The sequence below is a fragment of the Phycicoccus avicenniae genome, from assembly GCF_050496545.1.
GTDB lineage: Bacteria > Actinomycetota > Actinomycetes > Actinomycetales > Dermatophilaceae > Phycicoccus > Phycicoccus avicenniae_A.
In genome coordinates, this window is record NZ_JBNVZV010000022.1 from 1 (window position 1) to 55,017 (window position 55,017).

59 protein-coding genes and 1 tRNA gene (1 of these 60 only partly in view) are annotated in these 55,017 nt (G+C 73.5%); 31 read left to right on the forward strand and 29 right to left on the reverse strand.

The window, feature by feature from the left end:
* Positions 1-99 precede the first annotated feature (99 nt).
* On the reverse strand, positions 100-1,419 hold the full coding sequence (locus ACQZ2A_RS16245; protein ID WP_430213256.1) for an ABC transporter substrate-binding protein: 1,320 nt from the start codon (positions 1,417-1,419) through the stop codon (positions 100-102).
* 163 nt (positions 1,420-1,582) lie between these two features.
* Positions 1,583-2,590 (reverse strand): LacI family DNA-binding transcriptional regulator, encoded by a 1,008-nt coding sequence (locus ACQZ2A_RS16250; protein ID WP_430213258.1) that lies wholly within the window; start codon positions 2,588-2,590, stop codon positions 1,583-1,585.
* A 187-nt stretch (positions 2,591-2,777) separates the two neighbouring features.
* On the opposite strand from ACQZ2A_RS16250, the gene ACQZ2A_RS16255 reads away from it, so the two are divergent.
* The 6 genes from ACQZ2A_RS16255 to ACQZ2A_RS16280 are packed head-to-tail and all read left to right on the forward strand — an operon-like array spanning position 2,778 to position 7,896.
* On the forward strand, positions 2,778-4,136 hold the full coding sequence (locus ACQZ2A_RS16255) for a glycoside hydrolase family 172 protein (protein ID WP_430213260.1): 1,359 nt from the start codon (positions 2,778-2,780) through the stop codon (positions 4,134-4,136).
* Positions 4,133-5,368 carry a glycoside hydrolase family 32 protein gene (locus tag ACQZ2A_RS16260; protein WP_430213262.1) on the forward strand — a complete coding sequence of 412 codons (1,236 nt, stop codon included), beginning with the start codon at positions 4,133-4,135 and terminating at the stop codon, positions 5,366-5,368. Before ACQZ2A_RS16255 ends, ACQZ2A_RS16260 begins: the two co-directional genes overlap by 4 nt.
* A gap of 5 nt (positions 5,369-5,373) precedes the next feature.
* Positions 5,374-5,586, forward strand: a complete 213-nt coding sequence (locus ACQZ2A_RS16265; RefSeq protein WP_430213264.1) for a hypothetical protein — start codon at positions 5,374-5,376, stop codon at positions 5,584-5,586.
* 28 nt (positions 5,587-5,614) lie between these two features.
* Positions 5,615-6,793 (forward strand): NosD domain-containing protein, encoded by a 1,179-nt coding sequence (locus ACQZ2A_RS16270; protein WP_430213266.1) that lies wholly within the window; start codon positions 5,615-5,617, stop codon positions 6,791-6,793.
* A gap of 36 nt (positions 6,794-6,829) precedes the next feature.
* On the forward strand, positions 6,830-7,210 hold the full coding sequence (locus ACQZ2A_RS16275) for an ArsR/SmtB family transcription factor (protein WP_430213268.1): 381 nt from the start codon (positions 6,830-6,832) through the stop codon (positions 7,208-7,210).
* Positions 7,207-7,896, forward strand: a complete 690-nt coding sequence (locus tag ACQZ2A_RS16280) for a cation transporter (protein WP_430213270.1) — start codon at positions 7,207-7,209, stop codon at positions 7,894-7,896. The genes ACQZ2A_RS16275 and ACQZ2A_RS16280 overlap by 4 nt, the downstream gene beginning before the upstream one ends.
* Positions 7,897-7,919: 23 nt before the next feature.
* On the opposite strand, the gene ACQZ2A_RS16285 is transcribed toward ACQZ2A_RS16280, so the two are convergent.
* A tRNA-Lys gene (locus ACQZ2A_RS16285) sits at positions 7,920-7,995 on the reverse strand.
* A 193-nt stretch (positions 7,996-8,188) separates the two neighbouring features.
* Here ACQZ2A_RS16285 and ACQZ2A_RS16290 point away from each other — a divergent pair.
* Complete coding sequence (locus ACQZ2A_RS16290; protein WP_430213272.1) at positions 8,189-8,749, forward strand: dihydrofolate reductase family protein; 561 nt, start codon at positions 8,189-8,191, stop codon at positions 8,747-8,749.
* Positions 8,750-8,847: 98 nt separating this feature from the next.
* On the opposite strand, the gene ACQZ2A_RS16295 is transcribed toward ACQZ2A_RS16290, so the two are convergent.
* The 3 genes from ACQZ2A_RS16295 to ACQZ2A_RS16305 are packed head-to-tail and all read right to left on the reverse strand — an operon-like array spanning position 8,848 to position 12,176.
* Entirely contained in the window at positions 8,848-9,783 is a 936-nt protein-coding gene (locus ACQZ2A_RS16295) for an acetamidase/formamidase family protein (RefSeq protein ID WP_430213273.1), read from the reverse strand.
* Positions 9,780-11,234, reverse strand: a complete 1,455-nt coding sequence (locus ACQZ2A_RS16300) for an APC family permease (protein WP_430213274.1) — start codon at positions 11,232-11,234, stop codon at positions 9,780-9,782. Before ACQZ2A_RS16300 ends, ACQZ2A_RS16295 begins: the two co-directional genes overlap by 4 nt.
* Positions 11,235-11,261: 27 nt before the next feature.
* On the reverse strand, positions 11,262-12,176 hold the full coding sequence (locus ACQZ2A_RS16305; protein ID WP_430213276.1) for a proline iminopeptidase-family hydrolase: 915 nt from the start codon (positions 12,174-12,176) through the stop codon (positions 11,262-11,264).
* Between the two features lie 88 nt (positions 12,177-12,264).
* Between ACQZ2A_RS16305 and ACQZ2A_RS16310 the strand changes: the two genes are divergently transcribed.
* Positions 12,265-13,035 carry a FadR/GntR family transcriptional regulator gene (locus tag ACQZ2A_RS16310; protein ID WP_430213278.1) on the forward strand — a complete coding sequence of 257 codons (771 nt, stop codon included), beginning with the start codon at positions 12,265-12,267 and terminating at the stop codon, positions 13,033-13,035.
* 39 nt (positions 13,036-13,074) lie between these two features.
* Here the strand turns inward: ACQZ2A_RS16310 and ACQZ2A_RS16315 are convergent, their stop codons facing one another.
* On the reverse strand, positions 13,075-14,007 hold the full coding sequence (locus ACQZ2A_RS16315) for an NAD-dependent epimerase/dehydratase family protein (protein ID WP_430213280.1): 933 nt from the start codon (positions 14,005-14,007) through the stop codon (positions 13,075-13,077).
* 340 nt (positions 14,008-14,347) lie between these two features.
* Between ACQZ2A_RS16315 and ACQZ2A_RS16320 the strand changes: the two genes are divergently transcribed.
* Positions 14,348-15,244: a GmrSD restriction endonuclease domain-containing protein gene (locus ACQZ2A_RS16320; RefSeq protein WP_430213282.1), complete on the forward strand. Its 897-nt coding sequence runs from the start codon at positions 14,348-14,350 to the stop codon at positions 15,242-15,244.
* Between the two features lie 7 nt (positions 15,245-15,251).
* On the opposite strand, the gene ACQZ2A_RS16325 is transcribed toward ACQZ2A_RS16320, so the two are convergent.
* Complete coding sequence (locus ACQZ2A_RS16325; protein WP_430213284.1) at positions 15,252-17,126, reverse strand: hypothetical protein; 1,875 nt, start codon at positions 17,124-17,126, stop codon at positions 15,252-15,254.
* Positions 17,127-17,231: 105 nt separating this feature from the next.
* On the opposite strand from ACQZ2A_RS16325, the gene ACQZ2A_RS16330 reads away from it, so the two are divergent.
* Positions 17,232-17,735 (forward strand): DinB family protein, encoded by a 504-nt coding sequence (locus ACQZ2A_RS16330; RefSeq protein WP_430213285.1) that lies wholly within the window; start codon positions 17,232-17,234, stop codon positions 17,733-17,735.
* A 19-nt stretch (positions 17,736-17,754) separates the two neighbouring features.
* Here ACQZ2A_RS16330 and ACQZ2A_RS16335 read toward each other — a convergent pair whose 3' ends face one another.
* From ACQZ2A_RS16335 to ACQZ2A_RS16370, 8 genes are all read right to left on the reverse strand, one after another.
* Positions 17,755-18,423, reverse strand: a complete 669-nt coding sequence (locus ACQZ2A_RS16335) for a hypothetical protein (RefSeq protein ID WP_430213287.1) — start codon at positions 18,421-18,423, stop codon at positions 17,755-17,757.
* Positions 18,420-19,073, reverse strand: a complete 654-nt coding sequence (locus ACQZ2A_RS16340; RefSeq protein ID WP_430213288.1) for an L-2-amino-thiazoline-4-carboxylic acid hydrolase — start codon at positions 19,071-19,073, stop codon at positions 18,420-18,422. Before ACQZ2A_RS16340 ends, ACQZ2A_RS16335 begins: the two co-directional genes overlap by 4 nt.
* A 135-nt stretch (positions 19,074-19,208) precedes the next feature.
* Complete coding sequence (locus ACQZ2A_RS16345) at positions 19,209-19,964, reverse strand: ABC transporter permease (protein ID WP_430213290.1); 756 nt, start codon at positions 19,962-19,964, stop codon at positions 19,209-19,211.
* A complete protein-coding gene (locus tag ACQZ2A_RS16350) occupies positions 19,961-20,965 on the reverse strand; it encodes an ATP-binding cassette domain-containing protein (protein WP_430213292.1) in 1,005 nt (334 codons plus the stop codon). The genes ACQZ2A_RS16345 and ACQZ2A_RS16350 overlap by 4 nt, the downstream gene beginning before the upstream one ends.
* A 202-nt stretch (positions 20,966-21,167) precedes the next feature.
* Positions 21,168-21,809, reverse strand: a complete 642-nt coding sequence (locus tag ACQZ2A_RS16355; RefSeq protein WP_430213293.1) for a PadR family transcriptional regulator — start codon at positions 21,807-21,809, stop codon at positions 21,168-21,170.
* A gap of 32 nt (positions 21,810-21,841) precedes the next feature.
* Positions 21,842-22,132 carry a DUF4193 family protein gene (locus ACQZ2A_RS16360; protein ID WP_430213295.1) on the reverse strand — a complete coding sequence of 97 codons (291 nt, stop codon included), beginning with the start codon at positions 22,130-22,132 and terminating at the stop codon, positions 21,842-21,844.
* Between the two features lie 187 nt (positions 22,133-22,319).
* Positions 22,320-23,423 (reverse strand): serine/threonine-protein kinase, encoded by a 1,104-nt coding sequence (locus ACQZ2A_RS16365; RefSeq protein WP_430213297.1) that lies wholly within the window; start codon positions 23,421-23,423, stop codon positions 22,320-22,322.
* 106 nt (positions 23,424-23,529) lie between these two features.
* On the reverse strand, positions 23,530-24,699 hold the full coding sequence (locus ACQZ2A_RS16370) for a YihY/virulence factor BrkB family protein (RefSeq protein WP_430213299.1): 1,170 nt from the start codon (positions 24,697-24,699) through the stop codon (positions 23,530-23,532).
* 142 nt (positions 24,700-24,841) lie between these two features.
* Here ACQZ2A_RS16370 and ACQZ2A_RS16375 point away from each other — a divergent pair, with 142 nt between their 5' ends.
* The 5 genes from ACQZ2A_RS16375 to ACQZ2A_RS16395 all read left to right on the forward strand — a co-directional run bounded on the left by ACQZ2A_RS16375 (position 24,842) and on the right by ACQZ2A_RS16395 (position 28,886).
* Positions 24,842-25,486 carry a hypothetical protein gene (locus ACQZ2A_RS16375; RefSeq protein ID WP_430213301.1) on the forward strand — a complete coding sequence of 215 codons (645 nt, stop codon included), beginning with the start codon at positions 24,842-24,844 and terminating at the stop codon, positions 25,484-25,486.
* 268 nt (positions 25,487-25,754) lie between these two features.
* Entirely contained in the window at positions 25,755-25,946 is a 192-nt protein-coding gene (locus tag ACQZ2A_RS16380; protein WP_430213303.1) for a hypothetical protein, read from the forward strand.
* A gap of 96 nt (positions 25,947-26,042) precedes the next feature.
* A complete protein-coding gene (locus ACQZ2A_RS16385; RefSeq protein WP_430213304.1) occupies positions 26,043-26,666 on the forward strand; it encodes a DUF47 domain-containing protein in 624 nt (207 codons plus the stop codon).
* Positions 26,667-26,672: 6 nt separating this feature from the next.
* Positions 26,673-27,668, forward strand: a complete 996-nt coding sequence (locus ACQZ2A_RS16390; RefSeq protein ID WP_430213306.1) for an inorganic phosphate transporter — start codon at positions 26,673-26,675, stop codon at positions 27,666-27,668.
* A 183-nt stretch (positions 27,669-27,851) separates the two neighbouring features.
* A complete protein-coding gene (locus tag ACQZ2A_RS16395) occupies positions 27,852-28,886 on the forward strand; it encodes a hypothetical protein (RefSeq protein ID WP_430213308.1) in 1,035 nt (344 codons plus the stop codon).
* A 36-nt stretch (positions 28,887-28,922) separates the two neighbouring features.
* Here the strand turns inward: ACQZ2A_RS16395 and pstB are convergent, their stop codons facing one another.
* The 9 genes from pstB to ACQZ2A_RS16440 all read right to left on the reverse strand — a co-directional run bounded on the left by pstB (position 28,923) and on the right by ACQZ2A_RS16440 (position 39,350).
* Positions 28,923-29,699, reverse strand: coding sequence for a phosphate ABC transporter ATP-binding protein PstB (gene pstB, locus ACQZ2A_RS16400; protein WP_430213310.1), 777 nt, complete (start codon positions 29,697-29,699; stop codon positions 28,923-28,925).
* Between the two features lie 62 nt (positions 29,700-29,761).
* Positions 29,762-30,688: a phosphate ABC transporter permease PstA gene (pstA, locus tag ACQZ2A_RS16405; RefSeq protein ID WP_430213312.1), complete on the reverse strand. Its 927-nt coding sequence runs from the start codon at positions 30,686-30,688 to the stop codon at positions 29,762-29,764.
* The gene (gene pstC / locus ACQZ2A_RS16410; protein ID WP_430213314.1) at positions 30,685-31,701 is read right to left on the reverse strand and encodes a phosphate ABC transporter permease subunit PstC; all 1,017 of its coding nucleotides are present in this window, start codon (positions 31,699-31,701) and stop codon (positions 30,685-30,687) included. Before pstC ends, pstA begins: the two co-directional genes overlap by 4 nt.
* Positions 31,702-31,820: 119 nt before the next feature.
* Positions 31,821-32,945 (reverse strand): phosphate ABC transporter substrate-binding protein PstS, encoded by a 1,125-nt coding sequence (gene pstS / locus ACQZ2A_RS16415; protein ID WP_430213315.1) that lies wholly within the window; start codon positions 32,943-32,945, stop codon positions 31,821-31,823.
* A 272-nt stretch (positions 32,946-33,217) separates the two neighbouring features.
* Positions 33,218-34,162 carry an NUDIX hydrolase gene (locus ACQZ2A_RS16420; RefSeq protein WP_430213317.1) on the reverse strand — a complete coding sequence of 315 codons (945 nt, stop codon included), beginning with the start codon at positions 34,160-34,162 and terminating at the stop codon, positions 33,218-33,220.
* Positions 34,163-34,175: 13 nt separating this feature from the next.
* On the reverse strand, positions 34,176-36,479 hold the full coding sequence (locus ACQZ2A_RS16425) for an RNA degradosome polyphosphate kinase (protein ID WP_430213319.1): 2,304 nt from the start codon (positions 36,477-36,479) through the stop codon (positions 34,176-34,178).
* 53 nt (positions 36,480-36,532) lie between these two features.
* Positions 36,533-37,630, reverse strand: a complete 1,098-nt coding sequence (locus ACQZ2A_RS16430) for a WD40/YVTN/BNR-like repeat-containing protein (RefSeq protein WP_430213321.1) — start codon at positions 37,628-37,630, stop codon at positions 36,533-36,535.
* Between the two features lie 123 nt (positions 37,631-37,753).
* Positions 37,754-38,635, reverse strand: a complete 882-nt coding sequence (mshD, locus tag ACQZ2A_RS16435; protein WP_430213323.1) for a mycothiol synthase — start codon at positions 38,633-38,635, stop codon at positions 37,754-37,756.
* Between the two features lie 7 nt (positions 38,636-38,642).
* Complete coding sequence (locus ACQZ2A_RS16440) at positions 38,643-39,350, reverse strand: response regulator transcription factor (RefSeq protein WP_430213325.1); 708 nt, start codon at positions 39,348-39,350, stop codon at positions 38,643-38,645.
* 21 nt (positions 39,351-39,371) lie between these two features.
* Between ACQZ2A_RS16440 and ACQZ2A_RS16445 the strand changes: the two genes are divergently transcribed.
* Positions 39,372-39,686 (forward strand): MoaD/ThiS family protein, encoded by a 315-nt coding sequence (locus ACQZ2A_RS16445; protein ID WP_430213327.1) that lies wholly within the window; start codon positions 39,372-39,374, stop codon positions 39,684-39,686.
* Between the two features lie 16 nt (positions 39,687-39,702).
* Positions 39,703-40,641, forward strand: coding sequence for a hypothetical protein (locus tag ACQZ2A_RS16450; protein ID WP_430213328.1), 939 nt, complete (start codon positions 39,703-39,705; stop codon positions 40,639-40,641).
* Between the two features lie 13 nt (positions 40,642-40,654).
* Here ACQZ2A_RS16450 and ACQZ2A_RS16455 read toward each other — a convergent pair whose 3' ends face one another.
* Positions 40,655-41,026 (reverse strand): DsrE family protein, encoded by a 372-nt coding sequence (locus ACQZ2A_RS16455; protein WP_430213330.1) that lies wholly within the window; start codon positions 41,024-41,026, stop codon positions 40,655-40,657.
* Positions 41,027-41,038: 12 nt separating this feature from the next.
* Between ACQZ2A_RS16455 and ACQZ2A_RS16460 the strand changes: the two genes are divergently transcribed.
* Positions 41,039-41,548 (forward strand): FABP family protein, encoded by a 510-nt coding sequence (locus tag ACQZ2A_RS16460; RefSeq protein ID WP_430213331.1) that lies wholly within the window; start codon positions 41,039-41,041, stop codon positions 41,546-41,548.
* A gap of 39 nt (positions 41,549-41,587) precedes the next feature.
* Here ACQZ2A_RS16460 and ACQZ2A_RS16465 read toward each other — a convergent pair whose 3' ends face one another.
* Complete coding sequence (locus ACQZ2A_RS16465) at positions 41,588-42,652, reverse strand: LCP family protein (RefSeq protein ID WP_430213333.1); 1,065 nt, start codon at positions 42,650-42,652, stop codon at positions 41,588-41,590.
* A 57-nt stretch (positions 42,653-42,709) separates the two neighbouring features.
* On the opposite strand from ACQZ2A_RS16465, the gene ACQZ2A_RS16470 reads away from it, so the two are divergent.
* The 9 genes from ACQZ2A_RS16470 (at position 42,710) to ACQZ2A_RS16510 (ending at position 49,121) form a co-directional block, all read left to right on the forward strand.
* A complete protein-coding gene (locus tag ACQZ2A_RS16470) occupies positions 42,710-43,129 on the forward strand; it encodes a Fur family transcriptional regulator (RefSeq protein WP_430213334.1) in 420 nt (139 codons plus the stop codon).
* Positions 43,126-44,184: a YgfZ/GcvT domain-containing protein gene (locus ACQZ2A_RS16475; protein WP_430213335.1), complete on the forward strand. Its 1,059-nt coding sequence runs from the start codon at positions 43,126-43,128 to the stop codon at positions 44,182-44,184. Before ACQZ2A_RS16470 ends, ACQZ2A_RS16475 begins: the two co-directional genes overlap by 4 nt.
* Before the next feature lie 63 nt (positions 44,185-44,247).
* On the forward strand, positions 44,248-45,108 hold the full coding sequence (locus ACQZ2A_RS16480) for a 3-keto-5-aminohexanoate cleavage protein (protein ID WP_430213337.1): 861 nt from the start codon (positions 44,248-44,250) through the stop codon (positions 45,106-45,108).
* A 109-nt stretch (positions 45,109-45,217) separates the two neighbouring features.
* Positions 45,218-45,715 (forward strand): DUF4395 domain-containing protein, encoded by a 498-nt coding sequence (locus tag ACQZ2A_RS16485; protein WP_430213339.1) that lies wholly within the window; start codon positions 45,218-45,220, stop codon positions 45,713-45,715.
* A gap of 365 nt (positions 45,716-46,080) precedes the next feature.
* On the forward strand, positions 46,081-46,455 hold the full coding sequence (locus ACQZ2A_RS16490) for a helix-turn-helix domain-containing protein (protein WP_430213341.1): 375 nt from the start codon (positions 46,081-46,083) through the stop codon (positions 46,453-46,455).
* Between the two features lie 80 nt (positions 46,456-46,535).
* Positions 46,536-47,240 (forward strand): hypothetical protein, encoded by a 705-nt coding sequence (locus tag ACQZ2A_RS16495; RefSeq protein WP_430213343.1) that lies wholly within the window; start codon positions 46,536-46,538, stop codon positions 47,238-47,240.
* A 117-nt stretch (positions 47,241-47,357) separates the two neighbouring features.
* Positions 47,358-48,359, forward strand: coding sequence for an asparaginase (locus ACQZ2A_RS16500; protein ID WP_430213344.1), 1,002 nt, complete (start codon positions 47,358-47,360; stop codon positions 48,357-48,359).
* Complete coding sequence (gene dtd, locus ACQZ2A_RS16505; RefSeq protein ID WP_430213346.1) at positions 48,356-48,781, forward strand: D-aminoacyl-tRNA deacylase; 426 nt, start codon at positions 48,356-48,358, stop codon at positions 48,779-48,781. The genes ACQZ2A_RS16500 and dtd overlap by 4 nt, the downstream gene beginning before the upstream one ends.
* A gap of 16 nt (positions 48,782-48,797) precedes the next feature.
* Entirely contained in the window at positions 48,798-49,121 is a 324-nt protein-coding gene (locus ACQZ2A_RS16510; protein WP_430213348.1) for a DUF2516 family protein, read from the forward strand.
* Here ACQZ2A_RS16510 and ACQZ2A_RS16515 read toward each other — a convergent pair.
* Complete coding sequence (locus ACQZ2A_RS16515) at positions 49,106-49,909, reverse strand: class I SAM-dependent methyltransferase (RefSeq protein ID WP_430213350.1); 804 nt, start codon at positions 49,907-49,909, stop codon at positions 49,106-49,108. The genes ACQZ2A_RS16510 and ACQZ2A_RS16515 overlap by 16 nt on opposite strands.
* A gap of 57 nt (positions 49,910-49,966) precedes the next feature.
* Between ACQZ2A_RS16515 and ACQZ2A_RS16520 the strand changes: the two genes are divergently transcribed.
* The 4 genes from ACQZ2A_RS16520 to ACQZ2A_RS16535 all read left to right on the forward strand — a co-directional run bounded on the left by ACQZ2A_RS16520 (position 49,967) and on the right by ACQZ2A_RS16535 (position 53,395).
* Positions 49,967-50,767: a hypothetical protein gene (locus ACQZ2A_RS16520; RefSeq protein WP_430213352.1), complete on the forward strand. Its 801-nt coding sequence runs from the start codon at positions 49,967-49,969 to the stop codon at positions 50,765-50,767.
* Positions 50,764-52,080 (forward strand): D-inositol-3-phosphate glycosyltransferase, encoded by a 1,317-nt coding sequence (mshA, locus tag ACQZ2A_RS16525; RefSeq protein ID WP_430213354.1) that lies wholly within the window; start codon positions 50,764-50,766, stop codon positions 52,078-52,080. The genes ACQZ2A_RS16520 and mshA overlap by 4 nt, the downstream gene beginning before the upstream one ends.
* Positions 52,077-52,595: a YbjN domain-containing protein gene (locus tag ACQZ2A_RS16530; protein WP_430213356.1), complete on the forward strand. Its 519-nt coding sequence runs from the start codon at positions 52,077-52,079 to the stop codon at positions 52,593-52,595. Before mshA ends, ACQZ2A_RS16530 begins: the two co-directional genes overlap by 4 nt.
* A 62-nt stretch (positions 52,596-52,657) precedes the next feature.
* On the forward strand, positions 52,658-53,395 hold the full coding sequence (locus ACQZ2A_RS16535) for a phosphoglyceromutase (RefSeq protein ID WP_430213357.1): 738 nt from the start codon (positions 52,658-52,660) through the stop codon (positions 53,393-53,395).
* Between the two features lie 22 nt (positions 53,396-53,417).
* Here the strand turns inward: ACQZ2A_RS16535 and ACQZ2A_RS16540 are convergent, their stop codons facing one another.
* Positions 53,418-55,017: the 3' portion of a hypothetical protein gene (locus ACQZ2A_RS16540; protein ID WP_430213359.1), read on the reverse strand. The gene runs 281 nt beyond the window's last position; only the last 1,600 of its 1,881 coding nucleotides appear in the window; its start codon lies beyond the right edge, outside the window; the stop codon is at positions 53,418-53,420.

The following is a 55,017-nucleotide window of genomic DNA, read 5'->3' on the forward strand; positions in this document are numbered from 1 at the left end:
GAGGGGGGGGGCGCCCCCCCCCCCGGGGGGGGGGGGGGCGCGGGGGGGGGGGGGGGGGGGGGGGGGCCCCCCCCCCGGGGGGCCCCCCCCCCACGGGGTTCACTGCGAGGTGATCGCAGTCTGGACGAGCTGGACGGCCTGCTCGGGGCTCAGCTGCTTCTGGATGACGCCGTAGATGCTGTCGTACATCGCGTTCGCCACGGCGGTCGGCACGAGGAGGTCGGGCTGCGACGCGGGGCTCGTGACCCCGGGAGCGCTCGCCGCGTCGAGCGCCGCCTTGAGGGCGCTCTGCGTGGTCGGGTCGACCTTCGGCTCGTACGTGGTGACCGGCGGCTGGCCGTTGTCGACGAGAAGCTGCTGGGCGGCGTCGCTGTAGTAGAACGCGATGAGCTTCTTGACAGCGGCCAGCTTCTTCTCGTCCTCGCCGACCTGGGCGCTGACGACGAGGGGCGCCGAGGCCACGTTCATGATGATGTTCTGCTCACCGACGCCGTCGGAGAACTGCGGGCCGGCCCAGAAGTCGACGTTCCCCGCGACGGAGGACTCCTGGATGGCGCTCGACGCCCAGACCCCGGCGTCCAGCATGGCCGCCTTGCCGCTCGTGAACTGGTCGACCGCCTGCTGGTAGGTCTGCGTGGAGACGTTCGAGGCGAACGCGCCGGCGTCACGGAGCTCGGCGATGTGCTCGTAGAGCCGCCGGAAGTCCGCGTTGTCGTAGCTCTCCTTCCCGGCGAGGATCGCGTCGACCTTGTCGGCGAACCCGAAGCGGCTGAGGTCGGTGAGGAAGCTCCAGACGCTGAAGGCGGACTGGTTCGCGCCGTTCGAGATCGTCGTGATGCCCTTGGCGCGCAGGGCCCGGGACACGGTGAGGAGCTCGTCGAACGTCTTCGGCTGCTCGAGACCGTTGTCCGCGAGGATCTTCGTGTTGACCCAGAGCCCGGTGAGCAGGCCCTGGTACGGCACGCCGTAGACGGTGTCGCCCGCGGTGAAGTTGGAGATCGTGGTCTGCGGGAAGGAGGCCGAGAGGTCGAGCTCGTCGAGGACCGGCTTGAGGTCGAGGAGCTTCCCGCCCTTGACCATCTCCTCGGCGTTGGCCTTGTAGACCCAGAAGACGTCGGGGAGCGTGTTGCTCTGCGCCGCGATGGACAGCTTCTGCAGGTGCTCGGCGACGGCCTCGCCCGACACCTCCACGTCGATGTCCGGGTTGGCCTTCTCGAAGGCCTCGATGATGGCCCAGGTCGCCGGGTCGGCGGTCTTGACGTCGGGGTTCTGCATGGACAGCGTGATCGTCGTCTTCCCGGAGGCGCTGTCACCGGAGCCGGAGCCGCAGGCGGCCAGCCCGGCTGCCAGGGTGACGGCGGTGAGGGCCGCGAGCACGCGGCGTCTGGTGGGTCCGGGGCCGAGGGGCGGGATGGACACGGTCATCTCCTTCGATGAGCGAGGCGCCGGGGCCTCGGGGCGGTGCCGGTGGATCGTGAGGGGCCCGGATCGGGCCCTGTCAGCGAAACGTTTGCGCGAAACGTTTCGCCGACCATAAAGGTGGCCTCGCGGGGTGTCAAGCATCGGTTCGCCGTCCGGTCGCTCAGGCGGTGCCGGGCCACGCCTCGGTCGACTCGCGCCAGTCGATGCGCTGACGCAGCCGGACCGTTCGAGGGCTGCCGTCCGGTGTGCGCAGCCGCTCGACGAGCAGCTGCACCGCGGCCACTCCCATGTCGAAGGCCGGCTGTCGGACGGTGGTCAGCTGCGGTCGGAAGAGGTCGGAGTTGTCGAAGCCGTCGAACGTGGCGAACGCGACGTCCTCCGGGACCCGCAGGCCGGCCGCGGCCAGGGCCGTGAGGGCCAGCACCGCGAGCGGGGTGCTCCCCGCGACGACGGCGGTGGCTTCGCCGCTCGCCAGGGCGGCTTGCAGGGCCGAGCGCAGCTCGTCGTCGTCCGTCCCGGTGATGACGTGGTGGTCGCCGAGGGGGTGCCCCGCCTCGAGCAGGGCGCTCGTGAACCCGTCGAGGCGCTCGCGGAGCGTGGGGACACGGGTGTCGCCGGCGACCACCGCGACGTGGCGGTGCCCCTGCTCGAGCAGGCGGAGCGTCAGGGTGCGCATGGTCTCGCGGTTGTCTGCGCCCACCTGGTCGAACGGGAGGGACGGGAAGATCCGGTCGAGCAGGATGATCGGCGGCTTCTCGTCCTCGAGCGAGTCGACGAGCCCCGGGTCGGACTCGGCGGCGCGGGCGAGGATCAGCCCGTCGACCCGGCGGTTGAGCAGGGTCTGCACGGCCTTGCGCTCGCGCTCGACGTCCTCGGCCGAGTTCGCGAGCACGAGGGTGAGCCCGTGCTCCACCGCCGCGTGCTCGACGCCGTGGGCCATCGCGGCGAAGGCCGGCTCGCCGGCGTCCGAGACCACCAGCCCGATGCTGTCCGTGCGCGAGCGGCGCAGGGCGCGGGCCAGGGCGTCCTGGCGGTAGCCGGTCGCGGTGATCGCGTCGAGGACGCGCTGCCGCGTCTCGCGCTCGACGTTCCGGGTCCCGTTGAGGACGTGGGAGACGGTCGAGACCGACACCTTGGCGCGTCGGGCGACGTCGACCATCGTGGCCATGGGGGTCCTCCTGGGGATCGTTTGCGCAAGTGTAGGGGTACGGGCCTCGACCTGCGCCAGGGCTCGGTTTTCGAGCCCGTGCGACCCCGGCTCTTGCGGAGTTCGAACCCCGCCTCTAGCATCACGGCACGCAAACGTTTCGACGCCGCGACGCCTGCTGGTCGCGCGGCCCATGGAAGGGGACGACGTGACCGACCTCCACACCCCGGCGGGACTGCTCGGGGACCTGACCCGCGCCCGGCCGGCGCGAACGGCCCGGGTCTCGAGCTTCGACCAGACCGGGCGCAACCAGGACAACTGGATCGTGATGCCGGGGGAGTCACGGACCCTCGCGGACATCGAGGGCCCCGGCTTCATCACGCACATCTGGATGACGCAGTCGTGCCGGGTCCAGCCCGGACCGGGTCAGGTGGACCCCGCCGTGGTCGGAGTGCCGATGCTCGAGATCCACAACGCGCTCGGCGTCAGCTGGGAGGTCGTCGACCCCGACTACTACCGCAAGGTCGTCCTCAAGATGTACTGGGACGACCAGGAGACGCCGAGCGTCGTCGCCCCGCTCGGGGACTTCTTCGGCCTGATGAACTCGCTCTCGGGCACCTACGACTCGCTCCCGCTGTCGGTCTCGGCCAAAGAGCCCGAGCTGCACACCTTCGGCGGCTCGGCGGCGTTCAACAGCTACTTCCGGATGCCGTTCGGCTCGCGGGCCCGCATCGTCGTCGAGAACCAGAACGACATCCCCTACCTCCAGTACTTCTACATCGACTACGAGCTCGTCAAGGACCCGCTGCCGGAGGACAGCCTCTACTTCCACGCGCACTGGCGGCGGGCGCTGCCCAACCGCGGATGGGGGCCGGACCTGCAGGCCAACAGCATCGAGACCACGGTGGCGAACCTCGACGGCAAGGACAACTACGTCGCGCTGGAGACCGAGGGACGCGGCCACTACGTCGGGTGCACCTTGGCCGTCCGGCACTTCCAGGGTTCCTGGTGGGGCGAGGGCGACGACATGATCTTCATCGACGACGACACGTGGCCGCCGAGCCTGCACGGGACGGGCATGGAGGACTACTTCGGTCACGCCTGGGGGATGCAGCGCAACGCCTTCCAGTTCAACGGCACGATCGTCCACGAGGAGGACGTGCCCGGCTTCCACCACAGCTACCGGTTCCACATGGCCGACCCGATCCGCTTCGAGCGTCGCATCAGGGTGACCTTCGAGCACGGCCACGGGAACCACCTGTCCGACGACTGGTCCTCGACGGCGTACTGGTACCAGACCCTCCCCTCGCCGGTCCTTGAGATTCCCGACGTCGAGCAGCGTCTGCCGCTGCGGCCGGTCGACCGCGTCATCGAGGCCCCCCTACCCGAGCTGACGGACGAGCAGCAGCAGGCTCGGGCGGCTGCTGCCCGGCGGATGGAGGAGTTCGTCGCGCGGCGGGATGCGTTGCGCGAGAACCGTCGCCGGCAGATCGACGAGTGGGAGGCGGGCAACATCCGTATCGCCCGGGACGTCCGGGCACGCTACGACGCGGAGGCCGGGCGATGAGGCCCGCGTTCCACTTCACCGCCGAGAGCGGCTGGGTCAACGACCCCCACGGCATCACCGTGCGCGACGACGGCTACCACGTGTTCTTCCAGTACGTCCCGGGCCGCACCACGTGGGCGCCGAACTGCCACTGGGGCCACGCGGTCGGGGCGGACCTCCTGTCCCTGGCGGAGAGGCCGGTCGCGATCGCCCCGGGCGAGGGCGACGACGGGATCTGGACCGGGTCGCTGGTCCGCGACGACGCCGGCGAGGCCCGCGTCTTCTACACCTCGACGGTGCAGCCGGACATCGGCATGGGCCGGGTCCGGGTCGCGACCCCGACGGACGAGGACTGGGTCGGCTGGTCGAAGGGACCGGTGGTCGCCGAGGCGCCGGCGGACCTCGACCTCATCGCCTACCGGGACCCCTTCGTGGTCCGCGACGCCGACGCGTGGCGGATGTTCGTCGGCGCCGGCGCGTCCGACGGGACGGCGATGGCCCTCGCGTACCGGTCGGACGACCTCACGGACTGGACGTACGAGGGTGTCGCACTGTCCCGTTCGACCACCGAGCGTGACCCGGTCTGGCTCGGGGCGCTGTGGGAGTGCCCCCAGGTCGCCGAGGTCGACGGGACCCACGTGATGGTCTCGTCGGTCTGGGACGACGACGTGCTGCACCACGCCGGCTACGCGCTCGGCAGCTACGCGACGGGCCACTTCGACGCCAAGACCTTCGGCCGGCTCACGCACGGACCGAGCTACTACGCGCCGTCCTTCTTCCGTGACGCCGCCGGGAGGCCGTGCCTCCTCTTCTGGATGCGTGGCGTCGAGGACGCCGAGGCCGGATGGGCGAGTGCCCACAGCGTCCCGTACGTCCTCGGCGTGGAGGGAGACCGGCTCGTGGCCTCCCCCCACCCTGACGTCGAGCGCTATCGGCAGGCGCCGGTCGCCGACGGCGTCGTCCCGGGGCTCGCGGCCGACGTCCTGTGGTCGCCCCGTGAGGGCGCGCCCCTCGCGGTGTCGAGCGCCGGCGAGACGATGCTGGAGCTCCGGCTGTCCGGGGGCCGTCTCGAGGCCCGCGTGGGCGACGAGGTGTGGCACCTGCCCTGCGACGGGGAGGAGGTCCGCGTCATATTGGACGCACAGGTGGCCGAGATCTCCTGTGCCGGTGGGCTGCTCGGTCTCGTCGCCGCGCCGGCCGGTGCCGCCCTGGCGATCGACGGGGCGGACGTCGTCCACCCCCTGGCCCGGTGACCGTCATGGACACCCCGTCGGAGCGTCCCGTCGGCAAGGCGACGCGGCCCACCCGACGTCGCGTCCTGCGGCTGGCTGCGGTCGGCGGCTTCACCGTCGCCGCGGGCGAGGGTGTGCTCACCCCGGTCCCGTCCGCGACGGCCGTCCCGGCCCCCACCGTCCTCGTGGCCGCCTGGCAGCCACCTCCCGCCTACGACCGCGTCGTCGGCGTCCTCTGAGCACCCTCCCCAGACCGAAGGATCCCTGATGGCACCCACCGTGTACGACGTGACGACCTGGCCCGGCGCGACCGTGTCGCCCTACGCCGACATCGGCCTGGTGATCAACCAGATCATCGCCGACATCAAGTCCCAGCAGACGACGAAGACCACCAGGCCGGGCGCGGTCATCTACATCCCCCCGGGCCACTACACGCTGCAGACCACCGCGAAGATCGACATCGGGTTCCTGACGATCAAGGGGTCCGGGCACGGGTTCATGTCCGAGGCGATCCGCGACGAGGCCAATACCACGGCGTGGATCGAGACCCTGCCGGGCTCGAGCCACGTCCAGGTCGCGAACGCCAACCAGGTGGGTTTCCTCGTCGACCGCACTGCCGACCCGGGGACCAACGGCCGCCTCAACTCCATCGTCTTCCAGGACTTCTGCATCGACGGCGTGAGCAGCAGCAAGCCCTACCTACCGGGGAACGGCAAGACGGGCATCCGGGTGCAGTACGACACCGACGCGGTCCGCATCGAGGGGATGGGGTTCGTCTACCTGGCCAACGCGCTGGTCGTCCGCAACGCGGACGCCTTCAACATCACCAACAACTTCATCGGCGAGTGCGGCAACGCGATCCAGATGATCGGCAGCTCGATCGTCGGCAAGATCACGAACAACTACCTCATCAGCGCGTGGGCGGGGAACTCGTTGTTCATGGAGAACAACGAGAACTGCGTCATCAGCGGCAACAGCCTGCTGTGGGGTGCGCGGATGCAGTTCAAGAACGTCCACCGGGCGGTCATCACCGGCAACAAGTTCGTCAGCAACTTCTCCGGGATGATCGTCCACGAGACCGCGTGCCACGAGCAGCTGATCTCGGGCAACCACTTCCGCCGGATCTCCGGTGACGGCGGGCCGGCGCGCAACGACGACCTCTACGGGATGGTGCAGGTCAACGGCAACGACAACTCCGTCACGGCCAACACCTTCTCCTTCGAGGTGCCGCCGGCCGGCATCGTGCCCCTCGGTGCGACGCCGACCGTCGTGCTCGTCAAGGGTGGTGCGCGCAACCAGCTGATGACGAACAAGGTCGTGGCCAACGTGGGGGTGCGGCACGTCCTCGACTCCGCGTCGACGGCGACCAAGGTCCTCTGGTCCGGAACGGCCGCCCAGCTCCAGGACCTCACCGGCGGCAACATGTCCTTCGTCGCCACGCCCTGACTCCCCGGCGCGGAGCCGGACCACTATCATCGCTGAATGGCGATGACAGCGGCGAAGGCGGATCCCGTCGAGCGTCTCGACGGTGACGTGGCGGCGGCCTGTCTCTTCCACGGGCTGGGCGATCCCCACCGGGTGGCGATCCTGCGGCACCTCGCGGCGGGGGAGCACCGGGTGGTGGACCTCACCGAGCACCTCGGGCTGGCCCAGTCCACGGTGTCGAAGCACCTGGCCTGTCTGCGGGACTGCGGGTTGGTGTCGTGCCGTCCGCAGGGGCGCGCCAGCCTGTGGTCCCTGACCCACTCCGAGGAGCTCGACCGGTTGTGGGCGGCGGCCGAGGCGCTGCTCGGACTGACCGCGGAGCAGATGGTGGCCTGCCCCCGCCACGGCGCCGCGGTGGTGGACGGGGCGGGCCGGTGAACACGCTCGGTCTGACCCCGGTGGCCGGTGCGGACCGGGCCTCCCTCCAGCGCCGCGCCCGCCTGCTCGCGGGTGCCTCGGTCACGTACAACGTCGTCGAGGCCGTCATCGCCGTCGCGGCGGGGCTGGCCGCAGGGTCCGTGGCGCTCGTCGGCTTCGGGCTGGACTCGGTGGTGGAGGTGTCGTCGGGGCTGATCGTCCTGTGGCAGTTCCGGCACCACCTGCCCGAGGCCCGGGAACGGCAGGCGCTGCGCCTGATGGCGCTCGCCTTCTACGCGCTGGCGGCGTACGTGGGTGTCGAGTCGGCCCGGGCGCTGCTGTCCGGCGCGACCCCGGAGCACTCCACCGTCGGCCTGGTCCTCGCCGGGCTGTCCCTGTTGATCATGCCTGCGCTGTCGGTGGCCCAGCGCCGCACCGGGCGCGCGCTCGGCTCGAACGCGGTGGTCGCCGACGGCACCCAGACCCTGCTGTGCACCTACCTCTCGGCGGTGCTCCTGGTCGGGCTGCTCCTCAACAGTGCCCTGGGGTGGTGGTGGGCGGACCCGGTCGCCGGCCTGGTCATCGCCGCCGTCGCCGTGCGCGAGGGGCGCCAGGCCTGGCGCGGCGAGGGCTGCTGCGCCCCGGTCGCCGGCGCGCAGACGGATGCAGAGGGCTGCTGCGCGGGCGACGCCTGTTGCTGCGGCTGACCCGCACAGGTCGAGGCCGGACGTGGTGGGCCCCGTGGGACTCGAACCCACAACCTACGGATTAAAAGTCCGCAGCTCTGACCATTGAGCTAGAGGCCCCGGAGGGGGAGGCCGAGGATCATCCTGCAGATCCCTCGGTCGTCCGTCTCCGCAGGGCGAGGCTATCGCGAGCAGGGCGACCGGCTTCCGCGACCGACGGGTGCCCGGGCCTGCGGGACCGATGAGTTGATGGCCTGCCGGCGGTCAGCCTCTGCACGGTGCCGAACGCACGCCGCAGACCACAGGAGACCCGATGGCCAAGCTCGTCTACTCGATGATCACCTCGCTCGACGGCTACACCGCGGCGAGCGAGGGCGACCTCGGCTGGGGCGCGGCCGATGACCCGGAGGTGCACACCTTCATCGAGGAGCGCTTCCGGCACGTCGGCACGTACCTGTACGGCCGGCGCATGTACGAGACGATGGTCTTCTGGGAGACCGCGCACGCCGATCCGGACGCACCGCCGCACATCGTCGACTACGCCCGCACGTGGCAGGCCGCGGAGAAGGTCGTCTACTCCACGACGCTCGACGCGGTCTCGAGCGAGCGCACCCGCATCGAGCGCGACTTCGACCCCGAGGCGGTTCGCCGGCTCAAGAACGAGTCCCCGCACGACCTGACCGTCGACGGCCCGACCCTCGCGGCCCAGGCCATCGCCGCCGGGCTCGTCGACGAGTACCACCTGTTCCTCACCAGCACCGTCGTCGGCGGAGGTCGGCGCTTCTTCCCCGATGGTGTGCGCCTCGAGCTCGAGCTCGTCGAGCAGCGTGCATTCGCCAGCGGCCTGCTCTACGCGCACTACCGCACGCCCTGAGCGGACCGACCGCCCCGCCGCCCGGGCTCGCAGAATTCCTCGCCCGGATGACTCACCTTCCCTCTGAGCCGGCCGAACGGCACCACGGGCCGCGCTGTTCACCGGCTCGGGTGGTGGAGGACGTCCTGCGCGATGCGGGCCAGCGTCACGGCGCCGACCGGCCGGAACGGGTGCAGCGGGTCCGGCGTGACCGAGCCCGTCGGCCCGCCGAGCTCGGTGTGGCCGAGCGCGCTGAGGACGACGTAGGCGTCGTCGCGGGACCAGCCGTGCTCGAGCATCACGGCGTGCAGCGACTCGTACGCCATGACGATCGAGTCCTGCACCGGGTCGCCGAGCCCGACGCAGACCCACTCGTCGCCGGTGTCGACCTGGGGCGCGCGCAGGTCGACGCCCTTGAGCAGGTCGACGCTGACCGTCGCCCGCCCCGCGATCTCGATGGCGACGAACGAGGACTCGCCGCGCGCCATGACGGCGTGGATGTCGCCGATCGACAGCAGGGCGCCGGGCACCTGCACCGGCAGCAGCACCGTCGACCCCGGCCGCGCATCGGTGAGGTCCATGTTGCCGCCGCTGCGGTAGCTCGGCATGACCGACGACGCCTCGCCGTCGGCGGGCGCCAGCCCGATGCACCCGAGCATCGGCGCGACCGCGCAGTCCAGGGTGTCGGTGAGCCGGACCCGGCCGTCCGACACCGGGATCCGGCGCACCATGAACTCCGGCCCCATGACCTCGGCCAGGGCGCCGGCCCCCGGAATCGACACCGACCACCCCGACGGCGCCAGCTCGATGTCGTGGATGTGCACCGCGAGGGCGTCCCCGGGCTCGGCCCCCTCGACCAGGAGCGGGCCGGTCACGGGGTTGATGGTCGCGGTGACCTTGCCGAGGTCGCGCAGCTCCTCCATCTGGGCGTAGGCGAGGTCGTCGGTCTCGAAGGTGACGAGGTCGCCCGCTCCCGGCCGGACCGTGAGCGCCGGCGGGTGCGCCGCACTGAAGGTGCCGAATGCGTGCTCCTTGCCGATGAGGTGCGTGCTCACGCGCCGGCCTCCGTGCCCGTGCGCTGCCCGGCGGGCTCGCCGGCGCCGTCAGCGCCGAACGGGTCGGCAGCGTGCTCGGCGAGCACCCCCGAGCCCTGGCGCGAGTAGTACCAGAGGACCCCGGCGCCGATGACCAACCAGACGATGCCGCCGATCTTCGCCGACGCGTCGGCGTTCCACAGGACGTAGCCGATGATCAGGAAGCCCAGCACCGGGGAGACCCAGTGCAGGAACACGTTCCGGCTCCGCTTCTTGATCGCGTAGTGGCCGACCACCGCGGCGTGCAGCAGCAGGAAGCTGGTCAGCGCTCCGAAGTTCACGAGGGTGGAGATGACGTCGATCTGCCCGACGAAGAACAGCCCGGTCACCAACGTCAGGGCGCCGACGGCGAGCACGGCCCGCTCCGGCGACTTGGTCCGCGGGTTGACGTGCGACAGGAACCGCGGCAGCCGTCGGTCCCGGCTCATCGAGAAGAGCAGCCGTGAGGTCGCGCTCTGTGCCGCAACGGCGTTGGCGATGCCGACGGCCAGCGTGTTCATCGCGAGGAAGGCCACCTGCCACCCGTGGTTGCTCACCGACTCGACGATGGAGAAGAAGGCGTTGTTCGCCTCGTCCTCCGCGAACTCGGTGCGCCCCGGCACGAGCAGCGCCGCCAGCCAGGTCTGGGTGACGAAGAACAGCGCGACCAGCAGCAGTCCGCTGATCATCGCGACGCCGGCCGACCGGCGCCCACCCTTGGCCTCCTCGCTGAGCGTCGCGATCCCGTCGAACCCGAGGAAGCTGAGCACCGCGATGGACAGGGCGGCCGCGGCGAGCCCGGGGGTGAAGGAAGCCGCGTCGAAGACCGGGCGGGTCGAGAACTCGGCGCCGTTGGTGCCCCGCGTGATGGCGACGACCGCCATGACGACGAAGATCGCGACGAAGACCAGCTCGGCGGTGAGGAAGAGCCGGTTGACGATCGCCGTGAACGAGATGCCGATGTAGTTGACGGTGGTGTTGATCGCGAGGAAGACGACGATCCACAGCGGCTTCGGCACGCCGGGGAAGATGCCGGACATCGACTCCGCCGCGAAGACGTACAGCAGGGTCGGCACGAGCAGGTAGTCGAGCAGGATCGTCCATCCCGCGAAGAACCCGAGCGTCGGGTGCAGGCCGCGCCCGACGTAGGAGTACACGGAGCCCGCGACGGGGAACGCGCGCGACATCTGCGCGTACGACAGGGCCGTGAAGATCATCGCCACGAGGCCGATGAGGTAGACCAGCGCCACCATGCCCTTGGAGGCGTTGAAGACGACGCCGAAGATGGCCCACGGCGCGATGGGCACCATGAAGACCAGGCCGTAGATGATGAGGTCGAGCGTCGACAGGGAGCGGTCGAGCTCCTGCTTGTAGCCGAACTCGGCGAGCTCGCGCTCGGCGTCGTCCGGGGTGGCCGCGGGCTGGGTGGTCACGGGGTCCTCCTCCTCGGTGGGTAGCGGTCAGTGGTCGTCGTGGGCGCGCAGGAACTCGCCGACGACCCGCGTGAACTCGGCGGGCTCCTCGACGTGCGGCATGTGGCTGGAGTCGGCGAAGACGTGGCTGCGCACGTCGGGGATGCGCTCGACGAACGGCGCCCAGACCGACGGCACGGCCTCGTCGTGGCGCCCGGCGACGACCAGGGTCGGCACGTCGATGCGGTCCAACCGGTCCACGACCGACCAGTCGGCGAGGGAGCCCGTCACGTGGAACTCGCTGGGGCCGTTCATCGTGTGGTAGACGGTCGGGTCGGCGTCGATCTGCGCGAACGATGCGGCGACCTCGGGCGGCAGCGGCTGCACCCGGCAGACGTGCCGGGCGTAGAAGACGTCCATCGCCGCGACGTACTCCGGGTCGTCGGTCGTCCCCGCGGCCTCGTGCCGGCGCAACGTCTCCTCGACCTCCGGCGGCAGCTGCGCGCGCAGCTCGTCGCAGCCGGCCACCCACAGGGCCATCGACGCCGGGCTGTCGCAGATGGTCAGCGTCCGGATGCCGCGGGCGTCCGCGAGCACGACCTCCGGCCCGAGCATGCCGCCCCACGACTGCCCGAGCAGGTGGAAGTCCTCGGCGATGCCGAGGTGCTCCACGAGCGCGCGCAGCTCCTCGACGAAGAGGTCGACGGTCCACGAGGCGGGGTCGGCGTCCGGCAGGTGGCTGCTGCGCCCGCACCCGAGCTGGTCGTAGTGGACGACGGCCCGGCCGTCGCCGGCGAGCGAGGTCATCGCGAGGGTGTAGTCGTGCGCTGCACCCGGTCCTCCGTGCAGGACGACGAGAGGCGTTCTGCCGCTCCCGATCTCGCCGGTCACCCGGTACCACGTGCGGTGGCCGAGGAACGGGAGCGTCCCTTCGGTGACCTTCTGCTCCGGCGTCTCGGTCACGCGGTCCTCCTGGCCCCGCCGGCCGCTCGGGACCGGCTCCTAGACTGCTTCCGTCGCGAGCCTTCGCGGCGCGGTGCGAGTCAAGCACATGAAAGGTCTGGTCTTAATACCTTTGGACGACGTGGATCCGCTGCGCGGTGTCGTCGAGGTCTCCCGGCCCTCGATGGCCGAGGACGTGGCGCGCCGGCTGGTCACCGCGATCGCGGTCGGCACGTACTCCCCGGGCGAGCGGCTGCCCGCCGAGCGCGAGCTGGCCGCGCTCCTCGGAGTCAGCCGGGTGACGCTGCGCCAGGCCCTCCAGCAGGTCGCGGACCTCGGCCTCATCGCGTCGCGACGGGGCAGGGGCGGCGGCACGTTCGTCACGACGCAGTCGTGGGAGAAGGTCGCCCCCGAGCAGGCCCGACGCACCCTCGAGGTCGAGCTGCCGAGGCTGCGCGACCTCTTCGACGCCCGCTGCCTGCTCGAGGGGCTGGTCGCGCGGACCGCGGCCGAGCGCCGCACCCAGGAGGAGGCGGATGCCCTCCGCGCGACGCTCGACGAGTTCGCCGCCGCCGGAGCCGACATGGTGGTCGCCCGGGCGCTCGACCGCCGCCTCCACGGCTTGGTCGGGGCCGCGACGCGCAACCCACACCTGGTGACGATGAGCGCCCGACTGACCGCCGCCGCCACGCTCGGGTTCGGCGCCGAGCCCTACGCCACCGACTTCTTCGAGCGCGCCCTGCACGAGCACCGCGAGCTCGTCGACGCGGTCGTCGACGCGGATCCCGAACGGGCACAACGGGTCGCGACTGCGCACTTCGCCCTCACCTACGAGACGATGGAACGCAGCCTCCGGCTCGCCGTCGACCGGGCGGAGTGACGGTGCGGGTCCTGCGCCGACCGCTCGACCCGCGCCGGCTCAGCCCGCATCGGCCCGCGACCGCCACCACTCGACCGTCTCGTGGAGGGCCCTGCGCAGGCTCGTCGCGTGCGACCCGAACGTGCCGGTGAACGCGGACGAGTCCATGACGAAGTCCTCGTCCAGCTGGTAGCGGACCTCCTCGAGGCCCCGCAGCGCCGGGACCCCGACCGACAGCACCCGCAGCACGGGCCAGGGCGTGCGCCGTACCGGGACCGCCGGCACGCCGGCCGCATCGGCCATGGCGTCGAGCATCTGGCGCAGCGAGTGCGGCGGACCGCTCGGCACGTGCCAGGGCCGACCCCAGGCGCGTTCGTCCTCGCCGGCCCGGACCATGGCGGCGGCGAAGTCCGGGACGTAGGTCCAGGTGTGCAAGGCGTCAGGGTCGCCGATGACCGGCACGGGGCGGCCGGCCAGCACCCGCGGGACGGCGCGCCCCGCGAGGTGACCCTGGGTCGTCACGCCGGGACCGAAGAAGTCACTGGCGCGGATCTCGGTGGCGCGCACCCGGCCCGCCTCGTGGGCGGCCAGCGCGCGGCGCCAGATGTCCCCGCGCGTGCGCCCCTTGGGGCCGGCTGCGACGAGCGGCAGCGACTCGTCCAGGACGCGCGGCCCGGGCCCGTAGCCGTAGAGGTTGCCCGCGAGGACCAGCACCGCCCCGACCGACTCCGCGGCGTGCAGCACCGAGGCCGCCAGGGCGGGGAAGTCCCGGTCCCAGAGGTGGTACGGGGGGCTGGCGCAGGCGTGGACGACGGTGGCGCCGCTGCAGGCCGCCGTCAGGTCCGCCGCGTCCGTGGCGTCGACCGCGACGGCCGCCGCTCCCGGCACGCTCGTGCGCCCCGCGCGGGTCAGGACCACGACCTCCTCGTCGCGTGCGACGAGCTGACGGGCGACCTCGACGCCCACCGGACCCTGACCCAGGACCACCTGCACCGACCGCTCCTCACCGTGAACCGGACGCCTCCAGTGTCCCGCCGCCCGCTCGCACCCGACCGGGCGTGCGAGGCGGATCACGTCACCGGGTCGGTCGTTCGGTCCGACCTCGGCCTGTCGGGCGACGCGTACCGGTACGGGAGGGCATCCTGTGCCGGTGGGGCGCACCGGGGGTCGTGGACGACGTGGCGCCGTCCTCGGATGGGGCGGGCTCGCGGGCCTGGTCGTCGTCGTGGTCGGTGTCGCGGGCGCCGTGGCCGACCCCGTGGGCCGCGCGGATGCACCGCCACCGGTCGCCGAACGCCCCTCCGCCTCGACGTCGGCTTCTCCGAGATCGCCTGTGGCGCAGTCGACCTCGTCCCAGACGGCGGTCCCGACCCCGAGCGTCGCCGCAACGCCCAGCGTCCCGCCGTCGCCGCGGCCCACCCCCACCTCGGCCCCCGCCCGCGGCACCGCGCTCGACGCGCTCGCGGGCCTCCCGGTCAAGGGGCGCGCGCCGAAGACCGGCTACGCCCGCGGGCAGTTCGGACGGGCCTGGGCCGATGTCGACCGCAACGGCTGCGACACCCGCAACGACGTCCTCCGGCGCGACCTCCGGGGCCTCACCCTGAAGGCCGGGACGAACGGATGCCTCGTCCTGCGGGGCACGCTGGCCGACCCCTACACGGGCCGGGCGAAGGCCTTCGTGCGCGGAGCCGGCACGTCATCGGCCGTGCAGGTCGACCACGTCGTCGCGCTGTCGGACGCGTGGCAGAAGGGCGCCCAGCGGCTCGACGCCATCCGGCGCACGGCCCTGGCCAACGACCCGCTCAACCTGCTCGCCGTCGACGGACCGACCAACCAGTCCAAGGGCGACGGCGACGCCGCGACGTGGCTGCCGCCGCGGAAGGCGTACCTCTGCTCCTACGTGGCCCGCCAGGTCGCGGTCAAGGTCCGCTACGGCCTCTGGGTGACGGCCGCCGAGCGCGACGCGATCGAGCGCGTCCTGCGCACGTGCCCGTCGCAGACCCTGCCGACCGCGAAGGCCGTCCCACTCGGGGGCGGTCGCGTGGTGGCGACACCCACGACCACGACGCCGACGCCACGGAAGAGCACCCCGCCGGCCTCGCGCACCGATCCGCGCTTCGGGACCTGCCGTGAGGCGGTCGCGGCCGGGTACGGCCCGTACCGCTCGGGGTCCGACCCGGAGTACGCCTGGTACCGGGACCGCGACGGCGACGGCGTCGTCTGCGAGTGAGCTTCCGTCAGACCGGGGTCCCGGACTCGTTGGACGGCGAGAGGTCGTAGAGCGACCGGCCCGACAGCACGGGGGTTCGCGACACCGACCGCCCGGCCGCGTCCTCGACCACGACGTCGAAGCCGCCGAGGAGGGCGTCCTCCGCGACCGTGACCACGGCTGTGCGCTCCTGCAGCGGAACGCGGGGCGAGAGCCCGGCGCCGGTGGGCGCGGTGAGCCGCACGCTGCCTCCGCCGTCCGGGGCCAGCACCATGAACCGGGCCCGCGATGAGCTGCGGTCGTCGACGCGGACGAGCACCGGCGTGCGCGCCCGGTCCGCGGGCACGATCACGGTCTCCTGGGCGGTGACGACCTGGGAGTCGTCCCCCTGCTCCCCGAACACCGGCGTCCGGACGACCCCGCCGTCCGGAGTCGTCACGGTGATGAGGCGGAGCTCCAGCTCGGCTGCGCCGGAGGGCAGGACGCGGACATCGGGAGGCACCACCCCTCGGTCGACCCGGACGGCCAGACGGGAGAGGGGGAAGCCGGTCGCTGCCGAGACGGACGCCCGCACCTCGTCGGGCGCGAAGCCCCGGGAGCCGGGCGACCACTCCATCGGCCCGGGGACCGGTCCGTCGTAGGCCCGGCACCGACCCCGCAGCGCCGGCCCCCCGGGGTGGTCGACGACGGCCCACCCCACGCCGTCGGTCATCGGGACGTCGCGCCAGACCCGCGAGACCAGCCCACCCCGCGTGGGTCGTGCGTACGCCGAGTACTGGGCCAGCGCGACGGTCGGGCGCGAGGCGAAGAACAGCAGCGCGCCGTCCGGGCGCGGCACGCCGACGGCCACCACGTCGTCGACCTCGTAGACGCCACCGAAGGCCAGCTCCAGCTCGGCCAGTCCCTGGGCGGCGGTCCCGGCCGGCGCGGACCACACCTGCAGGCTCGTGCCCTGCGCGTCGCCCGGTTGCGCCCACGTCGCGACCACCAGCCGGAGGCCCTCCACGTCGTCGGCGAAGAGCAGCCGTCCGCCGGGGCGGCCGGCCCGGGCCACCAGCGCCTGCACCCCGACGTCCCGGGCCAGCCTGCCGCGGGCGTCCCACGTGCGGGTCGAGGCCCAGGCGGCAGCACTCGGGCCGGCGGGTGTCGGTGTGGCGCGTGGCGTGGAGGGCGGCCCGGTCGTCGGGTCGGCCGACACACCCCACCACGCCAGGGCGGCGACGGCCAGCGCGCCGCCGCCACCGCCGACGAGGACCCTGCGTCGCACGCGGGCAGTGCTCGAGGCCACCAAGACGTCCGGATGGGGCGCCGGTCCCGTTGCGGCGCAGAGGTTCTCGGCGAGTGCGCGCAACTCGGGCTCGAGCTCTCGGGTATCGGGCCGATGGCCCTCGCGGACGAGCGCGGCACGATGCGTCTCGCGCAGGTGCTCACGGGCGGCGGCGGTCGACGTCGCGATCCGGGTCCGCTCGGTCGGGCGCAGCCCGGTGGCCTGGCGAAGGAGCGCACCCGCATCCACGCCCCAGACCGCCTCCGCGGCCAGCAGGGCCCGCACCGGCTCGTCGAGGTCGGCGAGCGCCTCGACGAGCGCCTCGACGAGCGCCTCGTGGACCGGGTCGCCGGCTGCTGCCTCGAGGACCGCCGGCGACACCGTCGTGCCCGGCGTCCCGTCGTGTCCACGCGCCCGACCGCCGACGAGCCGCTCCAGCAGGTCACGGCGCGCGGCTTCGCCCGGCCGGCCGTCCTCGACCAGGTCGCCCCAGCGGCCGCCGACCGCCACCAGCGCGTCGGTGGTGATGCCCCGGGCGCGCGCCGGATCGAGCGTGGCGACGAGCGCGACCGACTCCAGCTGTTCCCACCGGGCGGCGACGAAGTCGTCGAAGCCGTCCGACCGCGCGGTCGTCACCGGCTGCGACCGACCCGTAGGGTGCCCATGCGGCGATCCTCGCAGGCCCGGCCGACCAGGGAAATGGGTGATAGCCCCGTCGGGTGGCCGCCCTAGGGTGGCGCCATGCCGCGCACCGACACGCCAGACGCCTGGGACGAGCGCACGACCCTGCTCACGATGCTCCAGTACACCCGCGACACCGCGGCCGAGAAGTGCCGGGGCCTCGCCGACGACGGCGCGGGCGAGGCGCCGCTCGGCACCTCACCGCTGATGACCCTCGGCGGCGTCGTCAACCACCTGCGGTGGGTCGAGCACTCGTGGGTCGAGAACCGCTTCGTCGGTGGTCCCGACCGCGGTCCGTGGACGGACGAGTCCCCCGACCAGGAGTTCCTCGACGGCGCACGGCTCCCGCTCGCGGAGGTCCTCGCCGGCTACGAGGAGCAGGCCCGCGCCACCGACGCGATCATCGCCGACCTCGACCTCGACGACCGCTCGGTCACGCCCCTGCGCAGCGGCGAGCACCCGACGCTGCGCTGGGTCGTGCTCCACCTCATCGAGGAGAACGCCCGCCACAACGGGCACCTCGACATCCTCCGCGAGCTGGCCGACGGGGTCACGGGCGACTGAGGGTCGGTGCCGCCGGCGCTCAGTCGGCGGGCGACTGGCCGCGCACGAGGGGTACGAGGCCCTCGAGGCGACCGACCTCCTCGACGTTGTGCCGCACCCACGCCCGGCACCGGTGCGCCGGCATGACCCGGCGGGTGAGCCACCAGTTGACCGGGAGCCACCCGGGGAGCACCGAGCCGATCTCCATCGTGCTTACGTAGTGCGTGCCCTCGACGCCCGGTGACCACGTGTGCTCGAGCATGAACACCCGCACCCCGAGCCGGCGCTGCACGAGACGGATGCCCGTCGCATCGAGCTTCTCCACGCGCTCGACGACGTCGATGAGGTTCTGCTGCACCGCCCCGAAGGCCTCGACGATGCGGAACCGCGCGCCCTCGTCGGCCCCACCGCCGTGGCCCGGACGCTCGAGCGCCCAGTGCAGGTGGTCACGCGGGTGCCAGGCGCGGTAGCGCGAGGTCTCCTCGCCGTCGACGTGGCAGCTGCCCCCGATGTGCGAGAACCACCACAGCAGGTCCTCGGGCTCGAGCCCGGCGAGCGGCCGGTGCACGATCGTCACACGACGTCGCCCCCGGGGCAGCTCGGTGACCCGCCACGTCGCCGACTCGAGGTGCCGGTACCCCAGCGAGTCCTCGGACCCGTCCGCCGCCCGGACCACCCACGGCGGGCCCGCGCCGGTGGGCGCGGTCACGGGGGAGCGCCCGCACCACCCGGCCGGGCCGGGCGGAGGGTGAAGTCGCAGCGCGGCGCCCCGGTGGCCATCGTGCCGAGTCGGGTGAACCGGACCGAGCGGGGCATCCGCTCGTAGGCGAGCTCGTCGCCGTGGCAGAACACGGGCGTCAGCTCCGCGGCGCCGTAGTGGCGCAGGAGCCGCAGGTAGTGGCACGCGGAGAAGTCGAAGGCCAGCGCGCGGTCGTCGTCCCGGGTCCAGTCGATGGTGAAGCCGGCGGCCGGGAACATCCGGGGCACGAGCCGGCGGGTCAGGGCGCGCAACGAGCGGAAGGGGAGGTGCATCCGGTCGAGCAGGCCGACGACGGCCAGCGCGGGGGCCATCTGCGCCTCGACGAGCGCCATGACCTCCGCGCGGGCCGGGACGACGTCCGTCCCGGCCCGACGCAGGGCGCGGTACACCCCGAGCGCCGGTGCGACGGACTGCTCCAGGTGGAACCGCAGGACCGCCGAGTCGTCCGCCCACTCGGGCCGGTCGGCGAGCACGGCCCGGTACTCCGCCTCGACGGCGGCCATGGCGTCGTCGGGCCGCCCCAGGGCGCTCACGACGGCGGGCCGCGCGGCGAGCGCGCGCCGCCACCACCGGCGACGGGGCAGGCGGCGGGCGCTCATCCGGCACCGCCGGGTCCGGCGGATGTCATCGTCACGACCTCCTCCCGGCCCCGCCCGGGACCGCTCACCCGAGGATCGCGCCCCGGGGGGCTCGCGGTCCAGCCCCCGACCGGCCCGGTTCGGCGACCGGCCGGGTCAGGCATCCTCCTTGCGGAACGTCGAGGTGCCCCACCACATCGCGACGACGAAGAGGCCGAGGGCCCAGAGGGACCCGAAGAGCACCTTGTCGTTGCCGAAGTCCCCGAGGAAGGTCGAGCGCACGGCGTCGGTGATCCACTTGACCGGCATGAAGTCGCTGACGTTCTGGAGCCACTGCTTGCCGAGCGTCATCGGCAGGAGGATGCCCGAGAGCAGGAGCACGGGCATCATCACGACGTTGATGACCGGGGCCATGACGTCCTCGCTCTTCGTGGTCAGGGCCAGCGCGTTCGATGCCGCGGCGCAGGCTCCGCCCATGAGCATGGTCAGCACGACGCCGAGCGCGGCACCGCCCGCCGAGGCGTCCATCCCGAGCACGTACCCGAGCCCGATGAGCACGAGCGCCTGGACGAAGAGCTGGAGCAGGTCGCGCCAGAGCCGACCGGTCAGGAGGGCCACGCGGCTCGCCGGCGTGACCCGCTCGGCCTCGACCACGCCGTCGCGCCACTCGGAGATGAGCCCGAAGCCGGCGAAGAACGCGCCGAAGAGCCCGAGCTGCACGAGCATGCCCGGCACGAAGAAGGTCCAGCTGTTGGCGTAGCCGAACTGCTTCGCGATGGGCTCGAGCAGCGGACCGAAGAGGAACAGGTAGAGCACCGGCTGCATGAGGCCGATGAGGACCCACGCAGGGTTGCGCAGGTTCATCCGCAGCTGGCGCCGGAACACGATGAAGGACTCGCGGAGAAAGGTCATGCGGGCACTCCTGCCTCGACGGGATCGGCTGTGGCGGAGGTCGACTCGGCGTCACGCAGCGAGCGACCGGTCAGGGTGAGGAAGACGTCGTCCAGCGTCGGCCGCTTGACCTCGAGGGACGACAGCTCGATGCCCGCGCCGCTGAGGTCGGCCATCAGGCTGGGCACGACCTGCGCGGCCCGGGGCACGCGACCCCGGGCGTGTGCGCCCTCGACCTCGACGCTCCCGGCGACGGACTCCAGGCGTGCGGCGGCCTCACCGACGCGCTGGTGGTCGGTGACCTCGAGGTCGACGAGGTCGCCGGCCACCTGGGCCTTGAGGTTGTCGCTGGTGTCCGCGGCGACGATCGTGCCGTGGTCGATGATGACGATGCGGTCCGAGAGCGCGTCGGCCTCGTCGAGGTAGTGCGTCGTGAGGAAGACGGTGGCGCCGCGCCGCCGGCGCAGGTCGGCGATGTGCTCCCAGAGGTTGGCCCGGGCCTGGGGGTCCAGCCCGGTGGTCGGCTCGTCGAGGAAGACGAGCGTGGGGTCGTGGACGAGGCCCATCGCGATGTCGAGGCGGCGCCGCTGGCCACCGGACATCGACTTCGGCTGCCGGGTCCAGAGGCCGGGCAGGTCGAGCTGCTCGAAGAGCTCCTTGCCGCGGCGGGTGGCCTCCCGGCTGGAGAGGCCGTAGAGCATCCCGTGGTCGACGACCTCGTCGCCGGCGCGCGCGAAGCTGCCGGTGGAGCCGCTCTGCGAGACGTACCCGATGCGCCGGCGGACCTCCGCCGAGTCGCGCACGACGTCGTACCCGGCGACCGTGGCGGTGCCGGCGGTCGGCCGCAGCAGCGTCGTGAGCATCCGCAGGGTCGTCGTCTTGCCGGCGCCGTTCGGGCCGAGGAAGCCGACGACCTCACCCTCCGCGACGTCGAGGTCGACGCCGTCGACGGCGCGGACCTCCTTCTTCTGGCGACCCTCGCGCGTCTCGAAGGTCTGCACGAGTCCTCGTGCGGTGATCATGAACCCTCCCGATGGGTATTCAACCTTGAACATCGACAGTGTGCGGCCGGGCTCGCGGCGGCGTCAAGCGAGATGCGCGGGGCGCGCCGGGTGGTGTGCACGGGAGGGTGGACCGGCGCCGGCCGCGGAACTCATCGGTCCGGGCGCGCGCGGTTCGGGGGCAGGATGCCGCGGGCGGCGGGGGTGCCGTGGCGGTGTGGCGTCAGCCGCGGGCGATGAGCTCGAGGTAGCGCGCGCGGTCGCGGGCCATCACCCAGCCGGGGTCGTCGTCGCGGGGGACCCAGCTCGGCTGCTCGCCGAGGAGGTCGAGCTCACCGGCCCGGACCCGCTGCTGCGTCGTGACGAGCCACTCGCGCTCGGTCTGCGCGAGCCCCATCCAGAGGTCGGCCATCGCGCGGACGTGGGGCGGGGAGTGCTCCATGCCCCCCTGCTCGGCGAGCTGGCGGCGCACCCCGGCGTCGAGGGCGGCCAGTCGGGCGGAGAGCGCCTCGGCGACCTCGTCGCGCGGCACGAGGGCCATCAGGGCGAGCGCGGTGTGGAACCCCAGCGGGGAGAGGAGGTCGACGGTCTCCATCGCAGCCCGCCACATCCGGGCGAACGCGTGGCGCCCGGTCTCCGTCGTGGTGTAGACGGCGACCGGGCGGCTCCCGTCGACGAGGTCGTGCCGGGCGAGCTCCCCCCGCCCCGTGAGCGTCGCCAGCCCGGAGTAGATCGAACCGGGGTTGACGTGCGCCCACTCCTGGACGTTCCAGGACAGCAGCTCCCGGCGGATCTGGTAGCCGTTGACCGGCTCGAAGATCATGACGGAGCCGAGGAGGAGCAGACGCGTCTCGGTGGCCGCCATGCGCGCAGTCTAGGAGCCGACCCTCGTGGAGGTCAGGCGCAGTCGAGGCAGATGCTGGTGCCCGGCTTGGACTCCTGGGAGCGGTGCACGAGCAGGAAGCAGCTCATGCAGGAGAACTCGTCGGCCTGGCGCGGGATGACCCGCACCTCGAGGGAGAGGTCGGAGAGGTCGGCGCCGGGCAGGGTGTGCCCGTCGACGGCCTCGGTGTCCTCCTCGAGGAGGTCGGTGGCGGTGCGCGCGCGGGAGGCGTTCAGCTCGACGAGGTTGTCGGGCTTGTCCTCCTCGCCCTCGCGGACCCGGGGAGCGTCGTAGTCGGTGGCCATGATCGGGGACCTTTCGGTGGTGGCGTCGGGCCCGGACGATGGTCCGGGCCCGTGGGTCTGAGGGCCTGCTGTCGAACGGTGTCGGCGGTGGGGTGAAGGTCCTGTCGGCGTGTGAACGAAGGGATGGTGCCCGTGTGTTCCCGTCCTCGTCGTCGGTGGACCAAGGGCACCCGGCGACGACCCCGGCTCAGCGGACGAGCCCCAGGGTGAGGGCGGTGGCGAGCGCGGTCAGCAGGCCGACGGTCGGGACCCAGGCCCAGTGCACGTGACGGGTGGCGGCCTCGCGGCGCGCGTGCCCTCGCTCGGCCCTCCGGAGACGGCGGGGCAAGGTCAACGGTGCCGACGGCGTGTGGGGCTCGTCGGAGACCGGAGTGGCTGCGGGAGAACGCTGCCCGGCGATGACCGACTCGTCCGGCTGCTCGCGCAGGAGAGCGGCGCCCACGACCTCCAGCGCGGCCGGCGCGCGGCCCGGGTGGGCATCGGGCAGGCCCAGCCGCTCGCCGAGCTCGCGGGCGCTCGCCGGGCGGTCCTCGGCGCGCTTGGCCAGGCACTGCTCGATGACCGAGCGGAGCGACCCGGTGACGTGGTCGGGCAGCGGCGGAGGCGGGTCGTTGACCTGGGCCAGGGCCGTCGCCACCGGGGTGTTCTTGTCGAACGGCCGCTTGCCGGTGAGCATCTCGTGGGCGACGACCCCGAGGGCGTAGAGGTCGCTGGCGCCGGTGGCCGGCTCGCCGAGGGCCTGCTCGGGGGACAGGTAGTGGGGCGTGCCGAGGACCTCACCGGTGAGGGTGTGGCCGCTGCCGTCGAGGGCCCGGGCGATGCCGAAGTCCGTGAGCTTCACGACGCCGTCGTCGCGGACGAGGATGTTCGCCGGCTTGACGTCACGGTGCACGACCCCCGCCTCGTGGGCGGCGCCGAGCGCCAGGGCCGCCTGGGTGAGGACGGAGCGCACCTTCTCGGTGGTCTGGGCCCCCTCGCGGCGCACGAGGGCGGAGAGGGGCTCGCCCTCGACGAGCTCCATCACGAGGTAGGCGAGGGTGCCCTCCTCGCCGTAGTCGTAGACCGTCGCGATGTTCGGGTGCGACAGGGCCGCGGTGTAGAGGGCCTCGGCGCGGAAGCGGCGGGCGAACAGCGGTTCACCTTCGATGCTCGGTCGCAGGACCTTGACGGCGACCGTGCGCCCGAGGGTGCGGTCCTCGGCCTGCCACACGTCGCCCATGCCGCCGGAGGCGATGCGGGACCCGAGCAGGTAGCGCTCCCCGAGCAGGTAGCCCTGCTCGAGGCGGTTCACCGCTGTCCCGTTCGCACGCCGCGATGCTACCCGCCGCCGGAGCCCTGACATGCCGGACCTGACCTGCGATGTCGAAAGTTTGTCGAAACCTGCCCGGATGGCCGGGTCAGCGGCCGCGGTGGGCGCGGGACGCCTGCGACGGGAGGGGCTCGAGGACGACGTCGTGGCCGCTCCCCGACCGCTCGGGAGCAGGCGCCGGCTCGCCGGCGCGGCGACGCATCCGCCGGCCCTCGCGGACCCGGTCGTCGTACTTCTCCTGCGCCTTGTCGGCCCCCGAGGAGTCCTTGAGCGGCAGCTGGAGGGTGTGCTCGGCCTTGATGCCGGCCTCGAGCTCACGGACCCGCTCGAGCTGGGCGTCGACCTCGGCGCCGAAGAGCAGCGCGAGGTTCGTGATCCACAGCCAGAGGAGGAAGACGACGATGCCGGCGAGCGAGCCGTACGTCTTGGCGTACGAGCCGAAGGTCGTCACGTAGAAGCCGAAGCCGACCGAGGCGACGAGCCACACGCCGATGGCCACGGCCGCCCCGACCGAGACCCAGCGGAATCGCGGCTGGCGCACGTTGGGCGTCCAGTAGTAGAGGACGGCGACCATCACGACGACCACGCCGAGCATCACCGGCCACTTGGCGACGTCGAAGACGGTGACCGTGGCGGCCTCCAGCCCGATGCGCTCCCCGACGACCGTCGAGATCGGGCCGCTGACCACGAGGCCGACGAGCACGACGGCGGCCATGAGGACGAGCCCGAGGGTGATGAGCACCTGCTGCGGGCGCAGCTTCCAGACCGGGCGGCCCTCGGGCACCTGGTAGACGCGGTTCATCGCCCGGCCGAAGGCGCCGACGTAGCCGGAGGCGGAGAACAGCGCCGTGCCGATGCCGAGGACGAGGGCGAACCCGGCGCCGCTGGCGCCGACCATCGAGCGGATGGGGTCCTCGAGCTGGTCGGCGGCGTCGCCCTGACCGAGCTGCCGCACGACGTCGAGGAGCGCCTGAGTGGTGGACTCGCCCTGCCCGAAGACGCCGAGCAGCGAGACGAGCGCGAGGATCGCCGGGAAGACCGCGAGCACCGAGTAGTAGGTGAGCGCCGCGGCGAGGTCGGTGCACTGGTCGCGCTGGAACTCGGCGAAGGCGGAGGTCGCCGTGGTGCGCCACCCGCGGGGGCTGACCTCGGTGGGCGAGTCGGCCTTGCCGCCACCCGACCCCGCCGAGGCGCGGCCGGAGCGCGCGGCCGTCGGTGCGCGGCGGGTGCGCTCCGCGGTGGCTCCCTCGGTGCTCATGACGTCCTCACGGTGGGCGGTGGGGCGGCAGCGGCCTCCCCGGTCCGACCCAACCTAGCCCGGTGCGGGAGCATCCGCGCAGGTGAGGGTCGCGTGGACCCGGGGACCCGCGGGCGCGGGCACCACCTGCGAGACTGCCGGGGTGAGCAGCGACGGAGGACGGCCCCTGCCGCGCCGACCCGTGCGCTTCGGGCCGGACGCGCTCGAGGCGCACGGTGGCACCCTGCCCGGGCCGGCCGAGACCACCGAGGTCGCCCACCAGACCGCCGCCATCCTCGTCGGGGCCGGCCGCTCGGCGCACGACCCCGAGGTCACCTCGCGCCTCGTCGGCCTCGTCGACGACCTCGGGCTCTCGACCGTCGCCGACCTGTGGGCCGCCCGGCCCGCGCGCTCGCTGCCGGGGGCGCTGTGGCGGCTGTACGCGCTGCGCGAGTGGGTGCGCCGCAGCCCCGAGCAGGCCAGCCGCGAGTACGGCTCGGGCATCAGGTTCACCGATGTCGCCCACGCCGTGGCCGGCATCGCCGAGCCGCCTCTGCCCGAGGAGCTGCAGCGGGTCGCCGACCAGATCCTGGCCGGCGTCTTCGACGGCGACCTCGCCGTCGCGCTCGAGCGGGCGGCCGCGTTCTGCGCCGTCATCGCCGCGGGCCGCGCCGAGCTCGCCCACGACAGCGACGTCCTCGACCCCTCCGGCGCCACCGACCTCACCCGCACCGGCGCCGCCCTGCTGGCGACCGGGGAGGACCTGCGCGCCTGCGCCAACCTCTGGCGCTCCGGCGACCTCGACTGAGCGTCGCCGGCGACGGGGCCCTGACCTGCGGGGACGGCCTGCGGCGCGAGGAACATCCGCTGTCGGGAACACCCTCGGGGGAGGTTCGCGTTAGGGTCTTCCGTGGGTGCCGGACCGCGGCAGCCCCGGGTCCCAACATCAGCCGCTACGAGCGGCCACGCGCCGTGAGGCGCTCCCGGTCCGGCACCCGCCACCGTCCTTCCACGCGGCGGAAAACTCCCTGTGGACATCCGGCGTCCTCCCAGACCCCGGCCCTACGGTGGGGTCCATGCCCGAGGACCCGTCGCTCACGGACGCCGATCTCCAGCGCGAGATCGACCTCGTCGGCGCGCTCGTCCTCGAGGCCAGCGAGTCCGACGGCCCGATGACGCAGGAGCGCATCGACGAGATCCTCGGGGTCGAGGACGACGACGGGGACGAGCCGGCCGCCGCGACCCCGGTGGAGCCGTCCGACGGCTGAGGACGACGGGACGCCGGATGCCGGGTCCCGTGCGTGCCGCACCCGGCGGGGCCCTAGCCTGTACCCAGACCAGGCCGACCTCCCGGAGTGCGCATCGTGGGCTTTCGCCTCACCCCCCAGGACCCCACCTTCTACGACCTGTTCGCCGCGTCCGCGCAGCAGCTGGTCGAGGGGGCCGGGGCGCTGACGGCGCTCCTCGGCGCGGAAGCCGCTGAGCGCGAGGCGATCCTGTCGCGGATGCACGAGATCGAGGCCGCGGCCGACGACGCGACGCACGCGATCGTCCGCAAGGTCGCCGGCTCGTTCGTCACGCCGTTCGACCGCGCCGACATCCACGCGCTCGCCGTCGCCCTCGACCAGTGCGTCGACCTGATGGAGGCCGCCGTCGACCTCATCGTCCTGTATCAGGTCGACGAGGTGCTGCCGCGGGTCGCCAAGCAGGTCGAGGTCATCTCACGGATGGCCGACCTCACCCACGACGCCATGCCGCGGCTGCGCTCGATGAAGGAGATGGGCGCCTACTGGGTGGAGATCAACCGGCTCGAGAACCGGGCGAACAAGCAGTACCGCCGGATGCTCGCCGAGCTCTTCAACGCCAAGAAGGCCGATGCCATCACGGTGATGAAGCACAAGGACATCATCGACGCGCTCGAGGCGACGGCGAACGGCTTCGAGCACGTCGCGCTGACCGTCGAGGCGATCGCCGTCCGGGAGTCCTGACCGGTCGTGGAGTGGCTGCCCGCCGCGCTCGTCGTCGTCCTGGCGATGGGCTTCACGTACACGAACGGCTTCCACGACGCCGCGAACGCCATCGCCACGTCGGTGTCGACGCGGGCGCTGACGCCGCGCATCGCGCTCGGGCTGGCGGCCGTGATGAACCTGCTCGGCGGCTTCGTCGGGGTGCGGGTGGCCGAGACCATCGGCGGGGACATCGTGTCCGTGCCGGCGGGGGCGACGGGCATCGTGCTGTGCGTGGGTGCGCTGGTCGGGGCGACGGGGTGGAACCTGCTGACGTGGTGGCGGGGGCTGCCGTCGTCGTCGACGCACGCGCTCATCGGCGGGCTCGGTGGGGCGGCGCTCGCTGCGGGGGCAACCGTCAAGTGGGACAGCGTGATCGACAAGGTCGCCATCCCGATGATCGTGTCACCGGTGGTCGGGCTGGTGGGCGGCTTCGGGGTGATGACGCTCATCCTCTGGCTGTTCCGGCGGGCGCGGCCGGGGCCGGCGGTGCGCGGGTTCCGGTACGCGCAGACCGTGTCCGCGGCCGCGATGGCCTTCGGGCACGGGATGCAGGACGCGTCGAAGACGGCCGGCGTCGTGGCGCTGGCGCTCGTCGCGGGCGGGCACCGGTCGGCGGCGGACGGGTCGATCCCGTGGTGGGTCATCGCGCTGTCGGCGGTCGTGCTGTCGGCCGGGACGTACGCGGGCGGGTGGCGCATCATGCGGACGCTGGGGCGCGGCATCATCCACCTCGACCCGCCGCAGGGCTTCGCGGCCGAGGCGGCGGCGGCGTCGGTGCTGTGGGTGGCCACGATGACCGGCGCACCGATCTCCACGACGCACGCGATCACGGCGGCCATCACCGGGGTGGGGTCGACCCGGTCGGCCAAGGCGGTGCGGTGGGGCGTGGCGCGCTCGATCGTCGTGGCGTGGGTGCTGACCTTCCCCGGCGCCGGCCTGGCCGCCGCCCTCGTCTACCTCGTCCTCTCCCCCTTCACCTGACCCCCCGGCACCCGACTTATTGCCCAGAACCCACGTCGAAGGGCCGAAATTCGCCCCGTCGGCGTGGGTTCTGGGCAATACGTCGGTCTCGGCGTCGTCCACAGGGTGGGTGCACGGCCGCAGCCGTCCACAGGACGCCCCACCCCCCTCGACGCAGGGCCCGTCGACGTCGACCGTGGGTCGATGGACCCCACGCCACCGCCGCCGTTCACCCGGGCCGAGGGACTCGCCTCCGGATGGACCGAGCGCCGGATCGACGGAGCCCTGGGACGCGGCGAGCTCACCCGCGTCGCGCCCGGGCTCTACGCGCCGGCGCCGGTCTGGGAGGTGCTGCGTCCGTGGGAACGGCACCTCGCCCTCGCCCGCACCGCCGCTCGCGCCACCCCGGACGCGATCGTCAGCCACGCCAGCGCGGCGGCGCTGCTGGGGCTGCCCATGCCGCCGACGCCACCGCAGCGAGCGACGATGACGCTGCTCGACGACTCCCGCACCTCACGGGACGACGCCTGGCGGCAGTTCCACCGTGGACGGACCCCGCCGGCCCACGTCTGGATCCGCGGCGGGACGCCGCACCTGGTCCCGGCGAGGACGGCCGTCGACTGCCTCCGCGAGCTCCCGGCCGCGGACGCGCTGGCCGTCGTCGACGGTGCTCTACGCCGTGGCGTCGTCACCACGGCGGGGCTTCGCGCGATGCGCGAGCACGAGCGGCGATGGCCCGGCATCGCGGTGGCCGACGACATCCTCGCCCTCGCCGACGGGCGTCGGGAGTCGTGGCTGGAGTCCGTCAGCGCGTGGTCCTTCCACCGGCAGGGCCTGCCAGCCGGTGTTCCCCAGGTCGTGGTCCTCGACGAGCGGGGCCACTTCGTCGGGCGCACCGATGTCGCGTGGGCCGAGCAGGGCGTCATCGGGGAGGCCGACGGCCGGGGCAAGTACCTCGCCGACGCGCCGACCGGGGAGCCGCTGGACGAGCTCGCTGCCCGCCGCGTGGTCGCGCAGGGCGTGCGGGAGAGCCGCATCCGCGACCTCGGGCTGGAGGTGGTGCGCTGGGACACCTCGGATGCGCTGAGCGGGGACGACCGCTTGGAGGTGCGTTGGCGGGCCGCTGCGGCGCGGGCCCGCCCGGAGCTGTTCCGGGGGCGGCTGGTGTGCTCGTGCTGCTACCGCGACCTCACTGATTGCGCAGAACCCACCTGGACGGGCCGCCGGTGGGCCTCGTGAGGTGGGTTCTGGGCAATAAGTCGGGTGGATTGGGGGTCAGCCGAAGCGGCCGCTGATGTAGTCCTCGGTCGCCTTCTCGGTGGGGTTGGAGAAGATGCGCTGGGTGTCGCCGACCTCGACGAGGCGCCCCGGCTCACCCGTCGCCTTGAGGTTGAAGAACGCCGTCTGGTCCGAGACCCGTGCCGCCTGCTGCATGTTGTGCGTGACGATGACGATCGTGTACTCGGACTTCAGGTCGTTGACGAGGTCCTCGATGGCCAGCGTCGAGATCGGGTCGAGCGCCGAGCACGGCTCGTCCATGAGCAGCACCTGCGGGTTGACCGCGATGGCCCGGGCGATGCACAGGCGCTGCTGCTGGCCGCCGGACAGTCCCGCCCCCGGCTTGTCGAGCCGGTCCTTGACCTCGGTCCAGAGGTTGGCGCCCCGGAGCGACTTCTCGACGACGTCGTCGAGCACCGACTTCTTCTTGATCCCGTTGAGCCGCAGCCCGGCCGCCACGTTGTCGCGGATCGACATGGTGGGGAACGGGTTCGGACGCTGGAACACCATGCCAACCGTCCGCCGCACCGCCACCGGGTCCATCGAGGAGGCGTAGAGGTCCTGGTCGTCGAGCATCACCGACCCGTGCACGCGACCGCCGGGGATCACCTCGTGCATCCGGTTCAGCGTCCGCAGCACGGTCGACTTGCCGCAGCCGGACGGGCCGATGAAGGCGGTGACGGAGCGGGGCTCCACGGTCATCGTCACGCCCTCGACGGCCTTGAAGTCGCCGTAGTAGATGTCGAGGTCCTTGACGTCGATGCGCTTGGCCATGGTGTCGGTGTCTCTTTCGTCCCGGTGGGGGTGGTCGCGGGTTCGGCTGGGGGAGAGGGGGTTCAGCTCTTGACCTTGCTGAAGCGCCCGATGAAGCGGCCCAGCAGGTTGAGCAGGAAGATCAGGAGGATGAGGGTGAGCGCGGCGCCCCAGACCCGGTCCAGCGCCGGCTGGAGGTTCTCGCTGCGGCTCTGGTTGATCATCGTCGGCAGGGTCGCCATGTTCGTGGCGAAGAGGTCGGTGACGATGACGGGCGTGTACGGGCCGAGCACGAGCAGCGGCGCCGTCTCGCCCATGACCCGGGCGACGCCGAGCAGCACGCCGGTGACGATGCCCGAGAACGCGGTCGGGAGGACGACCTTGAAGATCGTCTTCCACTTCGGCACCCCGAGCGCGTACGAGGCCTCGCGCAGCTCGTTCGGCACGAGCTTGAGCATCTCCTCGGTCGAGCGCACGATCGTCGGGATCATCAGCAGGACGAGGGCGAGGCACACGGCGAAGGCCACCCGCTGGAAGCCGAACGTCGAGACCCACAGGGCGTAGACGAAGAGGGCGGCCACGATGGACGGGATGCCGGTGAGGATGTCGACCATGAACGAGACCGCCCGCGCCAGCCGGCCGCGGCCGTACTCGACGAGGTAGATGGCGGTCATGATGCCGATGGGCACCGAGATCGCGGCGGTCACCGCGGCCTGGATGAGCGTGCCCTGGATGGCGTGCACCGCTCCGCCGCCGACGCGGCGGTCGGTGATGCCGGACTGCGAGTTGGTCCACCACTGCGACTCGAGCAGCATCGAGCCGCCCTTGAGGATGGTCGACACGAGGATCCACGCCAGGGGGATGACGCCGAGCGCGAACGCCGTCCACATCACGACGCGAGCGAGGTTGTCCCGCACCGCCCGTGAGCCGGACTTGCCGCCGAGGTCCTCCGGGGGACCGGTGGCCGGCCCGCTGCCGCGGGTGCTCGTCTCGAGCTCGATGGTGCTCATTCGGAGAAGGCCTTCCTGCGCTCGATGACGATGCGGGCGATCGCGTTGACGACGAAGGTCAGGACGAAGAGGACGAGTCCGGCGGCGATGAGGGCGCCGGTGCTCGTCGCGGTGTTCGCCTCCTGGATCCCGAGGGCGATCTTCGAGGCGAACGTCGCGCCGCCGTTGAAGATCGAGGACGAGAACGCCGACCCGTCGTTGAGGGCCGACAGGAGGATGGTCACCGCGAGCGTCTCGCCGAGCGCGCGCCCGAGGCCGAGCATCGCGGCGCTGATGACGCCCGGCTTGCCGAAGGGCAGGACGGCGGTGCGGATCATCTCCCACTGCGTCGCCCCGAGCGCCAGCGCGCCCTCCTTGTGGGGCGTGGGCACCTGCGCGAACACCTCGCGCGAGATGGCGGTGACGATCGGCAGCACCATGATCGCGAGGATGACGCCGGCGAAGGCGAGCGTGCTCTTCGCGCTGGGCGTCCCGTCGTAGGAGAAGAAGGGGAGCCACCTGAGGGCGCCGTCGACGACCTTCGCGAACGGCTCGAAGTACTGCCCCGCGATGGTCAGCCCCCAGAAGCCGAAGACGATCGAGGGGACGGCGGCGAGCAGGTCGATGGTCGCCGCGGCGGGCCGGGAGAGCCAGGCCGGCGCGTACTGCGTGATGAAGAGGGCGATGGCGACCCCCAGCGGCACGGCGATGGCCATCGCGATGATCGAGGTGACGACCGTGGCCCACAGCAGGTCCACGATGCCGAAGCGCGGGTCCGCGCCGGCGGTCGACCACTCGCGCGAGGTGAGGAAGCTCGCCTGGTTCGCCTGGAGGGCCGGGATGGCCTGGGCGACGAGGAAGACCCCGACGAGGGTCACGAGGGCGATGACGAGGATCCCGGAGGCCGTCGCGGCCCCGCCGAAGAGCCGGTCGCCCATCCGGCCGGTGCCGGCACCGTCGCCGTGGAGGGGGGCCCGGCCGTCCGGGCCGGGTAGCTCGTCGCTGGCCGAGTGGCCGGTGATGGAGGTCGTCACGAGGGTCCTCGTCGTTCCTGTCGTCGGGGTCGGTCGGTGGCCGTGCCGAGGGGGCGGACCGGGTCGCGGTCCGCCCCCTCGCGGTCAGGTCAGCGGCCGGGGCCGCTGCTCCCGGGTGGTCAGGACAGCGCCTCGATGGCGGCCTCGACCTTGGTCTGGACCGAGCTCGGGAGCGGGGCGTAGCCGATCTCCTCGAGGCTCTTCTGGACGTCGGCGGAGGCGAAGTGCTTGAGGAAGGACTTGATGTTCTTGCCCTTCTCGGCGTCCTTGTTCTTGGAGCAGACGACCTCGTAGGTGACGAGGAGGATCGGGTAGGCGCCGGCCTCCTTGGTCGCGTAGTCGAGCTTGAGGCGCAGGTCGTTGCCCTCGCCGTCGGGCTGGGCGGCCTCGACGGCCTTGCCGACGGTCTCACCGGTCAGCTCGACGGCACCGCCGCCGTTGTCGACCTTCGCGACGCCGAGGTCGTTGTCCTTGGCGTAGCTCCACTCGACGTAGGTGATGCCGCCGTCGGTGGACTTCACGCCCTCGGCGACACCGGCCGACTTCTCCTTGCCCTCGCCCTTGCCGGTCCACTTCTTCGCCGGCTCGGCGGTCCAGCCACCGTCGGAGGCGGCCGCGAGGTACTTGGTGAAGTTCTCGGTGGTGCCCGACTCGTCGGAGCGGAAGAAGACCTTGATCGCGGTCGACGGGAGGGTGACGCCGGGGTTGACCGCGGCGATCTTCGGGTCGTTCCAGGTCGTGATCCTGCCGTTGAAGATGTCGGCGGCGACGGCCGGCGTCAGGGTGAGCGAGTCGACGCCCTGGACGTTGAACGCGATCGCGATCGGGCCGGTGACCATGGGGAGGTTCCAGGCGGGGGAGCCGCAGGTCTCGGCGGCGGCGTCGGCCTCGACCACGCCGTCCTTCTCCTCGGTCTTCAGCGCCGAGTCGGAGCCCGCGAAGTCGACCTGGCCGGCGATCATCTGCTTGATGCCCGCGCCCGAGCCGGTCGGGTTGTAGTTGACCTGGGCGCCGGAGCAGGCGGCCTTGAAGGAGGCGGCGGCCTCGTCGAAGGCGTTCTTCTGGGCGGAGGAGCCCTCGGCGTTCAGGGTGCCGTCGAAGCAGTCCGCGGCGGCGGCGGAACCGCTCGAACCGCTGCCCGCGGTGGTCCCCGCAGCCGCGTTGTTGTCCGTACCGCAGCCCGCGAGGGCGATGGAGCCGACCAGGGCGATGCTCGCGATCTGGCCGAAGCGGAGGGTCTTCACAGGTGTACCTCTCGGAGGTCAAGGGAGTCTGGGCGCCGGTCATCGGTGACCGACGCTCCGGACGGTAGGGACGCCGGATGACGTGGTGGCCCGTCACGGGTGAACGCCGCGTGAACGTCACCCGAGCACTCGTCGACGGGACGGTCAGCCGCCGGTGCCGCGGCCCAGGGCAGGGGCGACGAGAACTGACACATTCGTCAGCTGTGGTCGCCGAGACCCAAGGCTGGGGCGACGAGAACTGACACATTCGTCAGTTGTCGTCGCCCGCCGGGTCAGGGGAGGTGGCGCTCGACGGCGACGACGCGCGCCGAGGCCCCGGCCCCGGCGAGGTGGCAGACCAGCGCCTCGCCCTTGACGAGCTTCTCGCGCCCCGCGTCCCGCAGCCGGGCGACCTGCTCGTCCTCGCTCGCGCCGGCCAGCCCGACCAGGACCTCGACGAGCGCCGGGAGCACCGGCCCGTGGGAGCACAGCACCGTGGGGCGCGCCTGCTCGACGATCTTCTGGAGCCGGCGCACCGCCTTGGCCGGGTCGTCGGCGAATCCCTCCTCGGACAGCCCGTTCCGCGTGCGCACCTTCATCCCGGACGCGGCGGCGAAGGGCACGACGGTGTCGACGCAGCGCAGCGAGGGTGACGAGACGACCCGCTCCGGTCCGTACGCCTCCAGCACCCCGACCAGCCCGGCGGCGCGCTCGCGGCCGGTGCGGTCCAGCGGCCGCAGCGTGTCGAGCTCGCCCTCCCACGACCCGCGGGCGACGGCGTGGGCGTGCCGCACGACCACCAGCGGCCAGGTGTCGAGGGTGCCGGCCTGGTGGTGGCGGACGAGGGCTCGCAGCTGCTCGCGGTCGCGGGCGTAGTCGAGCCGGTCGTGGGCGATGCGGGGGTCCAGCCACGCCACGTCGTCGATCTCGTTGACCAGGCGCCCGTCACCACCGGTCACCGACGCGGCCCAGTACCGCACGACCTTGTCGCCGGGGCGGCCGTCCTTGTCGAGGAGCGTGTAGCGGGCCTCGGGCAGCGGCACCCCGAGCCGCACCCGCAGCCCGGTCTCCTCGAGGGTCTCGCGGGCGGCGGCCGGCGCCCACTCCTCGCCCGGGTCGAGCTTGCCCTTGGCCCACGACCAGTCGTCGTAGCGCGGGCGGTGGACGAGGGCGACCTCGAGGCCGTGCTCGCGCACCCGCCACGGGAGGGTCCCGGCGGCCGGGATCGTCGTCGGCACGGTGGCCCGGCCGTCAGCGCCGCCGGGCCTTGCGGCGCCGCTTGGCGTGCATGTCGACGAGGGCGCTCTGCAGGTCCTCGAGCGGCTGGCCCTCCTCGTCGAGGTGGTGGCGCGTCCATCGGCCGTCGCCGGCGAGTGCCCAGTGCGAGTAGCGGTCGGACATGCCCCGCTCGAGCAGGGACTGCAGGTCCTCGAGGTGACGGGGTTCGGTGAGCCGGACCAGCGCCTCGACGCGGCGGTCGAGGTTGCGGTGCATCATGTCGGCGCTGCCGATGTAGGCCACCGGCTCTCCGCCGCCGCCGAACCAGAAGACGCGCGAGTGCTCGAGGAAGCGGCCGAGGACGCTGCGGACCTCGATGGTCTCGGAGAGCCCCGGCACGCCCGGCCGCAGCGCGCAGATGCCGCGCACCCACAGCTGCACCCGCACGCCGGCCTGCGCGGCGCGGTACAGGGCGTCGATGAGCTGCTCGTCGACGATCGAGTTGACCTTCCACGCGATGAGGCCGCTACCGGGCTCGGCCTGCTCGTGGGCGATCTCGGCGTCGATGTGGGCCTGCAGACCCGAGCGGACCGAGCGCGGCGCGACGAGCAGACGCTTGAACTTGCTGCGCGGCGCGATGCCGGAGAGCTGGTTGAAGAGCTTGCTGAGGTCCTCGCCCACCTGCTCGTCGTCGGTGAGCAGCCCGAGGTCCTCGTAGAGCCGTGCGGTCTTGGGGTTGTAGTTGCCGGTGCCGACGTGGCAGTACCGGCGCATCCCCTCGGCCTCCTGGCGGATGACGAGGCAGAGCTTGGCGTGGGTCTTCAGCCCGACGATGCCGTAGACGACGTGGACGCCGGCGTGCTCGAGCTTGCGGGCCCAGGAGATGTTGTTCTCCTCGTCGAAGCGGGCCTTGATCTCGACGACGGCGAGCACCTGCTTGCCGGCCTCGGCGGCGTCGATGAGGGCGTCGATGATGGGGCTGTCGCCGCTGGTGCGGTAGAGGGTCTGCTTGATGGCGAGCACGTGCGGGTCGGCGGCGGCCTGCTCAAGGAGGGCCTGGACCGACGTCGAGAACGAGTCGTACGGGTGCTGGAGCAGGACGTCCTGCTTGCGGATCGAGGCGAAGATGTCGCGCGCCTTGGCCGACTCGGTCGGGGCGAGGTCGGCGTTGGTGCGGGCGACGAACGGCTCGAAGTGCAGCTCGGAGCGCTCGAGGTCGGCGATGAGGTTGAGGCCGCGCAGGTCCAGCGGTGCGGGCAGCCGGTACACCTCGGACGAGGCCACCCCGAGCTCGCGGACGATGAGGTCGAGGACGTGGTCGTCCATGTCCTCCTCGACCTCGAGGCGCACCGGCGGCCCGAAGCGGCGCCGCGTCAGCTCGCGCTCGAGGGCCGTGAGGAGGTTCTCGTTGTCGTCCTCCTCGACCTCGAGGTCCTCGTTGCGCGTGACGCGGAAGGTGAAGTGCTCGCGCACGTCCATCCCGGGGAAGAGCTGGTCGAGGTGCGCCGCGATGACGTCCTCGAGCGGCACGAACCGGGTGTCGTACATGTCGGCGAGCGGCGACTCGTCGGGCCCGGGCTCGATACGCACGAGGCGCGGCAGCATCGGCGGCACCTTGACGCGGGCGAAGTGCTCCTTGCCCGAGCGCGGGTTGACGAGGATGACCGCGAGGTTGAGCGAGAGCCCGGAGATGTACGGGAACGGGTGGGCGGGGTCGACGGCCAGCGGCGTGAGCACCGGGAAGAGCCGGTCGGTGAAGACGCGGGCCAGCCGGTCGCGCTCCTCGTCGGAGAGGGCGTCCCAGCGGACGATGGTGATGCCCTCGCCCTCGAGCGCCGGCCGGACCTGCTCGGCGTAGACGCGCGCCTGCATCGTCATCAGCTCGTGGGCGACGAGCGAGATCTGCTCGAGGACCTCGCGCGGCTCGAGCCCGGAGGCCGAGCGCACGGCGATGCCCGTGGCGATGCGCCGCTTGAGCCCGGCGACCCGGACCATGAAGAACTCGTCGAGGTTCGAGGCGAAGATCGCGAGGTAGCGGGCGCGCTCGAGCAGCGGCACGTTCTCGTCGCCGGCGAGCTGGAGGACCCGCTCGTTGAACTGGAGCCAGGAGATCTCGCGGTCGAGGAAGCGGTCGGAGGGCAGGCCCTCGGCCTCCTCCTCCGGCTGGTGCGCGGGGCGCACGAACCGGCCGTTGGTGCCTCGGGGCTGCTGGCGGGTCTCGGTGGCCGAGGCGCTCGCGATCGAGACCTCGCTGACGATGGCGCCCTCGGCCGACGCCTCCGCCGCGGCGTCCCGAGCGGTGGTGTCGTGCACGCCCACACCCGACTCGTCCGTCATGGCCTCCATCCTGTCAGGTCGGCGGGTCCGGTGAGATGGCGCTCACGATGCGTTCAGCGCAGCGACGCCCGCGCGACGCGTCCCTTGCCGCCCGCGGCCCAGCACGAGCCGTCGGGCGTGCAGTCGAGGGTGTGGAAGCCGGTGCTCGACAGCCGGGTCCATGAGCGGCCGGCATCGAGGCTGGCGCTGACGCCGCCGACGTCGCCGGACTCACCCACGACGAGCACGCCGCTGCGGGTACCCGGCAGCCACGCGACGTCCTCCCCGAGGTGCTGGAGGTCGCCCGCGCCGCGCCACGTGCGGCCGTCGCGGGTGGAGCCCACGGCATCGACGCCGTCGGTGGGGGCGCTGAAGTCGCCGCCGACGGCGATGCCCTGGCGCGGTGTGCGGAAGGCCAGCGCGAAGACGCCGGCCGCCTCGCCCGGGGGGATGCGCGAGTCGGTGGCGGTCCACGTGCGGCCGCGGTCGGTGGAGTGGAAGACGCGCGAGCGCTCGCCGCCCGAGCCGAACCACGCGTCGTGGCCGGAGACCGTCAGGCAGTCGCCGCTCGCCGAGAAGTTCGCCTCGCCGGTGCTGTCCGGCATCCCGCGGCTCGGCAGGACGCGCCAGGAGCGGCCGCCGTCGTCGGTGGCGGCGATGCGGAAACGGCCGTCGACGGGGTCACTGACCGCCAGGCCGTGCCGGCCGCCGGGGAAGAAGGCGAGGCAGTTGTAGAAGGCGGTCGGCTCGGTGTTGCGGAAGGTCTCGGTCCAGCTCCGGCCGCCGTCGGTCGTCCGGTAGATGCGTGACGCCTCGCCCTCGCCGATGGCCAGCACCGTGGCCTCGCGGGTGCCGCGCGCCTCGACGTCGCGGAAGTTCAGGCCCTCGGTCTGCGGCGGGGAGACGTCCTGCCAGTGCCGGCCGCCGTCGGTGGTGCGCCACACGCCGCCGGTGCCGCCCGAGATGCTCCCGCCCGTCACCCACGCCGTCCTGCTGTCGACGGCGTCGAGGCCGCGGAAGGACTGGTCGGGGTCGAGCACGGTCGTGCTGAAGCGGGGGGTGTGCGAGCGGTCCGGATGGCCTCCCGCTCCGGCCGGGCCGGCCACCACGACGGAGGAGGCCAGCGCGGCGGCGCAGGCGAGGGCGAGGGTCAGCGGGCGGGGTCGGCGCATGCGGGCACTCTCCACCCGGCGGGGGGCGGGCGCCACCGGAGGGCCGTCGTCCCTCCGCGAACGTGTGTGAACACGCCGGAGGATCCCGGCGCGTTCACACACGTTCGCGCGGTGACCGGGGGGTCAGCGGGTCGGGGCGGTGTACTGCACGTCGACGGCGGCGTCCGTGAACCCCAGCCGGGCGTAGGTGCGCCGCGCCGCGGTGTTGTCACCGTCGACGTAGAGGTCGACCGTGGCCAGCCCCTGCCGGGCGAGGTGCGCCAGGCCGAGGCCGGTCAGCGGCCCGCCGAGGCCGTGGCCCTGCTCGGCCGGGTCGACCCCGACCACGTAGACCTCACCAGCGGTCGATCCGGGCTCGACCTTGGTCCAGTGGAAGGCGACGACCCTCCCCTCGCGCTCGACGAGGAGGAAGCCGCCGGCGTCGAACCAGTCCTGGGTCATCCGCTCGTGGAGGTCCGAGGTGGTGATCCGCCCCTGCTCCGGGTGGCTCGCGAAGGCGGCGGCGTTGAGTCGCACCCAGTCCTCGTCGTCCCGCCCGGGCTCGAACGCCCGTACCGAGTAGCCCTCCGGCAGAACGGGGTCGGTGGCATCGGCCGAGCTCAGCGGCCGCTCCATCCGGAACAGCTCCCGTGTGCGCTCCAGCCCGGCGGATGCCGCCAGTCCCCGGGCGGCCTTGAGGTCGCCGTGCGACCACACGCTGCGTGCCCCCTCGTCCAGGGCCGCCGAGAGCAGCGCGCGACCGTGCCCCACCCGCCGCGCCGCGGGGTCGACGACCAGCTCGGCGACGGCGTCGGAAGACCCTGCGGCCGCCACCTGGGCGTAGCCGACGAGCCGCCCGGCGTCGTCGCGCCGCAGCAGGTGCACCACCCCGGCGCGGGCCGGCCCGAGCGCGAGCCGGAAGGCCTCGGACACCGCGCCCACGCCGTCGGCGGCCTCGGCGCGCTGCCACAGGTCACGGGCCTCGCGCGCGGTGGAGTCGTCGACGGCCTCGAGCCGCTCGGTCACGGCCACCTCAGCCCTCGACCTCCTCGAGCGCCTCGGCCTCCTCGGCGGCCTCCGGCACGAACCGGTAGCCGACGTTGCGGACGGTGCCGATGAGCAGCTCGTGCTCGGTGCCGAGCTTGGCGCGCAGCCGGCGGACGTGGACGTCGACCGTCCGGGTGCCGCCGAAGTAGTCGTACCCCCACACCTCCTGGAGCAGCTGGCTGCGGGTGAAGACCCGGCCGGGGTGCTGCGCGAGGTACTTGAGGAGCTCGAACTCCTTGTACGTGAGGTCGAGCAGCCGCCCCCGCAGCCGCACCGAGTACGTGGCCTCGTCGATGACGAGGGCGCCGGCGGTGATCGGGCCGGCCTCGTCCTCCTGGGTGTCGGCGCGCCGGCCGAGGGCCAGCCGCAGCCGGGCCTCGACCTCGGCCGGGCCGGCGGTGTCGAGGACGACGTCGTCGACGCCCCAGTCGGCGGCCAGGCCCGCGAGGCCGCCCTCGGTGACGACGACGACCAGCGGGGCCGAGAGGCCCGTGGTCGTCAGCACCCGGCACAGCGACTTGGCCATCGCGAGCTCGCGGCGGGCGTCGACGAGGACGGCATCCGCCGGTGGCGCGTCGACCAGCGCCGACGCCTCGGCGGGGAGGATGCGAACATGGTGGCTGAGGAGCCCGAGCGCCGGAAGGACCTCGGCGCTGGGCGCCAAGGTGTTCGTCAACAGCAACAGGTGGGCCATCGCCCCACAGGATAGGCGGTCATGGACGCAGGCAACGGGGCACCGGCCCCCGGTGGGACGCCGTCCGCGGCGACCGCCCCGGGCACCTCCGCCGACGCGACGGTCACGGTGCGGTACTGGGCGGGCGCCCGCGCGGCCGCCGGGGTCGACGGCGACGTCGTCGCGGCACCCGCCACGGTCGGCGCCCTCGTCGACGCGCTCGCGGCCTCCCGACCCGGCCTCGTCGAGGTCCTGCCGGTCTGCTCCGTGCTCGTCGACGGGCTCGCCGCATCCGGGGCCGACCCGCTGCCGCCCGGCGCCGTCGTCGAGGTGCTGCCGCCCTTCGCCGGTGGGTGATGCGAGGATGCCCGACGTGGAGGAGCAGTCGGAGCGGGACGCCGCCGGACCCGAGGCCGTCGAGGCCGTCGCGGTCGCGGACGACGCCGAGCACCCCGACCCCGCCACCACCGACCTGAGCGCCGGCGCCCCCGAGGGCGAGACCCGCGCCCAGCGCCGTGCGCGTCGGGAAGCGTTGCTGCGCAACCCCGTCCTGCCCGAGATGGCCACGGTGGTGCGCCCCGTCGTCGTCGTCGCCACCGTCGTCCTGGCGGCCCTGCTCGTCCTCGCCCTGCGCACCGACCCGCTGGTGCTCGCCGCGGGGCTGGCCTGGACCGGCCTGGTCCTCGCCTGGGGCTGGCCGCGCCTGCTGGGCAGCTCGAGCCGGTTCGGGTCGGCACTGGCCGTCGGAGTCACCGCGGTGCTCGCCCCCGCCGCCGCGGTCGCGCCCACCGACGAGCCGTACCTCCGCCTCGTGCCGGTCGCCCTGGCCGTCGGCCTGGGGCTGATGTTCGGCCACCAGATCGTCCGGCGCGACGGGCGGCCCCGCCTCACCGACTCCATCGGGGTCACCTCGTTCGGGTTGGCGCTGCTCGCCCTGGGGACCACGTGGCTGCCGCTGTCCCGCGAGTCCCGGCCCACCGACCTCGCCACGGCGGCCCTGGTCGCGGTGGCCGTCGGGGCGCTCGCCGACCTCGGCGCCGGCGTGAAGCTGCTGCGCCCGTGGCTGCTGCCCGTCGCGATGGTCCTCGGCGCCTGCGGAGCCATCGTCACCGGCGCCCTGCTCGATTCCCCGCGCGCGGCCACCGCCGCCCTCGTGGGCCTGCTCGCCGCGGCCGTCTCGCACGCGATGCGCCGCGTCCTCGTCGTGCTGCCGCCCGTCACCGCCATCCGCTGCCAGCTGGCCAGTGCCGCAGCCGGACTGCTGGTGCCGGGCGTCGTCGCGTACGGCGTCTCGCTGGCCCTCGTCGGCTGACCGGCGCGCCCTCTCAGTAGACGAGCGCCCGCGCGCCGGGCGCCACGACCTCCTCGACGAACGCCGCCGCCCCGCGGATGCCCGCCCCGGGCAGGAGGTCGTCCTCGGTCAGGTCGCGCCGGGCGGCGCACTGGCCGCACACCGTCACCCGCCCGCCCTCGAGCACGGCATCGCGGAGCTCGGCGAGCGGCGGGGAGTGCGGCAGCGCCACCTCCTCGGCCCGGCCGGCCACCGCCGTCCACGTGGCGTCCCCGGTGAGCCAGACGCTGACGTCGAGCCCGGAGGCCAGCGCCGTCGCCGCGACCGTCCATCCCTGCGAGAGCCGTTCGAGGGCCTCGGTTCCGCAGGTGACCTTGACGACGAGGGCGGTGGCCGGAGCATCCATAGACTGGAGCGTATGGTCTTCACGCTCGACACCTCCCTCCACGAGGATCTCGCCCCCCTCGCCTGGCTCGTCGGCACCTGGGCCGGGGCCGGCCTCGTCGGCTACCCGACGATCGAGTCCCAGCGCTTCGGGCAGGAGGTCGTCTGCAGCCACGACGGCCGCCGGTTCCTGCGGTGGGACTCGCGCACCTGGCTGCTCGACGACGACGGCAACCAGGTCCGCCCGCTCGCCACCGAGACCGGCTTCTGGCGCCCGGTGACCGAGTCCACCGACGGCACGAACGTCGAGCTGCTGCTGGCCCACCCCACCGGCTTCGTCGAGATGTACGCCGGCGTCGCCGAGCCGGCCAAGGTCGAGCTGCGGACCGACGGCGTGATGCGCAGCCCCGAGGCCAAGGAGTACACCGCGGCGCACCGCCTCTACGGGTACGTCAACAGCAACCTCATGTGGGTCATGGACATGGCGGCCGTGGGGCAGCCGCTGCAGTCGCACGTCTCCGCGGAGCTCAAGCGCGTCGAGTGAGTCCCGGCCGCCGGGCACCCCGGCGACCGGCGGGCGGCATCAGGGCGTCTGGAAGACGTCGAGGTAGCCGTCCATCTGGTCCTTGCGCAGCGCCTCGCCGAGCAGCTTCATCCCCTTGGTGTCGACGATGTCGATGCTGCCCGCGTTCGGATCGGTGCCGAAGCCGGTGAACGGCGCGGTGGCGAAGACGACGTCCGAGCCGCGGATGCCGCGCAGGGCGAGGGCGTAGTCCTTCATGGTCCCGATCGACAGGCCCTTGTCGACGACGAGGTTCTTCGTCGCGGCGTCGGCGAAGCGGGCGACGGCCAGCGGGTTGGTGACCGTCTCCTTGCTCGTCGCCTTGAGCAGCAGGGCCTTGACGAACGCGAGCTGGCGGCGGCCGCGGGAGATGTCGCCCTGGCTGAGCTCGTAGCGCTCGCGGACGAAGGCCAGCGCCTGCGTGCCGTCGAGGTCGTTCCAGCCCTTGCGGATGGCCGCGCCGCCGTTGCCGGAGGCGTCGTTGCCCTCCTCGGCGTAGACGCGGACGCCGCCCACGGCATCGGTCATGTCCTTGAAGCCGTTGAAGTCGGTGCGGGCGACGTGGTCGATCTTGATGCCGACGAGGTTCTGGATGGTCTCGACGAGCAGCGGCTCGCCGCCGAACGCGTACGAGGCGTTGATCTTGTTCTTGCCGTGGCCCGGGATGTCGACGAACAGGTCGCGCGGGAAGTGGATCATCTGGATGGTCGTCGGGTCGGCCGGGACGTGCACGAGGACGATGACGTCGGCGCGGCCGCGGTCGTTCTTGCCGCGGCTGTCGGCGCCGACGACGAGGAAGTTCGTGCCGTTGCCGGAGGTGGGGACCTGGATCGGCGTGCCGTCGGGGGCGGTGCTCGGCGGCGGAACGGTGGGGAGGAGCTCGGCCTGGGTGACGTTGCTGTCGACCCGCCAGCCCAGGTAGCCGATGAAGCCGCCGACGCCCACTAGGACGACGAGGACGAGCGTGCCGAGGACGAGCAGGACCCGCCGCCGGCGCCGGTGCGGACGCGCGGGCGCCTCGTCGGCGGGGTCGTCCTCCGGCGGCTCGCGGTCGAGGTCGAGCAGGTCGAAGTCGCGGTCCGTCACCTCGTCAGTGTAAGGAGCGGTGCGGACGGCGTCCCCGGACCGGCCTACATTGGAGGGGTGAGTGATCTCGGGGAGCGGCTGCGGGCGCAGGGCAAGCGCCTGACCACGCAGCGCGAGCGCGTGCTGGCCGCCGTCGGCCGGCTCGGCCACGCGACCCCCGACGAGATCTCCGAGGCCGTGGGCGCGGACGGCGGCGCGGCGCTGCCCGTCTCCACCGTCTACCGCTCCCTCGACGCGCTCCAGGAGCTCGGGCTCGTGGCGCACACCCACGTCGACCACCGGGCGCCCAGCTACCACCTCGCCGAGCACGCCACCCACGTCCACGTCCTGTGCCGCGGCTGCGGCTGGGTGGGCGAGGTGCCGCTCGAGGCCGCCGACGAGCTCGTCGCGCGCGTCGACGAGCGGCTCGGCTTCGCCGCCGACGTCAGCCACGCGGCCGTCCACGGGCTGTGCCGCACCTGCCGGGAGGACCGATGACCACCTCACCCGCCCCCCTCACCCCCGCCGAGCCGGCCGCCGTGCCGCGCTCGGTCCTCCTCGGGCGGCACGGCGCCGTCGAGGGGGAGGGTGCCGACGCCGGCGTCGCGGCCCACTACGGCGACCCGATGCGCGAGCAGCGGCTGCTGGCCGAAGGGCTGGCCGTCGTCGACCTCTCGCACCGCGGGGTGGTGCGCATCGCCGGCCCGGACCGGCTCACCTGGCTGCACTCGATGACCACCCAGGAGCTGACCGGCCTCGCGCCGCGGACCTCCCGCGAGTCGCTCGTGCTGTCGCCGAAGGGGCACGTCGAGCACGCGCTGCACCTCGTCGACGACGGCGAGGCGCTGTGGGTGACGGTCGAGCCGGGGACGGCGCCGGCCCTCGTGGCGTGGCTGGCGTCGATGCGCTTCATGCTGCGGGTCGAGGTCACCGACGTCACCGACGACTGGGCGGTGCTCGGCGAGCCGATCGGTGCCGAGTCGGTCGACGGCGAGCCGCTCGCCTGGGTGGATGCCTGGCCGGCCCTGGTCGGCGACACCGTCGCCTACGGTCCGGTCGAGGGGCACGCGGGGGAAGGACGGGCCTGGCGCGAGCTGCTCGTCCCGCGGGGTGACCTGGAGGCGGCGGTCGGTGACCGCCCGCTGGCCGGCACCTGGGCCGCGGAGGCCCTGCGGGTGAGTGCGTGGCGCCCGCGCCTCGGCGCCGAGACCGACCACCGCACCATCCCGCACGAGGTCGACTGGCTGCGCACCGCGGTGCACCTGCACAAGGGCTGCTACCGCGGCCAGGAGACCATCGCGCGGGTGCACAACCTCGGGCGGCCGCCGCGGCGCCTGGTGTTCCTGCACCTCGACGGGTCGGGGCACGTGCTGCCCGAGGCGGGGTCGCCGGTCGAGGTGGGCGGGCGCGAGGTCGGGCGGCTGACGAGCGTCGCGCGGCACCACGAGGACGGCCCGGTGGCGCTCGCGGTGGTGAAGCGGTCGGTGCCGGAGGACGCAGAGTTCCTCGTCGACGGGATCGCCGGCACGCAGATCGTCGTCGTCCGCGGCTGACCGCCGCAGATCTTGCGGTGGTCGGTGGGACGCCGACCGGCCGGTGCTGACAGGATGGGCGCCATGACGACGCCGTCCGCCGGGGTGACCGGCACCCTCATCACCGTCGCGCCCACCGGGGCCGAGCACGCCAAGGCCGACCTCCCGCAGCTGCCGACGACGCTGGACGAGCTCGTCTCGACGGCCGTGCGCTGCCAGGCGGCGGGGGCATCGCTCATCCACCTCCACATCCGCGACGACGAGCACCGGCCGACGCTGGACGGGGGGTTCCTGCGCGCGGCGGTCGACGCGGTGCGCGAGGCGACCGACCTCGTGGTGCAGCTCTCGACCGGCGGATCGGTGCACGACCCGCTCGAGCAGCGGCTGACCGTCCTCGACGCCGAGCCGGACTCCTGCTCGCTCACCTGCGGCACGACGAACTTCGGCGACGACGTCTTCCTCAACCCGTGGGGGTTCATGAGCGACCTCTACGTCCAGGCCCAGGAGCGCGAGGTCGTCCCGGAGTTCGAGCTCTTCGACCTCGGGCACGTGCACGCGCTGGCCCGGCTGCTCGACACCCACGGGCTGCCGTTCGGGGGCAAGGTGCACGTCGACTTCGTGACGGGCGTTCCCGGTGGGATGCCGGCGACGACGGCCGCGCTGATGGCGGGGGTCTCGATGCTGCCGCCGGAGGTGACCTCGTGGTCGGCGACGGGCATCGGGCGCGGGCACCTGCCGGTCATGGCGGCGGCGCTCTCGGCCGGCGGGCACCTGCGGGTCGGCATGGAGGACAACGTCGTGTTCCGGCGCGGGCAGGTCGTCGAGCACAACGACGAGCTCGTCGCCCGGGCCGCCGAGCTGGCGACGGTGATGCAGCGACCGCCGCTGTCGTGCGACGAGACGCGCGCGCTGCTGGCGGTCAAGGAGCGCCGGGCCGGCCGCTGAACGGCCCCACCGCCACACGTTCGCGGTTCGAAGGGCCGTCGCGGTCCGAGGGGCGGACGGTGCTGGGTCGGCGGGAATGGCGGACTCATAATCCGTGGTTATGGCTGCCATGCGTTCTCTGATCGGTTTCCCGGCCGTCGTCAACGAGAAGGCCGCCCGGGCCGTCGCCGGCCAGGTCGTCGTCGTGACGGCGCTGGCGCTCGCGACCGGATGGCTCTGGCTGGCGGCCGTGCTCGCCGTGGGCTTCGCGCTCCGGGTCGCGGCCGGTCCGCGGTTCGACCCGTTCGGGCAGCTGGCGACGAAGGTCATCGCGCCGCGGCTGGGTGAGCCGGTGCTGGTCGCCGGGCCGCCGAAGCGGTTCGCGCAGGCGGTCGGGCTGGCCTTCACCGCGGCCGCGACGCTCGCCCTCGTGCTGGGCGCGCCGACGGTCGCCGTCGTGCTGCTCGCCGTGCTGCTGGTCTTCGCGGCCCTCGAGTCGGTCGTCGGGTTCTGCGCCGGCTGCTTCGTCTTCGGCTACCTGATGCGCTGGGGCGTCGTGCCCGAGGAGACCTGCGCCGCGTGCAACGACATCTCCCTGCGCCGCCGCGAGCCGCTGCCGACCGCCTGAGCCGCGAGGAGGCCACGCCGGCCGACGGTGGTGGTGAGCGCGACGTCCATGTGCTCCGGGTGTCGGGCCACCTGCTCACGCCTCGGAGCACGTGGCCGGGTGCCCCGCGTCCGGGGGCCACAGTGCACTGACGGGGCCACGGGGTCCGGGTGTCGGGACGGGTGGTCCGTGGGTCGGAGCACATGGACGTCACGCACCCACCCTTCTCCCCCCCGCGGCGGCCTCGCCCGCGGCGGCGCGCCGTGCCGGCCCCAACGTGACCCCGGCGCCGCCTCCCGCCCCGCGCCACGTCCCTCCGAGGCTGTGGCGGGCCTCACGCTTGCCTCAGTTTGCATTTTGCTAACTGGAGCAAGCAGAATGGGGGCATGAGCAAGAACCCGCTGAACGACCTGGGCGAGAGCCTCGGGGAGTACCTGCGCGAGCAGCGCCGGTCCGCCCGGCTCTCCCTGCGTCAGCTCAGCGAGCTCGCCGGGGTGTCCAACCCCTACCTCTCCCAGATCGAGCGCGGCCTCAAGCGCCCGAGCGCCGAGATCCTCCAGCAGCTGGCCAAGGGCCTCGAGGTCTCCGCCGAGTCGCTCTACGTGCGCGCCGGCATCCTCGACGCCGAGCACGCCACCGCGAGCACGGACGCCCCCGACGTCCGGCGCGCACTCGCCGAGGACCCGCTCCTCACCGCGCGCCAGAAGAAGACCCTCCTCGACATCTACGAGTCCTACGTCGAGGACGACGCCCGGCGCTGACGCCGCACCGCCCCCGGCAGCGTCGCCGACCGGGCCACCGAACCACGACCCGCACCACCGTCACCACGAAGGAGCCCGCCATGGCCGTCAAGGACGACCTCCGCACCAGCATCGACACCACCCCGCTCTACGCCCTCGCCGGCGCCACCGACCTCGCGGTCGAGAAGGTCCGCGAGGCCCAGAAGCGCGCCGAGGCCCGCCGCACCGAGCTGGCCAAGCGCGCCGAGGCCGCCCGCGCCGACCTCCAGCCCGCCGCCCTCCAGGCCCGCGTCACCACCGTGGCCGGCCAGGTCAAGGAGCTCCCGGCGCTCGCCCTCAACCAGGGCCTCGTCGTCGGCGGCAAGGTCTCCGAGGGTTACGACGACCTCGTCCTCCGCGGCAAGAGCATCGTGAAGCGCATCCGCACCCAGCAGGCCACCCAGGACCTCGTCGCCCAGGCCGAGACCACCGTCGCCCAGGCCAAGGGCGCCGTCACCACGGCCCGCAAGGCCGCCGCCGACATCGAGCGCTCCGCCAAGGCCACCGTCACCACCGGCCGCAAGGAGGCGACCAAGGTCGCCACCGTCCTCACCGACTCGGTCGCCGAGGAGGCCAAGGTCGCCCAGACCGAGGTCGCCGCCTCCGTCAAGCGCACCCGCACCGCCGCCAAGCGCACCACGACCACGACCAAGAAGGCCGCCAAGAAGACGACCTCCTCGGCCAAGGGCGCCACCACCAGCGCGCGCAAGACCGCGAAGACCGCCCCGAAGGCCACCAAGAAGGCCGCCGAGAAGGTCGGCGACTGAGCCGGACGAACGACGAGAACATGCCGCGCACCCCTCGGGGTGTGCGGCATGTTCTCGTCTCTCGACCGGGAGGGGAGGGGCGCGGCCGGGTGGGACGGCGGCGCTAGGGTCGCTGGCGTGCCGCACCCCACCGAGCTGCCCACCCCGCCCGCCCTGGCCGACGCCCCGGTCCTCGCCCACGTCGTGCGCGGTGGGGTCGTCGAGTCGGTGCACCGCGCCAGCGTCGCCGTCACGGCCCCCGACGGCGGGGTCCTCGAGGCCTGGGGCGACCCCCACGACCCGGTCTTCCCGCGCTCGTCGAACAAGCCGGTCCAGGCGCTGGCGATGCTCCGCGCCGGCCTGCGCCTCCCGCCGCCGCACCTGGCGCTGGCCTGCGCCAGCCACAGCGCCGAGCCGATGCACCTCGACGGCGTCCGCGCGATGCTCGCCGACGCCGGGCTCACCGAGGCCGACCTGCAGAACACCCCCGACCTGCCCTACGACGAGGTCGAGCGCGACACCTGGGTCGCCGCCGGCCGCAGCGCGCGCTCCCTGGCCCAGAACTGCTCCGGCAAGCACGCGGCGATGCTCGCGACCTGCCGCGTCGCCGGCTGGGACACCGCCACCTACCTCGACCCCGCCCACCCGCTCCAGCGGGCGATGGCCGCCACGCTCGAGGACCTCACCGGCACGCCGGTCGCCGCGACGGCCGTCGACGGGTGCGGCGCCCCCGTGATGGCCGTCCCGCTCGCCGGTCTGGCGCGGGCCTTCGGCCGGATGGCGAGCGCGCCCGCCGGCTCGTACGAGGCGAGCATCACCGCTGCCGTGCGCGCCCACCCCGAGCTGCTCGGCGGCACCCGCCGCGACGTCACCGCGCTGATCCGCGGCACCGAGGGCGTCCTCGCCAAGGACGGGGCCGAGGCGGTCTACGCCGTCGGCCTGCCGGACGGCCGCGGCATCGCCCTCAAGGTCGCCGACGGCGGCGCGCGCGCCCGGACCGTCGTCCTCGCCGCCGTCCTGCGCCGGCTCGGGGTCGCCTCCGAGGCCTACGCGCGGCTCGAGGACGCCCCCGTGCTCGGGCACGGAGAGCCGGTCGGGGCCGTCGTCGCGGTCGGCATCGCGGGAGGTCCGCCCGCGTGAGGGCCGTCCTGCAGCGGGTCTCGCGGGCGAGCGTGACGGTCGAGGGCGAGGTGGTCGGCGAGATCAGCCGGCCCGGCCTGCTGGCGCTCGTCGGGGCGACCCACGACGACGGCCCCGAGCAGGTGGCGACGCTAGCCCGCAAGATCGCCGAGCTGCGTATCCTGCACGGCGAGCGCTCGGCCCTCGACGAGGGCGCGCCCGTCCTCGTCGTCTCCCAGTTCACCCTCTACGCCGACACCCGCAAGGGCCGCCGCCCGTCGTGGAACGCCGCCGCCCCCGGGCCCGTGGCCGAGCCGCTCGTCGACGCCGTCGTCGCCGCCCTGCGCGAGAAGGGGCTCGAGGTCGCGACCGGCCGGTTCGGGGCGCACATGGACGTCGAGCTCGTCGGGGACGGCCCGGTCACCATCGTCCTCGAGGTCTGACGCCTACGCTGTCCCCATGCAGGCCCTCGGCACCCTCCAGTCCTGGATCGTCCTCGCCCTCTCGGTGGCGGCCCTCGCCGTCGAGGTCTACGCCCTCGTCGACTGCGTGCGGCGCCGCCCCGACGCGTTCACGGCCGCGGGCAAGCGCACCAAGAACTTCTGGATGCTCGTCACCGGCATCGCCGTGCTGCTCGGCATCGTCGCGCTCGGCGGGCTGGGGCTGCTGGCCATCGTCGGCATCGTCGCGGCCGGGGTGTACCTGGCCGACGTCAAGCCGGCGCTGGACCAGGTGATGGGCCGCGGCGGCAGCGGCCGGCAGGGTCCCTACGGCCCCTGGTGAGGCGCCACGGCGTCCCAGCCGAGCGTCAGCTCGCCGAGCCGCCAGCGTGAGGGACCGCCGAGCACCGGCCAGCCCTCGTCCCGCAGCGCCGCCACCGTGCCGATGAGCCGCTGCCGCACCCCGTAGGACGCCAGCGCGGCCTGCCGCTCCCACGCGCCGTCGAGCGCGCCGAGCAGGGTGTGGACCCGCTCGCCCGGCACGTTCCGGTGGATGAGCGCCTTCGGGAGCCGCTCGGCGACCACGCCCGGCCGCTCCAGCCCGCGCAGCCGCCACGACAGGGTGAGCGTGCGCGGGCCGCCGGCGTCCACCGCCACCCAGGCCGCGAGCCGGCCGAGCTCGTCGCACGTGCCGTCGACGAGCAGACCGCCCGGCGCCAGCCGCTCGGTCGTCGTCCGCCAGGCGGCGGCCACCTCGTCCTCCGCGTACTGCCTCAGCACGTTGAACGCCCGGACCAGGACCGGCCGCGCTCCGCCCGGGACCGGCACCTCGAACCCGCCGCGCACGAACCGCAGCCCCGGCCGTTCGAGCGGGCGCGCGGCCTCCACCCGGGCGGGGTCGATCTCGACGCCCACGACCTCCACGTCCGGGCGGACCCGCCGCAGCCGGTCGTGCAGCTCGACGGCGGTGACGGGGGAGGCTCCGTACCCGAGGTCGACCACGACCGGCGGCCCCGCGTGTTGCCGCAGCCGCCACGCCTCGGGCCCGGCGAGCCACCGGTCGCAGCGGCGGAGGCGGTTGGGGTTGGTCGTCCCTCGGGTGACGACCCCCACCGGACGCTGGACGGGCACCGGCCCAGCGTAGGCGCCGCGGGCACGGCACCCAGCCGGCCCGACTACCCTGACCCCGTGCTGGAGCGTTTGCGTGCGCAGGGGCGCGAGGGGTCGGCGAGCCTGTCGATGGTCGCCCTCGTCGCCTCCCTCGCGGGTGCCCTGACCCTCGGCCTCACGACGTGGGTGCCGAGCGTGCTGGCGCGCGACATCGGCATCATCGACGTCGAGCCCGGTCTGCTCCAGGTGTCGCAGAACGCGTTCGGGGTGCAGTCCCTCGGCGCCGGGTTGACCGTCACGCTCTACGACCGCGGCTTCCGGCTGTCGCGCGGCAGCACCGTGCTCGCCGACACCGTCACCAAGGGCGCCCCGGTGACGGCCGTGGTGGGCACCGTCGACGACTCGGGCGACCACCCGCGCGAGGAGCTGACCTCGACCCTCACCGCGGTCAGCATCGACGCCGTGCGGCGCGAGGACGAGACCGTCACCTACAGCGGGGTCGTCCACGACGAGGTCCACAGCCTGCCGCTGCGGATCATCTTCGAGCCCACCGACGGTCGCATCCGGATGGACGTCGCCGTGCAGGGCGCGTCGGGTGTGGCGGTGAACCTCGACTGGCGCCCGGCGACCACGGGCATCGAGCCCGCCCTGCCGGCCCGCAACCTCAAGGAGAAGGCGTACTGGGTCGACCCGACGGTCGTCGAGCAGCCGGCCTTCACGTGGGTCCTCGGCACCGACGTCTCCATCGGTCCGGTCGGTGTCCCGCGGGCCGTCGACCTGCGCCAGGACGGCCGCATCGCCATCCACGTCTGGTCGCCGCGGGCCGTGGTGACGGTCACGGACACGCCCCGTCCGGCCGTGGAAGACTCGGCCCCATGACCGACCCGACCAGCGCCCGCCGGCCCCGGCGGGTCGCGATGGTCACGGTGCACACCTCGCCGCTCGCGCAGCCCGGCACGGGCGATGCCGGCGGGATGAACGTCTACGTCCTCGAGGTGGCCCGGCAGCTCGCGCGGCTCGGTACCGAGGTCGACCTCTTCACGCGCACCACGAGCGCCGCCCAGCCCGACGACGTCGAGGTCGAGCCCGGCGTCGTCGTCCGGCACGTGGCCGCCGGCCCGTACGAGGGCCTCTCGAAGGAGGAGCTGCCCGGCCAGCTGTGCGCCTTCGCCGCGGGGATGATGCGGGTCGCCGCCCACGCCCCGCCCGGGCACTACGACCTCGTGCACTCCCACTACTGGCTCTCGGGGCAGGTCGGCTGGCTGGCCGCCGACCGCTGGGGCGTGCCGCTCGTCCACACGATGCACACGATGGCCCGGGTCAAGAACCTCCACCTCGCCGACGGCGACGCCCCCGAGCCCCGCGGTCGCGAGATCGGCGAGGCCCAGGTCGTCGAGGCCGCCGACCGCCTCGTCGCGAACACCGACCGCGAGGCCGCCGAGCTCGTCGAGCTGTACGGGGCGGACCCGGCGCGGGTCGCGGTGGCCGAGCCCGGGGTCGACCTCGTCGTCTTCTCGCCGGGCTCGCAGGCCGAGGCGCGCGCCGCCCTCGGCCTTCCCACCGATGCGGTGCTGCTGCTCTTCGTCGGGCGCATCCAGCCGCTCAAGGGTCCCGACGTCCTCGTCCGCGCTGCCGCGGAGCTCGTGCGTCGTCGCCCGGAGCTGCGCGAGCGGCTCGTCGTGGGGGTGCTCGGCGGCGCCAGCGGCACCGGCGTCAGCAGCCCGATGGGGCTGGACGACCTCGCGGAGCGCCTCGGCATCGGCGACCGGCTGCGGGTCGTGCCGCCGGTCGACCGGCCGACGCTCGCGCAGTGGTACCGCGCCGCCGACGTCGTCGCGGTGCCGTCGCACAGCGAGTCCTTCGGGCTGGTCGCCGTCGAGGCCCAGGCCTGCGGCACACCGGTGGTCGCGGCGAACGTGGGCGGGCTGCCGACCGCCGTCGGTCCGGGCGGCCTGCTCGTCGACGGGCACGACACCGCGGACTGGGCGACCGCCCTCGGGCGGGTTGCGCTCGACCCGGAGCTGCGAGCGACGTTGTCCCGCAGGGCTGCCGAGCACGCCCAGGGTTTCGGATGGGCCCGCACGGCCAAGCGGCTGCTCGCCGTCTACCGCGAGGCGCTGACCCGACCGAAGGACGTCTCCATCGACGACGCCGAGCGGATCGCCGACGTCCCCCGGGCGGTCATCCCGTGAGCGCGGCCGACCTCGCCGCGCTCGTCCGTGGAGTCCTCGACGACACCGGCCTCGAGTGGGAGCAGGGCGCGCGCGACGACGAGCTCGTCGTCTCCCTCCCTGGCGAGAAGAAGCTGAAGACCGTCGTCTCGCTCGTCTGCTCCGACACCGCGCTGTCGGTGTCGGCGTTCGTCATCCGCAACCCCGACGAGAACCACGGCGAGGTCTACCGGTTCCTGCTCAGCCGCAACCTGCGGCTCCCCGGGCTCGCGTATGCGGTCGACCGCTCCGGCGACGTCTTCGTCACGGGCAGGGTGCCGGCGGCCGGGGTCGATGCCGACACCCTCGACCAGCTGCTGGGCGTCGTGCTCACCGCGGTCGACGAGCCCTTCAACGAGCTGCTCGTCATGGGCTTCCTCACCTCGATGCGCAAGGAGTGGGAGTGGCGCGTCTCGCGCGGCGAGAGCCTGCGCAACCTCGAGGCCTTCCGCTCGATCCTCGAGCGCCCGGGCGACCCGCCCCGCGAGTCCTCCTGACCGGACCGGGCGCGGATGGGACACCGCGGGGAGCCGCGCCCCGCCGTCGCTAGGCTGGCGACATGACGGAGCACACGCTGATCCTCCTGCGCCACGGCGAGTCCGACTGGAACCAGAAGAACCTCTTCACCGGCTGGGTCGACGTCGACCTCACCGACAAGGGCCGGGCCGAGGCGGTCCGCGGTGGGCAGCTGATGCGCGACGCCGGGCTGCTCCCCGACGTCGTGCACACCTCGGTGCTCCGCCGGGCGATCACCACCGCCAACCTCGCCCTCGACGCCGCCGACCGGCACTGGGTGCCGGTGCGCCGCAGCTGGCGGCTCAACGAGCGGCACTACGGCGCGCTCCAGGGCCTCGACAAGGCCGCCACCCGCGACAAGTACGGCGACGAGCAGTTCATGCTCTGGCGCCGCTCGTTCGACACCCCGCCGCCGCCCATCGAGGCCGGCAGCGAGTTCGACCAGACCGACGACCCGCGCTACGCCGGCGTCGACGTGCCCCTCACCGAGTGCCTCGCGGACGTCATCCCGCGGATGATGCCCTACTGGGAGAAAGACATCCAGGCCGACCTCACCGCCGGCCACACGGTGCTCGTCACCGCCCACGGCAACTCGCTTCGCGCCTTGGTCAAGCACCTCGACGGCATCAGCGACGACGACATCGCCGGCCTGAACATCCCCACGGGGATGCCGCTCGTCTACCGCCTCGGTGAGGACTTCATGCCCACCGGTGCCGGCGAGTACCTCGACCCCGAAGCGGCCGCTGCGGCCGCGGCCGCAGTCGCGAACCAGGGCCGCTGACGACGGCTGGTCGCCCGCCCGCTCACTCGTAGGGCTGCGGGAGGCCGAGCCAGCCGGTGCCCTCCTCCTCGTCGCCGGCGAGGTCGCGCCCGGCCGGGGGCACGTCGTCGTAGGTGACCCGCCCGCGCGCGTCGCGGACGACGAGCCGCAGGCCACCCGCCACCCCGCGCGCGCCCGCCACGGTCAGCACCGCGGTGCGCCGCTTCATCGCGACCTCCGTCGAGGCGGGCCCGCGGTCCCCGCCGGCGGCGACGAGCCGGGCGCTCGCCCCGCCGGACGGCACGACCGCGAGGTAGCGGCCCGGGCCGTCGCCCCCACCGTCGAGGGGGAGCACGAGCGGTGCCGACGCGGCCTCGGCCGGGACCACGAGGGGTGAGGTGCTGAGGAAGCTCCCGCCCGCGCGGCCGTCGTCGCGCACGTCGAGGCCACGGACCACCGCGCCGTCCGGCGTGCGGACGCGGGTGAGGACGGCCCGCCCGTCGCCGCCCTGAGCCGACACCGCCGTGGGGTCGAGGACGCTGCCGTCGGTGGGGGAGTCGGTGAGGACGTCGCCGCGCAGGTCCGCGCGCGCGACCCCGGTGGAGGAGGCCACGGCGTCGAGCAGGGCGTCGAGGGGGTCGTCGCCCACCGTGAGCCGGCCGGACGTGCCCCACGTGGCGGGACCGACGGGGGGCCCGCCCCACCGCTCGGCGCGCACCCGCGCGGCCTGTCCCCAGGCGGCGGGCAGCAGCAGCGTGCCGACCCCGTCGGCGAGGCCCACCCGCGTCCACGTGCGCTCGACCGAGCCCGCCGTCGTGGGGTGGACGACGGGCGAGAAGTCCACCGACCCCACGGTGGGGCGGGTGAGGACGACGAGCGCCGAGCCGCCCGGTCGGGCCACGCCGACGGCCACGAGGTCCTCGGTGCCGAGGAGGGCGTCGAAGCCGAGCGGGACCTCCGCGAGCCGGGCGGGCGGCGTCCCGGGTCGCCCGGTCCAGGCGCGGACCGAGGTGCCGTCCGGGTACTGGTCGTCGGCGTTCGTCGCGACGACCACCCGGACATCGGCCAGGTCCGCGGCCCACAGCAGTCGGGCGCCGCGGCCGGAGCGTGCGACGAGCGCCTGGACGTCGAGGTCGGCGGCGAGCGGGCCGCGGGCCGACCAGCTCGCCGTGCTCGCCCAGGCCGGGTCGTCGGGGCCGGCGGTGGTCGGGTCGGCGGTCGACGACCCGGCCGTGGGCGCGCGACCCCGGTCCCGCAGCACCACCCATCCGGAGGCGCCGGCGGCGAGCACCGCCGCCCCGCCCCCGAGGACGAGCGAGCGCCGCCGCACCGAGCGGGCGCGCTCGAGGACGAGACCCGCAGGGTCCGGGGGGTCGGGCTGGGCCGACGCCAGCCGGTGCACCACCTCGACCAGGTCCTCGGCGAGGAGGTGGTCGGCCGGGCCGAGCCCGTCGGTGGCCCGTGCCGCCCGGTGGGCCTCCAGCAGCGCGGCCCGCTCGGCGTCGAGGTCGATGACGGGACCCGGCGCGAGGGCGAGCAGCTCGTCGTCGGTCACCTCCCAGAGGGCCCCGGCGGCGAGGAGGGCGCGGGCGGCGGGGGTGCGGCCGGCCAGGGCGTCGAGGAGGGCGGCGGGGACGGAGGAC

Excerpts from the sequence above, each read along its gene's own strand:
- ACQZ2A_RS16250 (WP_430213258.1), bottom strand. The coding sequence starts at position 2,590 with ATGGCCACGATGGTCGACGTCGCCCGACGCGCCAAGGTGTCGGTCTCG.
- ACQZ2A_RS16265 (WP_430213264.1), top strand. The coding sequence starts at position 5,374 with ATGGACACCCCGTCGGAGCGTCCCGTCGGCAAGGCGACGCGGCCCACC.
- ACQZ2A_RS16445 (WP_430213327.1), top strand. The coding sequence starts at position 39,372 with ATGGACGCAGGCAACGGGGCACCGGCCCCCGGTGGGACGCCGTCCGCG.
- ACQZ2A_RS16350 (WP_430213292.1), bottom strand. The coding sequence starts at position 20,965 with ATGATCACCGCACGAGGACTCGTGCAGACCTTCGAGACGCGCGAGGGT.
- ACQZ2A_RS16395 (WP_430213308.1), top strand. The coding sequence starts at position 27,852 with ATGGACCCCACGCCACCGCCGCCGTTCACCCGGGCCGAGGGACTCGCC.
- ACQZ2A_RS16360 (WP_430213295.1), bottom strand. The coding sequence starts at position 22,132 with ATGGCCACCGACTACGACGCTCCCCGGGTCCGCGAGGGCGAGGAGGAC.
- ACQZ2A_RS16345 (WP_430213290.1), bottom strand. The coding sequence starts at position 19,964 with ATGACCTTTCTCCGCGAGTCCTTCATCGTGTTCCGGCGCCAGCTGCGG.
- mshA (WP_430213354.1), top strand. The coding sequence starts at position 50,764 with ATGACCGACCCGACCAGCGCCCGCCGGCCCCGGCGGGTCGCGATGGTC.
- ACQZ2A_RS16480 (WP_430213337.1), top strand. The coding sequence starts at position 44,248 with ATGACGACGCCGTCCGCCGGGGTGACCGGCACCCTCATCACCGTCGCG.
- ACQZ2A_RS16455 (WP_430213330.1), bottom strand. The coding sequence starts at position 41,026 with ATGGATGCTCCGGCCACCGCCCTCGTCGTCAAGGTCACCTGCGGAACC.
- ACQZ2A_RS16340 (WP_430213288.1), bottom strand. The coding sequence starts at position 19,073 with ATGAGCGCCCGCCGCCTGCCCCGTCGCCGGTGGTGGCGGCGCGCGCTC.
- ACQZ2A_RS16430 (WP_430213321.1), bottom strand. The coding sequence starts at position 37,630 with ATGCGCCGACCCCGCCCGCTGACCCTCGCCCTCGCCTGCGCCGCCGCG.
- ACQZ2A_RS16475 (WP_430213335.1), top strand. The coding sequence starts at position 43,126 with ATGACCACCTCACCCGCCCCCCTCACCCCCGCCGAGCCGGCCGCCGTG.
- ACQZ2A_RS16380 (WP_430213303.1), top strand. The coding sequence starts at position 25,755 with ATGCCCGAGGACCCGTCGCTCACGGACGCCGATCTCCAGCGCGAGATC.
- ACQZ2A_RS16510 (WP_430213348.1), top strand. The coding sequence starts at position 48,798 with ATGCAGGCCCTCGGCACCCTCCAGTCCTGGATCGTCCTCGCCCTCTCG.
- pstA (WP_430213312.1), bottom strand. The coding sequence starts at position 30,688 with ATGAGCACCATCGAGCTCGAGACGAGCACCCGCGGCAGCGGGCCGGCC.
- ACQZ2A_RS16290 (WP_430213272.1), top strand. The coding sequence starts at position 8,189 with ATGGCCAAGCTCGTCTACTCGATGATCACCTCGCTCGACGGCTACACC.
- ACQZ2A_RS16330 (WP_430213285.1), top strand. The coding sequence starts at position 17,232 with ATGCCGCGCACCGACACGCCAGACGCCTGGGACGAGCGCACGACCCTG.
- ACQZ2A_RS16425 (WP_430213319.1), bottom strand. The coding sequence starts at position 36,479 with ATGACGGACGAGTCGGGTGTGGGCGTGCACGACACCACCGCTCGGGAC.
- ACQZ2A_RS16260 (WP_430213262.1), top strand. The coding sequence starts at position 4,133 with ATGAGGCCCGCGTTCCACTTCACCGCCGAGAGCGGCTGGGTCAACGAC.
- ACQZ2A_RS16355 (WP_430213293.1), bottom strand. The coding sequence starts at position 21,809 with ATGGCGGCCACCGAGACGCGTCTGCTCCTCCTCGGCTCCGTCATGATC.
- pstB (WP_430213310.1), bottom strand. The coding sequence starts at position 29,699 with ATGGCCAAGCGCATCGACGTCAAGGACCTCGACATCTACTACGGCGAC.
- ACQZ2A_RS16485 (WP_430213339.1), top strand. The coding sequence starts at position 45,218 with ATGCGTTCTCTGATCGGTTTCCCGGCCGTCGTCAACGAGAAGGCCGCC.
- ACQZ2A_RS16440 (WP_430213325.1), bottom strand. The coding sequence starts at position 39,350 with ATGGCCCACCTGTTGCTGTTGACGAACACCTTGGCGCCCAGCGCCGAG.
- ACQZ2A_RS16270 (WP_430213266.1), top strand. The coding sequence starts at position 5,615 with ATGGCACCCACCGTGTACGACGTGACGACCTGGCCCGGCGCGACCGTG.
- ACQZ2A_RS16495 (WP_430213343.1), top strand. The coding sequence starts at position 46,536 with ATGGCCGTCAAGGACGACCTCCGCACCAGCATCGACACCACCCCGCTC.
- ACQZ2A_RS16310 (WP_430213278.1), top strand. The coding sequence starts at position 12,265 with ATGAAAGGTCTGGTCTTAATACCTTTGGACGACGTGGATCCGCTGCGC.
- ACQZ2A_RS16460 (WP_430213331.1), top strand. The coding sequence starts at position 41,039 with ATGGTCTTCACGCTCGACACCTCCCTCCACGAGGATCTCGCCCCCCTC.
- ACQZ2A_RS16490 (WP_430213341.1), top strand. The coding sequence starts at position 46,081 with ATGAGCAAGAACCCGCTGAACGACCTGGGCGAGAGCCTCGGGGAGTAC.
- ACQZ2A_RS16535 (WP_430213357.1), top strand. The coding sequence starts at position 52,658 with ATGACGGAGCACACGCTGATCCTCCTGCGCCACGGCGAGTCCGACTGG.
- ACQZ2A_RS16370 (WP_430213299.1), bottom strand. The coding sequence starts at position 24,699 with ATGAGCACCGAGGGAGCCACCGCGGAGCGCACCCGCCGCGCACCGACG.
- ACQZ2A_RS16275 (WP_430213268.1), top strand. The coding sequence starts at position 6,830 with ATGGCGATGACAGCGGCGAAGGCGGATCCCGTCGAGCGTCTCGACGGT.